The 57,189-nt window shown below is 40.1% G+C and carries 59 protein-coding genes and 1 tRNA gene (1 of these 60 running past the window's edge); 33 read left to right on the forward strand and 27 right to left on the reverse strand.

From position 1 onward, the window contains the following. Window positions 1-193: 193 nt before the first annotated feature. The 8 genes from ACFSKL_RS06395 to rfbC all read right to left on the reverse strand — a co-directional run bounded on the left by ACFSKL_RS06395 (window position 194) and on the right by rfbC (window position 7,798). Window positions 194-1,447, reverse strand: coding sequence for a pyridoxal-dependent decarboxylase (locus ACFSKL_RS06395; RefSeq protein ID WP_376884519.1), 1,254 nt, complete (start codon window positions 1,445-1,447; stop codon window positions 194-196). Between the two features lie 24 nt (window positions 1,448-1,471). Further along, window positions 1,472-2,215, reverse strand: a complete 744-nt coding sequence (locus tag ACFSKL_RS06400; RefSeq protein ID WP_376884522.1) for a shikimate dehydrogenase family protein — start codon at window positions 2,213-2,215, stop codon at window positions 1,472-1,474. Continuing rightward, complete coding sequence (locus tag ACFSKL_RS06405; protein ID WP_376884525.1) at window positions 2,212-3,147, reverse strand: DUF368 domain-containing protein; 936 nt, start codon at window positions 3,145-3,147, stop codon at window positions 2,212-2,214. The genes ACFSKL_RS06400 and ACFSKL_RS06405 overlap by 4 nt, the downstream gene beginning before the upstream one ends. Before the next feature lie 53 nt (window positions 3,148-3,200). After that, a complete protein-coding gene (locus ACFSKL_RS06410; protein WP_376884527.1) occupies window positions 3,201-3,971 on the reverse strand; it encodes a phosphosulfolactate synthase in 771 nt (256 codons plus the stop codon). 26 nt (window positions 3,972-3,997) lie between these two features. Next, a complete protein-coding gene (locus ACFSKL_RS06415) occupies window positions 3,998-5,413 on the reverse strand; it encodes a tetratricopeptide repeat protein (RefSeq protein WP_376884528.1) in 1,416 nt (471 codons plus the stop codon). Between the two features lie 124 nt (window positions 5,414-5,537). Next, window positions 5,538-6,500: an NAD-dependent epimerase/dehydratase family protein gene (locus tag ACFSKL_RS06420; RefSeq protein ID WP_376884531.1), complete on the reverse strand. Its 963-nt coding sequence runs from the start codon at window positions 6,498-6,500 to the stop codon at window positions 5,538-5,540. After that, window positions 6,497-7,249: a tyrosine-protein phosphatase gene (locus tag ACFSKL_RS06425; protein WP_376884533.1), complete on the reverse strand. Its 753-nt coding sequence runs from the start codon at window positions 7,247-7,249 to the stop codon at window positions 6,497-6,499. Before ACFSKL_RS06425 ends, ACFSKL_RS06420 begins: the two co-directional genes overlap by 4 nt. After that, the gene (gene rfbC / locus ACFSKL_RS06430) at window positions 7,250-7,798 is read right to left on the reverse strand and encodes a dTDP-4-dehydrorhamnose 3,5-epimerase (protein ID WP_376884535.1); all 549 of its coding nucleotides are present in this window, start codon (window positions 7,796-7,798) and stop codon (window positions 7,250-7,252) included. Window positions 7,799-8,084: 286 nt separating this feature from the next. On the opposite strand from rfbC, the gene hflX reads away from it, so the two are divergent. Then, complete coding sequence (gene hflX / locus ACFSKL_RS06435) at window positions 8,085-9,344, forward strand: GTPase HflX (RefSeq protein WP_376884537.1); 1,260 nt, start codon at window positions 8,085-8,087, stop codon at window positions 9,342-9,344. Window positions 9,345-9,449: 105 nt separating this feature from the next. Here hflX and ACFSKL_RS06440 read toward each other — a convergent pair whose 3' ends face one another. After that, window positions 9,450-9,671, reverse strand: coding sequence for a hypothetical protein (locus ACFSKL_RS06440; RefSeq protein ID WP_376884538.1), 222 nt, complete (start codon window positions 9,669-9,671; stop codon window positions 9,450-9,452). A 241-nt stretch (window positions 9,672-9,912) separates the two neighbouring features. Here ACFSKL_RS06440 and ACFSKL_RS06445 point away from each other — a divergent pair, with 241 nt between their 5' ends. The 5 genes from ACFSKL_RS06445 (at window position 9,913) to ACFSKL_RS06465 (ending at window position 15,315) form a co-directional block, all read left to right on the forward strand. After that, window positions 9,913-10,665, forward strand: coding sequence for a hypothetical protein (locus tag ACFSKL_RS06445; RefSeq protein ID WP_376884540.1), 753 nt, complete (start codon window positions 9,913-9,915; stop codon window positions 10,663-10,665). A gap of 56 nt (window positions 10,666-10,721) precedes the next feature. Continuing rightward, complete coding sequence (locus ACFSKL_RS06450; protein WP_376884542.1) at window positions 10,722-11,753, forward strand: sensor histidine kinase; 1,032 nt, start codon at window positions 10,722-10,724, stop codon at window positions 11,751-11,753. Further along, a complete protein-coding gene (locus tag ACFSKL_RS06455) occupies window positions 11,743-12,495 on the forward strand; it encodes a LytR/AlgR family response regulator transcription factor (protein ID WP_376884544.1) in 753 nt (250 codons plus the stop codon). The genes ACFSKL_RS06450 and ACFSKL_RS06455 overlap by 11 nt, the downstream gene beginning before the upstream one ends. A gap of 370 nt (window positions 12,496-12,865) precedes the next feature. Beyond that, the gene (locus ACFSKL_RS06460; protein ID WP_376884545.1) at window positions 12,866-13,729 is read left to right on the forward strand and encodes an alpha/beta hydrolase; all 864 of its coding nucleotides are present in this window, start codon (window positions 12,866-12,868) and stop codon (window positions 13,727-13,729) included. Window positions 13,730-13,749: 20 nt separating this feature from the next. Next, window positions 13,750-15,315, forward strand: a complete 1,566-nt coding sequence (locus tag ACFSKL_RS06465; RefSeq protein WP_376884547.1) for a carboxylesterase/lipase family protein — start codon at window positions 13,750-13,752, stop codon at window positions 15,313-15,315. A 446-nt stretch (window positions 15,316-15,761) separates the two neighbouring features. Here ACFSKL_RS06465 and ACFSKL_RS06470 read toward each other — a convergent pair whose 3' ends face one another. From ACFSKL_RS06470 to ACFSKL_RS06480, 3 genes are all read right to left on the reverse strand, one after another. Then, window positions 15,762-16,472 (reverse strand): Eco47II family restriction endonuclease, encoded by a 711-nt coding sequence (locus ACFSKL_RS06470; protein WP_376884549.1) that lies wholly within the window; start codon window positions 16,470-16,472, stop codon window positions 15,762-15,764. Between the two features lie 38 nt (window positions 16,473-16,510). Beyond that, complete coding sequence (gene dcm, locus ACFSKL_RS06475; protein WP_376884551.1) at window positions 16,511-17,776, reverse strand: DNA (cytosine-5-)-methyltransferase; 1,266 nt, start codon at window positions 17,774-17,776, stop codon at window positions 16,511-16,513. 161 nt (window positions 17,777-17,937) lie between these two features. Next, window positions 17,938-18,417, reverse strand: coding sequence for a very short patch repair endonuclease (locus tag ACFSKL_RS06480; RefSeq protein WP_376884553.1), 480 nt, complete (start codon window positions 18,415-18,417; stop codon window positions 17,938-17,940). Window positions 18,418-18,517: 100 nt separating this feature from the next. On the opposite strand from ACFSKL_RS06480, the gene ACFSKL_RS06485 reads away from it, so the two are divergent. Next, complete coding sequence (locus ACFSKL_RS06485; RefSeq protein ID WP_376884555.1) at window positions 18,518-18,925, forward strand: hypothetical protein; 408 nt, start codon at window positions 18,518-18,520, stop codon at window positions 18,923-18,925. Between the two features lie 532 nt (window positions 18,926-19,457). Further along, window positions 19,458-19,585, forward strand: a tRNA-Asp gene (locus ACFSKL_RS06490). 230 nt (window positions 19,586-19,815) lie between these two features. Here ACFSKL_RS06490 and mtgA read toward each other — a convergent pair. Further along, complete coding sequence (gene mtgA, locus ACFSKL_RS06495) at window positions 19,816-20,511, reverse strand: monofunctional biosynthetic peptidoglycan transglycosylase (protein WP_376884557.1); 696 nt, start codon at window positions 20,509-20,511, stop codon at window positions 19,816-19,818. A 13-nt stretch (window positions 20,512-20,524) separates the two neighbouring features. Next, the gene (locus ACFSKL_RS06500; RefSeq protein WP_376884559.1) at window positions 20,525-21,334 is read right to left on the reverse strand and encodes a class I SAM-dependent methyltransferase; all 810 of its coding nucleotides are present in this window, start codon (window positions 21,332-21,334) and stop codon (window positions 20,525-20,527) included. Between the two features lie 91 nt (window positions 21,335-21,425). Between ACFSKL_RS06500 and ACFSKL_RS06505 the strand changes: the two genes are divergently transcribed. The 11 genes from ACFSKL_RS06505 (at window position 21,426) to ACFSKL_RS06555 (ending at window position 31,133) form a co-directional block, all read left to right on the forward strand. Beyond that, window positions 21,426-21,890: a MaoC family dehydratase gene (locus tag ACFSKL_RS06505; protein WP_376884561.1), complete on the forward strand. Its 465-nt coding sequence runs from the start codon at window positions 21,426-21,428 to the stop codon at window positions 21,888-21,890. A 251-nt stretch (window positions 21,891-22,141) separates the two neighbouring features. Continuing rightward, entirely contained in the window at window positions 22,142-22,687 is a 546-nt protein-coding gene (locus ACFSKL_RS06510) for a hypothetical protein (RefSeq protein ID WP_376884563.1), read from the forward strand. A 211-nt stretch (window positions 22,688-22,898) separates the two neighbouring features. Then, on the forward strand, window positions 22,899-24,221 hold the full coding sequence (locus ACFSKL_RS06515) for an ATP-binding protein (RefSeq protein ID WP_376884565.1): 1,323 nt from the start codon (window positions 22,899-22,901) through the stop codon (window positions 24,219-24,221). A gap of 291 nt (window positions 24,222-24,512) precedes the next feature. Further along, window positions 24,513-25,406: a DUF4238 domain-containing protein gene (locus ACFSKL_RS06520; RefSeq protein ID WP_376884567.1), complete on the forward strand. Its 894-nt coding sequence runs from the start codon at window positions 24,513-24,515 to the stop codon at window positions 25,404-25,406. 807 nt (window positions 25,407-26,213) lie between these two features. After that, window positions 26,214-26,795, forward strand: a complete 582-nt coding sequence (locus tag ACFSKL_RS06525) for a Crp/Fnr family transcriptional regulator (RefSeq protein ID WP_376884569.1) — start codon at window positions 26,214-26,216, stop codon at window positions 26,793-26,795. Between the two features lie 61 nt (window positions 26,796-26,856). Then, window positions 26,857-27,804 (forward strand): ketopantoate reductase family protein, encoded by a 948-nt coding sequence (locus ACFSKL_RS06530; RefSeq protein ID WP_376884571.1) that lies wholly within the window; start codon window positions 26,857-26,859, stop codon window positions 27,802-27,804. A gap of 152 nt (window positions 27,805-27,956) precedes the next feature. Further along, window positions 27,957-28,538: a Crp/Fnr family transcriptional regulator gene (locus tag ACFSKL_RS06535; protein ID WP_376884573.1), complete on the forward strand. Its 582-nt coding sequence runs from the start codon at window positions 27,957-27,959 to the stop codon at window positions 28,536-28,538. Between the two features lie 85 nt (window positions 28,539-28,623). Further along, window positions 28,624-29,244 (forward strand): hypothetical protein, encoded by a 621-nt coding sequence (locus ACFSKL_RS06540; RefSeq protein WP_376884574.1) that lies wholly within the window; start codon window positions 28,624-28,626, stop codon window positions 29,242-29,244. A gap of 22 nt (window positions 29,245-29,266) precedes the next feature. Further along, complete coding sequence (locus tag ACFSKL_RS06545; RefSeq protein ID WP_376884576.1) at window positions 29,267-29,677, forward strand: DUF6326 family protein; 411 nt, start codon at window positions 29,267-29,269, stop codon at window positions 29,675-29,677. 85 nt (window positions 29,678-29,762) lie between these two features. Further along, window positions 29,763-30,578, forward strand: a complete 816-nt coding sequence (locus ACFSKL_RS06550; protein ID WP_376884577.1) for an AraC family transcriptional regulator — start codon at window positions 29,763-29,765, stop codon at window positions 30,576-30,578. Window positions 30,579-30,653: 75 nt separating this feature from the next. Continuing rightward, entirely contained in the window at window positions 30,654-31,133 is a 480-nt protein-coding gene (locus ACFSKL_RS06555) for a VOC family protein (RefSeq protein WP_376884578.1), read from the forward strand. Window positions 31,134-32,032: 899 nt separating this feature from the next. Here ACFSKL_RS06555 and crtD read toward each other — a convergent pair. From crtD to ACFSKL_RS06585, 6 genes are all read right to left on the reverse strand, one after another. Next, entirely contained in the window at window positions 32,033-33,499 is a 1,467-nt protein-coding gene (gene crtD, locus ACFSKL_RS06560) for a 1-hydroxycarotenoid 3,4-desaturase CrtD (protein WP_376884581.1), read from the reverse strand. Between the two features lie 22 nt (window positions 33,500-33,521). Further along, window positions 33,522-34,106: an HD domain-containing protein gene (locus ACFSKL_RS06565; RefSeq protein WP_376884583.1), complete on the reverse strand. Its 585-nt coding sequence runs from the start codon at window positions 34,104-34,106 to the stop codon at window positions 33,522-33,524. A 24-nt stretch (window positions 34,107-34,130) separates the two neighbouring features. Next, window positions 34,131-35,171, reverse strand: coding sequence for an adenylate/guanylate cyclase domain-containing protein (locus tag ACFSKL_RS06570; RefSeq protein WP_376884585.1), 1,041 nt, complete (start codon window positions 35,169-35,171; stop codon window positions 34,131-34,133). Between the two features lie 13 nt (window positions 35,172-35,184). Next, on the reverse strand, window positions 35,185-35,565 hold the full coding sequence (locus tag ACFSKL_RS06575; RefSeq protein WP_376884688.1) for a response regulator: 381 nt from the start codon (window positions 35,563-35,565) through the stop codon (window positions 35,185-35,187). Further along, a complete protein-coding gene (locus tag ACFSKL_RS06580; protein ID WP_376884587.1) occupies window positions 35,565-36,965 on the reverse strand; it encodes a sensor histidine kinase in 1,401 nt (466 codons plus the stop codon). The genes ACFSKL_RS06575 and ACFSKL_RS06580 overlap by 1 nt, the downstream gene beginning before the upstream one ends. A gap of 371 nt (window positions 36,966-37,336) precedes the next feature. After that, on the reverse strand, window positions 37,337-38,728 hold the full coding sequence (locus ACFSKL_RS06585) for a DUF4403 family protein (protein ID WP_376884588.1): 1,392 nt from the start codon (window positions 38,726-38,728) through the stop codon (window positions 37,337-37,339). Window positions 38,729-38,869: 141 nt separating this feature from the next. Between ACFSKL_RS06585 and ytxJ the strand changes: the two genes are divergently transcribed. Then, complete coding sequence (gene ytxJ, locus ACFSKL_RS06590; protein WP_376884589.1) at window positions 38,870-39,208, forward strand: bacillithiol system redox-active protein YtxJ; 339 nt, start codon at window positions 38,870-38,872, stop codon at window positions 39,206-39,208. A 223-nt stretch (window positions 39,209-39,431) separates the two neighbouring features. On the opposite strand, the gene ACFSKL_RS06595 is transcribed toward ytxJ, so the two are convergent. Further along, the gene (locus ACFSKL_RS06595; RefSeq protein ID WP_376884591.1) at window positions 39,432-40,586 is read right to left on the reverse strand and encodes a hypothetical protein; all 1,155 of its coding nucleotides are present in this window, start codon (window positions 40,584-40,586) and stop codon (window positions 39,432-39,434) included. A 65-nt stretch (window positions 40,587-40,651) separates the two neighbouring features. On the opposite strand from ACFSKL_RS06595, the gene ACFSKL_RS06600 reads away from it, so the two are divergent. From ACFSKL_RS06600 to ACFSKL_RS06615, 4 genes are all read left to right on the forward strand, one after another. After that, window positions 40,652-41,293: a TatD family hydrolase gene (locus tag ACFSKL_RS06600; RefSeq protein ID WP_376884593.1), complete on the forward strand. Its 642-nt coding sequence runs from the start codon at window positions 40,652-40,654 to the stop codon at window positions 41,291-41,293. Next, window positions 41,294-42,025 carry a tRNA threonylcarbamoyladenosine dehydratase gene (locus tag ACFSKL_RS06605; protein ID WP_376884595.1) on the forward strand — a complete coding sequence of 244 codons (732 nt, stop codon included), beginning with the start codon at window positions 41,294-41,296 and terminating at the stop codon, window positions 42,023-42,025. A 141-nt stretch (window positions 42,026-42,166) separates the two neighbouring features. Next, window positions 42,167-42,718 (forward strand): hypothetical protein, encoded by a 552-nt coding sequence (locus tag ACFSKL_RS06610; RefSeq protein WP_376884597.1) that lies wholly within the window; start codon window positions 42,167-42,169, stop codon window positions 42,716-42,718. A gap of 181 nt (window positions 42,719-42,899) precedes the next feature. Beyond that, complete coding sequence (locus tag ACFSKL_RS06615) at window positions 42,900-45,746, forward strand: outer membrane beta-barrel protein (protein ID WP_376884599.1); 2,847 nt, start codon at window positions 42,900-42,902, stop codon at window positions 45,744-45,746. Between the two features lie 229 nt (window positions 45,747-45,975). Here ACFSKL_RS06615 and ACFSKL_RS06620 read toward each other — a convergent pair whose 3' ends face one another. Both ACFSKL_RS06620 and ACFSKL_RS06625 read right to left on the reverse strand, forming a co-directional pair. Next, window positions 45,976-46,545, reverse strand: coding sequence for a fasciclin domain-containing protein (locus tag ACFSKL_RS06620; protein WP_376884601.1), 570 nt, complete (start codon window positions 46,543-46,545; stop codon window positions 45,976-45,978). Between the two features lie 210 nt (window positions 46,546-46,755). Next, window positions 46,756-47,136 carry a hypothetical protein gene (locus ACFSKL_RS06625; RefSeq protein WP_376884603.1) on the reverse strand — a complete coding sequence of 127 codons (381 nt, stop codon included), beginning with the start codon at window positions 47,134-47,136 and terminating at the stop codon, window positions 46,756-46,758. Between the two features lie 75 nt (window positions 47,137-47,211). Between ACFSKL_RS06625 and ACFSKL_RS06630 the strand changes: the two genes are divergently transcribed. Then, window positions 47,212-47,547 (forward strand): tRNA-binding protein, encoded by a 336-nt coding sequence (locus ACFSKL_RS06630; RefSeq protein ID WP_376884605.1) that lies wholly within the window; start codon window positions 47,212-47,214, stop codon window positions 47,545-47,547. Here ACFSKL_RS06630 and ACFSKL_RS06635 read toward each other — a convergent pair. Then, window positions 47,544-47,864 (reverse strand): Rieske (2Fe-2S) protein, encoded by a 321-nt coding sequence (locus ACFSKL_RS06635; protein ID WP_376884607.1) that lies wholly within the window; start codon window positions 47,862-47,864, stop codon window positions 47,544-47,546. The two genes, ACFSKL_RS06630 and ACFSKL_RS06635, sit on opposite strands and share 4 nt — an antisense overlap. 52 nt (window positions 47,865-47,916) lie before the next feature. Between ACFSKL_RS06635 and ACFSKL_RS06640 the strand changes: the two genes are divergently transcribed. Further along, window positions 47,917-48,660 carry a hypothetical protein gene (locus tag ACFSKL_RS06640; RefSeq protein WP_376884609.1) on the forward strand — a complete coding sequence of 248 codons (744 nt, stop codon included), beginning with the start codon at window positions 47,917-47,919 and terminating at the stop codon, window positions 48,658-48,660. Between the two features lie 244 nt (window positions 48,661-48,904). Beyond that, on the forward strand, window positions 48,905-51,052 hold the full coding sequence (locus tag ACFSKL_RS06645; protein ID WP_376884611.1) for a cation:proton antiporter domain-containing protein: 2,148 nt from the start codon (window positions 48,905-48,907) through the stop codon (window positions 51,050-51,052). A 79-nt stretch (window positions 51,053-51,131) separates the two neighbouring features. Here ACFSKL_RS06645 and ACFSKL_RS06650 read toward each other — a convergent pair whose 3' ends face one another. From ACFSKL_RS06650 to ACFSKL_RS06660, 3 genes are read right to left on the reverse strand one after another with little or no spacing between them, the layout of a single operon-like run. Beyond that, window positions 51,132-51,734, reverse strand: coding sequence for a DNA-3-methyladenine glycosylase I (locus ACFSKL_RS06650; RefSeq protein WP_376884613.1), 603 nt, complete (start codon window positions 51,732-51,734; stop codon window positions 51,132-51,134). 6 nt (window positions 51,735-51,740) lie between these two features. Then, complete coding sequence (locus ACFSKL_RS06655; RefSeq protein ID WP_376884615.1) at window positions 51,741-52,205, reverse strand: TspO/MBR family protein; 465 nt, start codon at window positions 52,203-52,205, stop codon at window positions 51,741-51,743. A gap of 1 nt (window position 52,206) precedes the next feature. Next, window positions 52,207-52,509 carry a DUF4286 family protein gene (locus tag ACFSKL_RS06660; RefSeq protein WP_376884617.1) on the reverse strand — a complete coding sequence of 101 codons (303 nt, stop codon included), beginning with the start codon at window positions 52,507-52,509 and terminating at the stop codon, window positions 52,207-52,209. A gap of 114 nt (window positions 52,510-52,623) precedes the next feature. Here ACFSKL_RS06660 and ACFSKL_RS06665 point away from each other — a divergent pair, with 114 nt between their 5' ends. From ACFSKL_RS06665 to ACFSKL_RS06690, 6 genes are all read left to right on the forward strand, one after another. Beyond that, window positions 52,624-53,295, forward strand: a complete 672-nt coding sequence (locus ACFSKL_RS06665; RefSeq protein ID WP_376884618.1) for a carotenoid biosynthesis protein — start codon at window positions 52,624-52,626, stop codon at window positions 53,293-53,295. A gap of 50 nt (window positions 53,296-53,345) precedes the next feature. Further along, window positions 53,346-53,786, forward strand: coding sequence for a sterol desaturase family protein (locus tag ACFSKL_RS06670; RefSeq protein WP_376884621.1), 441 nt, complete (start codon window positions 53,346-53,348; stop codon window positions 53,784-53,786). After that, the gene (locus tag ACFSKL_RS06675) at window positions 53,783-54,685 is read left to right on the forward strand and encodes a MerR family transcriptional regulator (protein ID WP_376884623.1); all 903 of its coding nucleotides are present in this window, start codon (window positions 53,783-53,785) and stop codon (window positions 54,683-54,685) included. Before ACFSKL_RS06670 ends, ACFSKL_RS06675 begins: the two co-directional genes overlap by 4 nt. A 213-nt stretch (window positions 54,686-54,898) precedes the next feature. Further along, window positions 54,899-55,411: an RNA polymerase sigma factor gene (locus tag ACFSKL_RS06680; protein ID WP_376884625.1), complete on the forward strand. Its 513-nt coding sequence runs from the start codon at window positions 54,899-54,901 to the stop codon at window positions 55,409-55,411. A gap of 4 nt (window positions 55,412-55,415) precedes the next feature. Next, on the forward strand, window positions 55,416-56,897 hold the full coding sequence (locus tag ACFSKL_RS06685; RefSeq protein WP_376884628.1) for a phytoene desaturase family protein: 1,482 nt from the start codon (window positions 55,416-55,418) through the stop codon (window positions 56,895-56,897). Between the two features lie 21 nt (window positions 56,898-56,918). Further along, window positions 56,919-57,189 carry the 5' end (the start) of a phytoene/squalene synthase family protein gene (locus tag ACFSKL_RS06690; protein ID WP_376884630.1) on the forward strand. 572 nt of this gene lie beyond the right edge of the window, so 271 of the gene's 843 nt are visible here — the first part of the coding sequence; it begins with the start codon at window positions 56,919-56,921; the stop codon falls past the right edge of the window.

Consider the following 57,189-nt stretch of genomic DNA (forward strand, 5'->3'; position numbering starts at 1 on the left):
TCATTTTGTGCAGAGTACTACAAAGAAAGAGGATATTGATCTTATTGTTGCTTATATGTTTAATATAGTCAGTACTTTAATAAAATGACAATGGAGATGGGACATTATATTTTTCTGAAAAGTTAATGGAAACAAAAAAAAGCGGAGAAACATTAATTCTCCGCTTTTCCATTTCACAGATTACCAAGTGGCATTATGCATTTTTTGAGTTTTGCTCTCCTGCAAGCTCTATCAGGAAGCTATCGATCGTACCACGCTTTACATGTGGCATGACGACTATTTTGTACCAATCTGGTTCGAATTCATAGGTGTTTGCTACCAAGTAGTATTTGTCTGCAAGTTCGGCAGACATATATTTAGCCTTGATGGCAATGATATTGTTGAATGGATTTCTGAAGTATTCCACACCCATCTTCTCCAGTTTTTTACATATCCGCTCTGTTTTATCACACAGGGTTTCCATTTTGTACTTCCAGCCCTCCGATCCATGGATTTTCAAGATCATCCACATGGATATGGCATTGGCCCCAGACCTGCTGCCGCTGATGGTATAGTCCTTCCCGGGAATATACTGGGCTTCATCGGTTTTTACATATTCTATAAAGCCCTTTCTGATCAAAAACAGACCTGTACCATAGGGAGTCTGTAACATCTTATGGCCATCTGCAGTGATGGAATTCATGTAGGGGTTTTGGAAGGTATATCGGCTTGTGGTATTGGTAAAGGGATAGATAAACCCTCCATAGGCTGCATCAGCATGGATTTTGAAATTCACATTTTGGTTGCTGAAAAAATCCCCCAGCATGTCAATGTCATCCACCGATCCAAACATGGTTGTGGATAGATTGGCAATCACAATGAAATATTTGATCCCATTGGATCTGGCTTCTTTGATTTTTTCGGTCAAAGATGATTTGAGGATTTCCCTTGATTCAGGATCCACATTCAGGATGATGTTTTGGAGATTGAGGATATTGGCTCCTTTGGGCATGGAGTAGTGAGAGTCCTCTGAATATACGAGGCCAATCTCTCCCAGTCGGGCACCAAATTCCTTTATAAAATAGTTCCGATAGATCCACATAGCTTGAATATTGGCTTCTGTACCTCCGGTAGCCACATAGCCATCTTGCCCATTTGTTTCTCCATTATATACTTCCTCAGAGACTAGGCGTATGAGGTCTCTTTCGATCTTTTGGGTGCCTTCAAATACCTCAAGTACGGATTTTTCGCTCAATGTATGGACTCCTATATGGTTCGGGTTGCGTACCATGGCGGACATATATGGAGCGTCTTGGAGAAATGGTGCATCGGGATAGAATTCTGTGGTATCCAGATAGGTCCCAGGAACGCCTAGAATCGGTCTTTCGCCTCTATAGTCCAGGTTTTCCCCCAAGGCTTTGAATATGGTTTCTTTGATTTGCTCGTGTGATAATTTTTTCCAGTACATAGTTTTATTTAAAATGGGTTGAAATTAATTCCAAATCTTCCAGGCAGCTTCTGCCTGAAGATGTAGCATTTCCAAACCATTTTTCACTACTGCACCGCGCGCTTCCATTGAGCGCATCAAAAAAGTTTTTTCGGGGTTGTACACCAAATCATACACCTTGTGCTGCTTAGAGATCAAATTTGCATTGATCGCAGGCATCACTTCTGTATTGGGGAAAGTTCCCAGTGGTGTGGTATTGACGATTAGGTGATGACTTTTGAGAATTTCTTCTTGCTTCTCCAAATCTTCATAAGTGACCCAGCCTTCATTTGTACTGCTTCTTGTTCTGGATACTATCAGATAAGTGATCCCAAGGTCCTTCAAGGCTTGGATTACAGCCTTTGATGCTCCACCAGTACCCAATACCAATGCTTTTGGTCTTTCGTCGCCCAACCATTCAGCCAGAGATTCTTTGAAACCAATATAATCTGTATTGTAACCTTTTAACTTGCCATTTTTCACTTTGATGCAATTGACGGCACCAATGGCTTCGCAGGCCGGGTCAAGTTCATCCAGGTATTGGATCACTTTTTCCTTGTAGGGAATAGTGACACTGAGTCCTTCCAGTTCATTGTTTTCTTGGATGATTTCTTTTACCAAATCAACTTTTTCTATTTCGTAGAGATCAAATTGACAATCCGTAAGCCCTTCTTTTCCGAACTTTTCGGTAAAGTACTTCTTGGAAAATGAGTGTGTAAGGGGATAACCTATCAAGCCGAATTTTCTCATTGTTTTTTCATGTAATGTGCAAATCTTTCAATACCGATAACCAATAGAATCCCAAATGAGAATGCGAATATTGCAGGCAAAAATAAGGATTCTTGTCCTGTCAAAGCAAGGTAGTTTTGCGGGAGGATATTTTCTGTCAATAATGGTTTTTGGACACCGGAAGAAGACATTCTATAACTGAGGATGATTTTCCAAGGCCAAAGTTTATTGATAGAACCAAGCATAAAGCCTGACAATAGTCCTATGGTGGCAGAGTGGTAGTTTTTCAATAACCAAGAAATCAACCGGCTAAATGCCAAGAGGCCTGTGATACAGCCAGCTGCAAAGATACCTAAAACCATCAGATCCCTATCCGATACTGCAGCAAGTATTTTCTCATATTGCCCCAGCATCAGTAGGAGAAAGCTGCCGGAAACCCCTGGTAAGATCATGGCGCAGATCGCAATTGCCCCAGAGACAAAAGTAAACCAATGTCCTTCTGGAGAGCTCACGGGAGGTATATTGGTGAATAAGTATGCACTGACTATCCCAATGAATATGGCAATAATTACCCCGAAATCCCATTTTTTGATATCACGCAGAATGATTACCGCAGAGATGATGATCAGGCCGCAGAAAAAAGACCAAACCGGGATAGGGTGGTTTTCGATGAGGTGGGTAATGATCTTGGATAAGACAAAAACACTCGTAAGAATACCAAATAAGAGGGTTGCCAAAAAGCTGCCATTGATATGCTTCCACAGTGCTTTGACTTCAAATTTGAATAATAGCTTGAGTGCGGTTTGGTCGATGGCATTGATGCTATCTAGCAGTTTTTCATAAATTCCTGTAATAAGAGCTATAGATCCGCCAGATACTCCTGGCACAATGTCAGCAGCACCCATTGACATCCCTTTCAAATAAGTAAGGATTGTATCTTTGAATTGGTTCATGGATGAAAACGAAATGGACTGCCAACATGAGATACGGCAGTCCAAGAATTATTTTATAATTTTATATCGCCTAAGAAGTGGTCGAAAGTATCTCCTCTAAGTCCCAAACGAATCGTCTCCAATGGGATGAGTTCGTTTGGTGCGATATTTCCAAGGTTTACATTGGCACCCAAAAGCTTGACAAACCATACTTGCTGTTCTTTTTGTGGAGCTTCCCAGATGATTTTTTCTTCTGGGATTTTGGTTAGGATCTCTTCTACCAGTCCTTGCCTTACTTCACCCGAGTCTCTGAACAATCCAACATTTCCCCCTTCCCTTGCTTCACCTATTACTTTCCAAGAACCTGCCTGCAGTTCTTTTTCCATCTGTTCGATCCATTTGTAGGGTGGGATGATTTTGGCTGCATCTTTAGATCCTACTTCGGACAATACCGTGACATCCTTGGCAAGGGTTTCTATAAATGCGCATTTTTTGTCATGCTGAAGGCTGATGGAGCCATCCGATACTTCAGCGAAGCTGAGGTTGTATTTCTCCAGTACCCTTCTGTAATCTTCAAATTGGTCCCGGATTACAAAAGCCTCAAATAATGTACCTCCAAAATAGACTGGAATACCTGCATCTTGGTAAATACTTATTTTTTCAGAAAGTCTTTTTGTTAAATATGAAGTCGCCCAGCCAAATTTTACGATATCCACATATTCTCCATGCGCATCTACAAAATCTTCAACTTCTCTTATGCTGAGGCCTTTATCCATGACCATGGTAAATCCCGATGTACGTGGTTTAGCAGTACGTACGGGAACGTTATTGAGAACGTAATTCATTCTATCGATTTTTCTTTAAATAGATTTTAAGCGGGGTCTGATCCTGCTTTAAATTGTGAGATTATCTTGAAAATTGCCTTCTGGTGTTTCACTTCAGGCATCAACTCATACAATAAGGTATGATTTTCGAAGTCCAAAGTTAATGCATTTTCTAAATAAGTAAAGGCTTCTTTGTATTTACCTGATTTGATGAGATAAACTACCAATCTGTAATATAGCTCAGCATTTTCGGGGAGCTCTTCTATCCCCTCCTTGACCACATCTTCTGCTTCTTCAAATCTGTTTTGGTCAAAATAGATGATGGACAGGTTGATGTATGTTTCCATAATGCCAGGCTCCAGATTGATCGCTTCCTCATAAGCTTCGGAACTTGCATGTAGGTTTCCCAGTTGGTATTCAGCATCTGCTAGGCCTACCCAATAATTGGCATTGTCATCGGAAAGCTTGATGGCTTTCCTAAAATAATGGATGGCTTCGAAGAATTTTTCTTTTTTCAGCATGCACATACCCAGACCAAACCATGCATCTTCGTATTCGGGGTCAAGCTTAGCGGATTTTTTGAAATACTTGAATGCTTGGTCGATTTGCCCCAGTTTTTCATATGCGGCACCCATGTAGCAGCAGTTTTCAGAATTTGCCCCTTCACAGTTGATTGTGTTCTGATATGCCTCCAGAGCCAATTCAAATTGCTCTGTGTTCATATAGGCATTGCCAAGGTTGAAATAGGCCGAGGCAAATGAGTCATCGATAATCAATGCATATTCATATGCTTTGATCGCCTCATCGAATCTAGCAAGCCTATTATACACCACTCCGAGATTGTACCAAGCACCCGCCGAATATGGATCCTGGTCAATGAACTCTTGATAAAACTCAAGAATCTCATTAAAAGAACCTTCTTCTTCAGTGATCATCGCCAACTGGAAGAGGGCATCTTCATGGTTGACTTTCATTTTGACACATTCTTTATAATAGTACACGGCTTTTTCCTTGTCCTCTGTGGCCCGGTAGAAAGTCCCCAGGGAATAATATACTTCCGCTTTGTCATCTGCCAAAGGCAAAAAATCTTCAAGAATGAGTATTGCTTCCTTTGCTCTGCCCGAAATCATCATGGCATTGGTCAGGGCTAGGATTATTTCCTCATTGTTGGGGGAGATATTGTTGATGTTTTCAAGCATCTCTAGCCCTTCTTCCAATTCATCATTGAATATCAGACACTGTGCTTTGAGTAACTTGATTTCTATGCTGAAGGGAAATTTTTCAAGGGCGTGGTTGGAAGCTCGCAGTGCTTTGAGGAATTTTTGGTTTTCAAAGTAAAACCGGATGATATCTTCCAGCTCCTCCTCTTCAAAATAAAGATCCAAATTGGCTTTGAGTGAGTTTTCAAACCTTTCCACCAACTCCTTATCGTTGTTCCATTCGTTTTCAAAATCTCCGGTCATTGGCTATCCTTTTAATTCTAACTTAAGTTACCAATTAAATTAGTGTCGCAAAATCTATTTTTAATTTTTTTCAAATTGCTGCCATACTTAATCCAGTCATAGCAGATTTGTTCTCAACGGATGTTTAAGGTCTTTCGTTCAGTTTTGCCCAATTGAGGGTTTCTTCCAAGGTCCTAAACCCAAACCCTAGCTCTTTCTTGATTTTTTTGTTGGACATTATGAATCGAAGTTGTGCCAACCTGGCAGTTTTCGAATTGAGTGGGATTTTGCTTATTCCGAGCTTTCTGGCAATCCACGAAAGTGCAAGTACCAACTGCAGCATTGGTGTACTTACTGCTTTGTAGGGCGCTTTTTTGCCAAATGTGCTTGCGATTTTCCCAAAAAAATCTTTGTATGAAATGGTATCAGCATTGAGGATGAATCTACTACCCCAAACTCTTTTTTCACACAACATAAACACTGCATCCGCAATGTCGCGAACGTCTACATAATTGACCAGTCCCAGAGGGTAATAGGGTTTTTCCTCCAAGACATAATTATAGATGTTGGTGCTGCTTCTTTCATCGCTGATTTTTCCCAATGCTATGGAAGGGTACACGACGATCACTTCCAAGCCTTCTTGGGCAGCCCTCCATACCTCCAGTTCCCCCAGATATTTGGAAACGGCATAGGGTGTATTGAGTTCTGATGTTACCCATTTGTGGTTTTCATCTATGGTTTGGATGTCCGGAGTTCTTCCCAATGCTGCAACGGAGCTGATATGAATCAGCTTTTTGATGTTTTTTTGGAGCATCACATTGACGACATTTTCTGTACCTTCCAAGTTCGTCTTCATGAGCTCTTTGGAATTCTTACTTTCATAGGATACCAATCCCGCTGCATGGATGATCAGATCCATCCCATCAAAAGCCTCCTCAAGTGATTGGTAATCATTGATGTCGCCATCTTTCCAGGTGATGTTGGGATCATCCAGTAGTTTTGTTTCCGAATTTTCCCTTTTCAGCGCATAGATGTCGCCAAAACCTATAAAGCGTTTTGCAATATAACTTCCGATCAGACCCGTTGCCCCTGTGATTAATATTTTCATAGAGTTTTGTTCAAGAGATCCAATTGTTGCAGCTTTTCATAGTACTTGCTCTTTGGAAGTGTTTCCAAGGCATCCAAATAGCGACTGTTGTGACAGTCAGTCCCCACCAGTTTTATACGGTTTTCATTGATTATTTCTTCCACAAAAACCTTCACTTCCTTTGAGTAAAATCCCGTAAGGGAAAGGAGGTTTATCTGGAAATAGACCTCCCTGTCCAGAAGATCGTGCATCATTTTTTTGTCATTGATAAGGTAATAGTACCTCTCTGGATGTGCAAGGATCGGTTTGTATTGCTGGAGTTCCAATTCATAAATTGTATCAAACAAAATCGCAGGCTTGTTGATAAAGCCCGTTTCGATCAGTATGAGGTTTTCTGATACAGTGAGCAATTGGTCTTGGTTTTTGATCTTCTCGAAGAAAAATTCATCCACATAATACTCCGCTGCGGCATTGATTTCAACCTTGATTTCATTTGCCAACAATTCTGCTCTCAAAGCTTTGAGTCCCTTCAGAATGATCTGTGGGGTGTTTTTATAGAATTCCCACATTATATGGGGTGTTGTGATGATTTTTTTCAGTCCATAACCCTCCAATCTCCTGATCAGCTCTATAGATTGCTCCATGGATTTGGAGCCATCATCGATTCCTGGAATCAGGTGTGAATGCATATCCGTATGCATCCAGTCCAAATTCAGTTTTTGGTCAATCGACTTGGATTTGTTTCTACCGAAAATATCAAATATACCCATTTATAATCCCCCGGTGATTTTGGTGAATTCTTCTAGCGTATTCCAGCCACAATCTTTTTCTGAAATAATAGGATCGGACACTTGCCAATCTATATTCAACCCGGGATCATTCCAGAGAATTCCACCTTCACTTTCTTTGTTGTAGTAGTTGGAGCATTTGTATACAAATGTGGCGGTTTCCAAAACAGAAAACCCATGTGCAAACCCTTCGGGAATAAAAAGCATGTTGTGTTTTTTTGCATCCAGTACCAAGCTGACTGCCTGGCCATAGGTTTCAGAGCCTTTTCTCAAATCTACCACCACATCCAAAACCTTGCCTTGGGTCACCCGGACAAGTTTTGCCTGTGCATGCGGCCCTTTTTGAAAATGCAAACCCCTTACTGCTCCTACAGAAGAGTGGGATTGGTTTTCCTGAACCCATTTGACATCGATACCATGTGCGGCCAGGGTATCAGCCCTAAATGATTCAAAAAAGTAACCACGACTGTCTTCGAATACATTAGGTTGCAATTCTAACAAACCTTTTATTGGTGTAGAGATAATCTTCATTGTGTTTAATTTTGCTGGGAAATATTTGTTTCAATTCCTCCATCTACAATTAAGCCAATAATGGTTTTTTGCAGACTTTATTTCCCCTTCCATCATCCAATTTGTTCTGCATAGCATTAAAAGATGGATGAAGTTGAATTCTTGGATGTACCCAGCTTAGCTTTTCTTTGAAATAAGATTCAAATATAATAGGAATTCAAGCTAGGTTGGTATTTTTGTGATATATTCATCAAGGAACTAAATAGAAGCTACTTTCCTTCTTTAAAAACAGAATCATAAAACATATATGACAAAATACGCCAAAAAACTCCAAAAACTCCATGAAACAGCCCCAAAAGAGGATACGGCTGTTTTGGTTGCGCTTATAAAACAAGGGCAATCTGATAGGCAGGTACATGACTATTTGGATGAGTTGGCCTTTTTGACAGAAACCCTCGGGGCAAAGACTGTATATAGGTTCACCCAAAGATTGGAAAAACCAGATGTGAAGAGTTTTGTGGGAACTGGAAAATTGGAGGAAATCAAATCCTATATTGAGCATTTTGAAGTAGACATGGTCATCTTCGATGATGATCTTTCACCTTCGCAGATGCGTAATCTTGAAAATGAGCTCAAAGTAAAGGTGTATGACCGATCTCTACTGATATTGGATATTTTCCTCAACAGGGCCCAGACAGCACAGGCAAAAACACAGGTGGAGTTGGCTAGATTCCAGTATCTCTTGCCCAGATTGACCAGGATGTGGACTCACTTGGAGCGTCAGCGTGGTGGTACGACTACAAGGGGTGGATCTGGTGAAAAGGAAATCGAAACAGATAAAAGAGATATTAGAAACAGGATCACCCTACTGAAAGAAAAACTCAAGGAAGTTGAAAAGCAAGGTGTGACGCAAAGGAAAAGCCGAAAAGGAATCGTCCGTGTCTCGCTAGTAGGATATACCAATGTGGGGAAAAGCACATTGATGAACCTGATCACCAAGACGGATATTTTGGCAGAAAACAAACTTTTTGCTACGGTGGATTCTACTGTTCGGAAAGTGGTCTTGGAGAATATTCCATTCTTGCTTTCGGATACAGTAGGGTTTATCCGAAAATTGCCTACGCACTTGATCGAATCTTTCAAATCAACCTTGGACGAAATACGGGAAGCCGATTTGCTTATCCATGTTGTGGATATCAGTCATCCCGGGTTCGAAGACCATATTTCGATAGTCAACCAAACTTTGAATGAGATTGGGGCAAGGGACAAGCCGGTTCTCCTGGTGTTCAATAAAATCGACATGGTGGATCAGATGCCTTCTGAAGAAGAGCAAATGCAGATGACAGAGTTGGAGTTGGAAGAGAGTAACTACCTCGATTTTGAAAAACTTTCGGAGGCATATACCAAAATAACTGGTATTCCCCCGGTATTCATGGCAGCCCATGATGGGACAAATGTCGAAGAAATGCGTGAGGCACTGGTAAAAGAGGTGAAAAAAGAACATAAGAAAATGTATCCACATTATCTTGAGAGCGAAACGATCGACATGTCGGGATTTGAGGAGTAAGGTTTAGATCCCAGTGATGCTATTTGGGGCAGGTGCGAATGATGAGTTCAATAAAAGAGGTGTAAATCAGGAAGTAGGTTTTGCTTTCCATGCTCAGACTTAAGGTTAAATCTTGTTTTTATCCTTATCTATTTTATACAAATCATTCAAACTTTTCACAAAAGAAGCAAGTATTGCAATCTGCAAAAGTATATAAATGTGCTTGGGGATTTCGAAGGAAACAAATGTAAAAGTATTATATGTATTCCAATGATAGATTACCCATCCAATGTTCATGCTAAACAAAATCACCAATAGCATGTAAAGAGCTTTCCCAAAAGTTTTCATAAAAATCGTTTTCGACAAAAGAACTGAAATTTCATTAAACCCCAAAGAAAATTTAGTGATAAATTATGCGCAATGCTTAAGGATCCATATACCCTAAAAGCATAGCTGTATCAAGGTTCTTGATTTAATCCCAAACTACCCCAACTCATCGGGAATTTTCCTTGGCTCATCTTTTTGTAGGAGGCAGTTGGCTTTGCGCTGACTAGTTTTGAAGCATCAATCATTCTAAACAGAACCAAATATGAACAGGGAATTGGTATTACTCAGAACTTTCTCACTAGCGATGGCTGGGGGCATGGTTTTACTTGCATCAGTTGCATTCAAAAACAACGGAAATCATCATTTTGAAGAAATCAATGCCGAACGAATCAATATCGTAGAGGCTGACGGTACTGTCAAAATGATCATCACCAATGTGGATAAGTTTCCAAACGGTGACACCAAAATCAATGACAGACCTACCAATGCAGACAGAAAGAAACGCTCCGGGATGATTTTCTTCAATGAAGATGGCATAGAGTGCGGAGGGTTTATCTATGACGGCGCACTTACTGAAAATGGACACAGTGCAGGTTTATCCCTGACATTTGACCAATATGACGGAGATCAAGTGATGCAGTTGTTGACCACAGATGCCAAGCAGGGCGATCGAAGAAGGGTAAGCAGCAGCCTTGTGTTTATGGATAGGCCAGAGCATGAGTCTCAGCAAAAAACGATGGAAATCATGGCGGAGGTACAGGCTTTGAGAAAAACCGACCCGGCTGCAGCTCGTGCAAAAATGCAGGAATATCAGGAACAAGGATTGGCTGGAGGTGCACCTAGGGTGATGCTGGGGAAGTCAGGGAGCCAAAACAATGGACTTTTCTTATTTGATGACCAGGGGATGCCCCGTGCCATGTTCTACGTGGACCAAGCAAATCAGGCAAAACTTGATTTCTATGATGAAAATGGGGAAGTGCTGTTTTCATTCCCTCCTGTAGAGGAATCAAAATGATATATTTATAGCCCTTTTTGACAGAAAGGGCTATTTTTACATCCATCCCCACGGCTATGAAAAAGTTTTTCCTATCCCTTTACCTGAACAAATACTTTTTGGCGTTTATTGTCATTTTTGCCTACTTGGAGGCCATACAGATTCGGTTTTACTATATCAAGAAGCTTCATTGGCATTTGTTCACACCTGACGCTGCCTTAGGTCAATTGATTAATGCCTTATTGCTATTTGTGATCATAGGCCTTGTGATCAGGAGATTGGATGTTAAAATTCTATTCTCCCAAGCAATTAAGGTTTTCTTTATCTCACTCGCAATCTATGTGTTTGGAAACAATTTTCTGTCCTTTCTGATAGCATTGGCCTTCGGTACTGTAGAAAGAAACTTCAACACGCATTCATTGGTAAGCAGCAATATCAAACACGTCATTGATGTTTTTGTCTATGGAGGTTTTTTTCTTGCCAACTATTATTTCCACAAGAACCAGGAAGACAAAGCGAAACTTTCCAAATTGGAAAAGGCGCAGATTGAAAGCCAATTGGCACAATTGAAAGCCCAACTGGATCCACACTTCCTTTTCAACAACCTCAATGTCCTAGACCAATTGATCGAAGAAGATAAGGAAAGTGCATCGGGGTTTCTCCATGACTTCTCTGATATCTATCGATATGTTCTCCAATCCTCCGACCAAAAACTGGTCAGTTTACAAGAGGAACTGGATTTTGCCCAACGCTACTTTAGGTTGATGCAGCATAAGTATGGAGATGCCTACACTTGGGAAGTGGCCGGCCTGGTCAACCCAAAGGCATTACTTCCCCCTCTCAGCCTGCAGCTGCTGATAGAAAATGCCATAGAACATAATATGGGATCCGAAAAAATGCCAATATCCATCAAACTGTTGCTGGAGGAAAATACCTTGACGCTACAGAATACACTCCGACCAAAAAGAAATCCAAAAACAAGAGGGGGAAGGGCACTTCAAAATCTCAGGGGGCAGTATGAACTCTTTGGAAGTAAAGTCCCTGTCATATCAAAAGGTTCTGATATATTTGAAATCCAATTACCTCTGATAAGTGAAGATGCAGTTTGATATATTGATCATAGAAGATGAAATGCCCGCCAGAAGAAAACTCAAGCGGTACTTAGACCAGTTGGAAGAAGAGGCGTGTGTTGTGGCAGAATGTGCCACGGTGGAGGAAGCGATTGTGTTTTTTGAGGAGGGAGGCAAAGCTGATCTTATCCTTTCCGACATTTCCCTGCAAGACGGCAACGCCTTTGACATCTATCGTGAAATCGCCCTCAAATCCCCGATTGTCTTCACCACCGCCTACAACACGTATATGCTGGATGCTTTTGAGAGTAACGGCATAGATTACCTGTTGAAGCCATTTACCTTTGAGCGCTTTGAAAAGGCTTGGAAGAAATTTTTGCTGTTTCGGCAACAAGTGCCTCCCCAAAAGGAAAGCACTTCATCATTGGGCAATAGTACTGGCTTTAGGAGTAGGTTCATTGTCAATACAGTGAAAGACAGTTATTTTTTGGACGTGGAGGCTATTGCTTTCTTCTTGGCGGAAGAAGGTGTCCTCAAAGCCATGGATCTGCAAGGTAAGAGCCACTTGATGGGAATCGCCACATTAAAGGAAGTAGAAGAAAAGGTCGACCCCAATAGGTTTTTTCGGATCAATCGCTCGGAACTTGTCCACAAAAAAGCCATAATCCGTATGGAACGCTATGGCAAAAACAACCTCGCAATCCAAGTAACAGGATATGACAAAAAGCTGATCACCAGTCAGGCAACCACAGCAGCATTCAGGGCTTGGGTGCAGGAGTAATTCCGATTGTTTCTCGCAAAGAACTCAAAGGAGCAGAGATATGCAAAGTTAGATTTTTGAAGCGAGGTATTAGAAGCGAGAAGACTGCCCTGAAGGGGCATTTGATACATGACCCGATGTCAAAAAGAATTCAGTTGATGTTTGCCCTGAAATGCCTGTCCCGAACCGAAAGCTTTCGGTTCGGGAGGTAATTGAATAGATATCGGAAACTTAGGAAAATCAGTAGAAAAGTGTCAAGTAAAATCAGGATGTGACATGTTTTGGCTAAAACCGAAAAAGAACACACACTCCACCAAACAAAAAGCCTTGCCTAAAAACGGAGGATTTTAGTTACTTTAGTCAGAATTTAGAGGCAACCTGAGAAAATAAGATGAGAAAAATATTGATAATAATTCAGGTATTATGGTTTACCCTTGATGTAGGCTATGCACAAATAGCAAAGACTAAGATTATCGACAATGGAAGCAGTGGAGATTACAAGTCCATTGCCGTAACGGAAAAGTCTCTTCCCGATTTTGTAGTGTACCGCCCCGAAAACATCAACAGCGCTGTAGGGAAAGAAGGAAAGCTGCCCATTTTGGTTTGGGCAAATGGAGGATGTATGAACTCTTCTATCCATCATGAGCGATTGCTTTCGGAAGTTGCCTCACACGGATATATTATTGTAGCTATCGGCAAATTACAAATGACCATAGAAGAACGTGAACATCAACATACGGCAGACAAGGAACTACTCAAAGGGATAAACTGGATTTCTGAACAGGCGAAGACAAAAGGGAGCGACTATTACAAAAATATAGACCTGGATAAAATTGCCGTAGGTGGACAGTCCTGTGGCGGGGCACAAGTGATGGCCATAGCAGATGACAGACGAATAAAGACCTATTTGATGTTTAACTCCGGCATGGGTGATATGACTATGGCTGGGGCAAACAAGGAGTCTTTAGAATCACTGCACAGTAGGATCATCTATATAGAAGGCGGAGAATCGGATGTCGCTTTCAAAAATGCACTCATGGACTACGATCGTATCAACCATGTCCCCGTGGTGTTTGCCAACCACCTAACAGCTGGACACGGGGGAACCTTTGCGGAAAAACACGGAGGTTCCTTCGCTGGAATTACTATGGATTGGCTTGACTGGCAATTCAAAGCCAAAGACAAGTCCCATATCTTCCTCGAGAATGACCTGAGTACTTATCCTGGTTGGACCGTGAAATCAAAGAATTTTTGAAAGTCATAAAGCTAAAAACAATGAAAATGCAAATATTAGGTACTCTGCTCATTTCGTTATTGGTGGCTACAAGCTCCTGTTCTGAAAAAGACCTCTCACTGGTCAAAGTAGAAGAGGGGATACTGCAGGGTAAGACAGAAAATGATCTGGTTGTTTTTAAAGGAATTCCATTTGCGGCACCACCAGTTGGGGAGTTACGCTGGAGATCCCCCCAACCTGCAGCAGAATGGGAAGGTATAAAACAAGTAAGCGAATTTGCACCTTCCCCCTATCAGCCCGGAAATCCTCCTGCCGGAAAAAGTGAAGATTGTCTTTACCTGAATATCTGGACACCTGCCAAATCATCGGCAGAAAAACTGCCAGTTATGGTCTGGATATATGGAGGGGGATTTAGTTTTGGGACTACAGCTGACCCCATTACATCTGGTACTGCATTGGCCCAAAAGGGGGTGGTCGTTGTGAGTATTGCTTATAGAGTTGGTCAGTTAGGTTTTATGGCACATCCTGAGTTAAGTGCCGAAGACCCCCGTCATGTATCTGGCAACTACGGTTTGCTAGACCAAATTGCAGGGCTGAAATGGGTACAGAAAAATATTGAAGCATTTGGTGGTGACCCCGACAAGGTGACCATATTTGGGGAGTCGGCTGGCGGTATATCGGTGAGTATGCTTTGTGCATCGCCTTTGGCTCAGGGATTGTTTCATAGAGCAATCTCCCAAAGCGGTGGGTCTTTTGGACCTACACGTGCAGCCACCTTTCCTGGCGAGAATATGAAAACACTCCAACAAGCTGAAGCTGCAGGTATATCCTATGCACAATCAACCGGGGCTCTTACCCTGGCGGAATTGCGTGGGTTGGATGCCGATAGCCTGCCTATGGGCATGGGTATGGGTGGTGCATGGCCTATCATAGATGGCTATGTACTGCCAGATGATCAGATCAGGCTTTATGAAAAAGGAAAATACAATGATGTCCCTGTACTCATCGGGTACAATTCAGACGAAGGGCTCAGCTTTACCAGAGAAGCAAATCCGGAAGATTTTAAGGCCAATGTAATAAATCGATATGGGGAATTTGCCGACACCCTGTTGTCTGTATATCCTCTTGGCGAGAACAACATCCCCAAAACCGCCCGCGACCTCAACCGTGATGCGGCCTTTGGCTGGCATACATGGACTTGGGCAAAGCTCCAGTCACAAACTGGAGATGCTAAGGTATATTTCTATTATTTTGACCAACATCCCGATTTCCCGGAAAATTCACCAAAGTATGGCCACGGTTCGCCTCATGGTCAGGATGTCGCTTATGTATTTGGGACAGTAGACGAACAGCACCCAGATATCGCTTCTGCGGACATCAAACTTTCGGAAACTATGATGAGCTACTGGACAAATTTTGCCAAATATGGAAATCCCAATGGAGAGGGAGTTCCGGAATGGCCGACATTTAGTACCGAGAAGCCCCAAGTAATGTATCTAAAAGCTAATCCACAGATAGAATCCGTCCCAAGTGAGCAACCACTGAAAGTATTGGATACCTATTTCAAATGGAGGTTTACGGAGGAAGGCGAAGCCTGGGCCAACTAACATTCTGAAAAGGCAAACAGCATAAAATGTTTAATCCACTAGAAAAATCCCCTTGATGCCCATCACCATAGGCAAGTCTTGCTTTGGGTTTCTTGCTAACAACCTGAGTTCGACTATTCTCACTTTGTCAAAACAGTTTTAAATGGTGAGAACTACGAAAAGAAGGTGCGAACTTTTTTATGAAGTAATATTGGGTATTGCGGATTGAAAAAGTGAAGTAGATTGCCGTTTAAAACCGAATAGTCGGCTCAGTCAATAAAAACACCAAATTCAAAAAGTAAAAAAACACTAAAGTCTTCGCCTAAAGGCGAGTCCCCCCAGAGAGAGCCATTAGGTGTTTGAATATCTTGGAGAAGGGGATTTTTTTTGGGTTATGAGAGGTGGTGGATATAAGTAAAATCAAAAATGTAGTTTATTTACCACATTTCTTTGTTTGTTGACGAAGGTTATACTCCATACGCTGATGCAAAGTATTGAAATAGATTGTTCTGGATTTCTAAAGACATAGGTTTCCCTTTTAAGTCTTCAATGACTTTCGGAAGACATTTGTACAAATTAAAAAGTGCGTCAGGGTCACCTGTAACTATTTCATAAAAACTAGCCCCATCAATAAGTCGAATTGATTCATTAATTGAAAATCTTACTCCTTTTTCTTTGTCCGATGGAGTGAAAGGTATATTTATTCTTTCAGGTTTTCGTGGAATAATTGTCACATAATACGCTGTAAAATCCTTAAAACTACTGTGCTTGTAGCCTACTAAATTCTCCATGGCTTGATAAAGACCTGATAGATCAGAGCCTTTTACAGTATTATATTTGTTTTTGATTTCTGCTATGATTTTTCTGTCTTTATGAACCAAGTCCATAATTTGACCAGTTTCCAAATTTTCCCATCCATCTACTTTCCCCAGTATTATTTGGTGAAAATCTCCTACATGATTTTGGAGGGATTTTTGGGCTTGGCGTGTTTTTTCTGCGATCAACCATTCTTCATGTGAAATGTCAAATCCAGAAATTTGAAACAATGCTGAAAACGGATCTAAAACATTTTTATTGAATTGGGTTTCAGAATTTTTGAGTGATTTTTCAGCAATATCTAAGAGCCTATTGACAGAATTGTAAAGATGATCATCTGAAAGCCAAGAGAGGGTTTGCATATCGTTTGTAGATTTTATCACAAACTAAAGAAACTCTCTTATTCTGCCAAATGATATGTCTTTTTTGACTTAATAGTTTTGCTGTTATAATATTCATTTAAAAACTTCACTATCGCATAACCGACTTCCTGCCCAAGGTTCACAGGAACAGCATTCCCTATCTGCTTGTATTGCTGAGCCAATGACCCCGAAAATTCCCAGTCATCCGGGAATGTTTGGATTCTTGCATATTCGCGAACAGTAAAAGGCCTGGTCTCATCGGGGTGACATCTTTCTGTCTGCTTCTGTGCGGGACTACAAGTCAATGTCAAAGAAGGTTCATCCCAACCTATCCTGCGTGCCATGCCCGTCTTACCTCCCCCAAGGTGAAAACTTCCTCCCATATATTCCATTTGCGTTTGTAAAGGCAAATCACGCCAATATCCTTTTGGTGGAATCATATCCAAAACCTTCTTTTTGTAAGCCGGATATTTTGCCCCAATTGATATGGGTACATCACAGTCAAACAGGCTGCCTTTTTTCAAGGCGTCTTCCAAGTTATAAATCTTCTTATGGGGTTTTGGATAATAAAAGTCAATGTCAATGTCTTTTCTGACACCTACCAATATCAATCTTTCCCTTTTTTGGGGTACACGATAATGGATCGCTTTCAACACTTGGACAGGCACTACCTTATAGCCGATTTCATCCAAAATGGAAATCATACCCTGTAAGGTTTTCCCTTTTTCATGGCTAAGCAATCCCCTTACATTCTCACCAATACAGATCGCAGGGTTTACTTCTTGTACCACCCTTGCAAATTCATAAAACAAAGTTCCCCTAGCATCATTCAGACCAAGTTTTTTGCCTGCATAACTAAAGGCCTGGCAAGGAAATCCACCTGTGACCACATCTACTTTGTTATGGTATTGCGAAAAATCAAAATCCTTGATATCCCCTTCCATTACATTCCAGTGTGGTCTATTTTTTCGCAGTGTATCACAAGCCCATTTGTCGATTTCGTTTAGTGCGACACACTTTAGCCCCGCTTTTTCTAAGCCGATACCTAAACCACCTGCACCTGCAAACAGCTCCAAAACAGCATATTTATGCTCAGGCTTGACATAATTGGAGACTTCATCATCCGCCACTTCGTCAAACATTTTGCCAAGGAGCAGTTGCACATCAGATTTTCTATAGACACGATAATTGGAAACAGGTTCACGCACTGCATTCAGAATGCCCTCTTTGTCCCACCTTCTCAGTGTCTCTTTGCTTTTCCCCACAAGTTCAGCCGTTTCCGCAAGCGATAAATATTCTTTCATAACCAAATTATCAAACCTTACACATTGGTTACAAATATAAGGATGGATTTTGTAATTGGAAATAGGGATAGATTTTTATTATTTTATGATTATCCGATACTTTTCCACTAAGTCAATCTGTTGCAGACAATCATCAACCGGTTGATATGAATTTTGGCAAGTCAACCTAATTCTGTGACCACATCCACCACCTTCTTCACACACATCCCCAATTCTTCCTTGACCTCAAAATCCCAAAAGCGCAGGATGATCCAGCCTTTTGATTGGTAGAAATGGTTGATTTCGCGGTCTCTTTGCATGTTTCTTTCGATTTTGGGAATCCAGAACTCACGGTTGGATTTGATTTGGTGTTTTCTCTTTTGCCAATCATGGCCATGCCAAAAAGTCCCATCAACAAAAATAACCAGTCTGTACTTGATCAGACTGATATCGGGTTTTCCAGGCAATTTCCTTTTGTTGCTTCTATACCTGACACCGGCATGCCAAAGGGCCTTTTTCAGGAGGATCTCTGGCTTGGTATCCTTCCCTTTGATCTTCGACATGGTCCGGGAACGCTGCCTGGTAGTGTAAAAACCATTCTCCTCACAGAAAACAGGCACTTCGATCTTTGGTTCTCGATATGGTATTGGCTTTTTGCTCAAGGGTGAAGCTGTTTCCCCCAATATACTAAATAATAACAAATCTTTCCCCAGGACATCTGTCCAAGATTTTTCGTCTAAGTAGTGTAAATTTGTCAAGAATATGAAAGCGATCAAACTATTTACGATTCTCGGATTGATATGCAGCTTGGTAGGCTGTGGGTTAATGGACGGCTTGAATGAACAAAGTCTCAGCGGCTATTATGAGGGAACTTTTGAGCGGTTTGTAGATGGAAACTCTGCGGGCGTAGCGGATGTTTCGATCAATTTTGAAGGATTCAACTTCAATGGCCTGAGCGAAGAGCCTAGATACCCTGTGATCTGTGCCGGCAATTATTCTATCAAAAGAAAAACCATCTCTTTTTCCAATACCTGCATTTTTACAGCTGACTTTGACTGGACATTGATCCTCAGTGGGGATTGGCGAATAGAGGAAGCTGGCGAAAACCTAACCCTCTCCAAAAGTGGTGGGAAAGTGGTGGATCGGTATAGATTGACAAAGGTTGAGTGAAAGGAAGGATGAAGGGTGAAGGGAAATTTGGATGGTGAGGGAGAAAAAAAGTATAATCAAAACCCGAGCTAGTGCTTGATCCGTCATTCGGTGTTCAAAACACTTAATTCAAAAAATGTCAAACATCGAATGGAGAAGTGCATACGGAAAACTCAAGACCACTTGGTCTGGGCTGAGGAGAAGCGAGGCGAGAGATAGGGAGAGGAAGAAAATCAAATGGCCGATATGAACTCTATCGTGATTGATTTTGCATAAACATGATTGTTTAGAATATTTTTTTGGGGAATTGGGATACGCGGACTTTAAAATGTGTTTTTGGAAATTGCACAGCATCAAAAAATTCATTTCCATATTTTTAATATGAAGGATAATTTAAAACCCATATTTAACATATCGTCAATGAAAATATTATAAAAATAAATTATCTGTAAATATTCAGCTTATTTATTGAATTAATTTTAATGAACAGAATGTTTTCTTAACTTTGAAATATCAAACAAAGACAAAAGGTCGAAAATTTGACAAAACAAATTGTAGGATGTTGAAATTGGCAGACATGCCCTCCTGTCTCGGGGGTGGGGATTCCAGGATAAAGCGAATATCGAGCTCGTATTTTTGCCTAACTGCCCCGTGGAGGTTCGAATCCTTCTCCTACAGCCAAAAGCCAGAAACAAAAGGTTTCTGTCAGAATTTAAAAATATTATACTGTAGGATGTTGAAACTGGCAGACATGCCCTCCTGTCTCGGGGGTGGGGTTCCAGAATAAAGCAAATAGCGAGCTCGTGTTTTGCCTAACTGTCCCGTGGAGGTTCGAATCCTTCTCCTACAGCTGGTTATTTTGGGTTTATTGTTAATTGACTAAAGCTGTGAGACTTTGTTTCGCGGCTTTTTTATTGCCCAAAACCTACAGGCTCCAAATTATTCATATTTCTCAAAATCCATGCTTGTCTACCATAGATGTAGGCTGTAGGTTTGGCGGGAGACCAGCGCCTTGGATTGGGCAATGTGGCCGCTATCAGTGCAGATTCATTTCTTGTCAAGTCCGATGCGGATTTTTTGTAATAAGTCAGAGAGGCAGCTTCCGCTCCATATATTCCCTCTCCCATCTCGATGACATTGAGGTAGACCTCTATGATTCGTTCCTTTCCCCAGATAAATTCTATCAATACTGTAAAATATGCCTCCAGCCCTTTTCTAACCAGCGTTTTGGAAGGCCATAAAAATACGTTTTTTGCAGTCTGTTGGGAGATTGTGCTGGCTCCTTTGATTCTTTTTCCCTGTTTATTCCCTTCCCAGGCCTTTTTCATGGCTTCTACATCAAAGCCATTGTGCGAAAGAAACTTCTGGTCCTCGGCTGCAACCACTGCCTGTGGTAGGTTTTTGGAGATTTTCTTGATAGACACCCAATCTTTATACAACCTTACCTCTTTCTTTTCATCAAAGCTTTGCTCCCAAACCCTGATCAGCATCAGGGGAGTCACTGGTACAGGTACAAACTTATAGACAATGGTCATCCCTATCGTAATGATAAAAAACCACATCACTATTTTGGCTAATATTCTGAAAATCCTTTTGGCTATCTTCATATTGAAATGCTTTTTACGGTGTAGCAGTAGCTTGTATAAATCTATAGTAGAAGATCGAATCTTCTTTTGCTGTCAACTCGTCCATCGCGTTTTGCATGGCATGGATTTGTGCTTCATTTATCAACCCTTCTTCCAAAAGCATTGGAGCCCCGCTACTCATTAAATTTTTCCAATAATTGAAGACTGTTTTCTTGTCCTCAAAGTGACGGCTGTCAAGATGAAAGCCTCCAGATCTCAATGAAATATTCGTATATCCTGAAGCTTCCAGCAGGTCTCCCAACTTAGCACCTACTTGAGGATCTCCTCCGATCTGAACTTGATAGTCATTGTATATTCTCCAATAATCCATGATGGCAGGGATGGATGGATAAGTATAAAATGTTGCATTAAATACCTCTGTAATCACCACTTTGGCATTGGGTAAGAGGTGCGGTTTCATACTTTTCAACACTTGGATGGGGTCTGAAATATGCTCCAAAACCCAGCAGATGAAAGCTGAATCAAATTTCCTGTCCAAAACCAGTTTCCTTGCATCTTGCTGTATAAACCGAACTTGGGGAGCAGTATAGCCCGACAAATTGAGGTTTTTTTCGGCTTTTTCGATTTGCTTGGCTTCATATTCTACTCCCGTGATCTTCAGGTGGGGAAACTTCTTCAACAAGATCTCTGTCTGCGCCCCTACACCAGAACCAATCTCCAATAGCTCACGCTGTTCCGAAAAATCTATGTAATCATAAATCGGTTTTTCGATCACTCTGGCTTGGTGACGAAGCCTTTCCTGTTCAATCTCCTGGTATCCGTGTATGTATTTATATTGGGTCATTTTGGCATTAGCTTCTTCTATTCTTAGGCAAATTACGCTGAAAATTACGGGATTTTTAATACCTTTAATTTTTTTAAAACACATAAAAACTATGAGTCAACTCAGAATCGGAAGTTTTGAAGATTTCGAAAAATTTATAGGATTGGAACTTGGCCTATCTGACTACCACAAGATCACCCAAGAACAGATCAATCAATTTGCTACCGCAACTTTGGATCACCAATGGATTCACACCGACCCAGAGCGGGCAAAGGCCGAGGGGGCATTCGGGGATACGATAGCGCATGGCTATTTGACACTTTCGATCGTGCCATATCTTTGGGGCCAGATCGTGAAGGTCGAAAATCTGAAAATGATGGTCAATTATGGCATAGAGCACTTGAGGTTTGCACATCCGGTTTTGGTAAACAATGAAGTACGGCTAAATGCCAACCTCAAAAGTGTCGTAAATCTTCGTGGCACCATCAAAGCTGAAGTCAATGTAAAACTTGAGATCAAAGACCAGAAAAAACCAGCTTTCACAGGTGTATTGGTCTTCCTTTACCATTTTCAATAGGGGTTTGAAAATATTCACATTTCCATAAATCCAAAAGCCCATCAAGATTTGAAAATTCTTGATGGGCTTTTTTTTAGAGAATAAGATTAATGGGCATATTTTTTATGAATCTGCTGACAGTAAAATGTCATTTGTGGGGATATTAGGCCCAAAGAGAATTTCACTTAAAAATTCAAAATAGGTGGATGTAAAAACCAGACATATTTGCTATTATTGATTATAAAAACCTGGGCTGTTCAGGATAAAAATATATGCTGGAAATTACCATGAAACAACTACTGAGGATTTTAGCATTAGTAATTGTAGCTGCTTGCAATAATCAACCTCTACAATCGAAACACAGTCCGATAGGAAATTGGGGGTTTCTAGATGAAAATCTTAACAGTTCCTGGCTATATACTGAAATCTATTTTAACGACAGTACTTATGCCATACAAAATGAATCATTTGGTACGATGGCCATCAGATACTGGATGATTAACGATACCATCTATAAATCTAATGGAGATAAGCCAAAGCTATCTATTGGTTTTATTGAAAGTCAATCAAAAGACTCATTAATTATCTTTGGTGAAAATGGAAAACATACTCTGAAGAGAATTGATCAGGCAGAAAAGGGCTATTTTGAATATGAAAATCTAATTGATACTTTGAATTATGAACGATATCGGAGAGACTTTGAAAACCGGGCTATAAAATTCTATATTTCTGAAGGATGGTTTCGTACAAAAGATGAATCCCTAGAAATCAAGTCAAAAATTGACACAAGTACAATATTGGATGAATTTGAAGATTGACAATACAGGTTTATAAATTATTATTATTCAGTACATTCAACATGTAAAATAATTCCACAAAACATTCGCTTATATTCCTGTATAGAAGGCTACTAAGTGAAAGTTTGTATCGGGTATATTTAAGTTATCGCTCAGTGTAGAAAACCCGAACATCAAAATGACATTAGGAAAAAGAGTAAATTTGAAGCTAAAACATAATTAATTATCGATAGTGACATCAGAATCGCAAAATATTGAGTTTAAAGTAACCTGGAGAGACGAATACTTGAAATGGATTTGTGGTTTTGCGAATGCCTTTGGTGGAACTATTTTTATCGGAAAAGGCGACACGGGAAATGTAGACCACTTGAAAGATGCTAAAAAATTAATGGAAGAAATCCCTAACAAGGTAAGAGATACTTTGGGGATTTTGGTTGATGTTAATCTGTACCAATCCGACCAAGGGGAATTTATTGAAATTCTTGTTGAGCAATATCCTTATCCTGTCAATTACAAGGGACAATATCATTACAGAAGCGGCAGCACCAAACAGGAATTAAAAGGTGCAGCACTTGACAAGTTTCTCCTTCAGAAAAAAGGGAAAAGATGGGATGGAGTTCCGGTTCCGAATGTTTCAACAAATGACCTCAAGCAAGAAACATTTGATTTTTTTCGTAAGCGAGCTTTTAGAAGCCAAAGAATTGATGAAGAAAGTTTAGCCGACAGTAACGAACATCTTATTGAGAATCTTCAACTCAAGGAAGGTAAATTTCTTAAGCGTGCGTCTATCCTGCTTTTTTATACAAATCCTGAAAAATACATAACAGGGTCTTACATAAAAATTGGTTTTTTCGAAAGTGACAGCGATTTGAGATTTCAGGACGAAATTCACGGAAATCTTTTTGAACAAATTGAAAAGACCACAGAGTTACTTTTCACAAAGTATATCAAGGCTTTGATTAGCTATGAAGGTTTAAATCGTGTGGAAACTTACGAGTATCCAAAGGAAGCAATTAGGGAAGCATTACTAAATGCAGTTGCCCATAAAGACTATTCCGGTGGTGTTCCAATTCAAATCAGTGTTTACAAAGACAAGTTAATGATTTGGAACGAAGGACAACTTCCTGAAAACTGGACAGTTAAGAACCTATTGGAAAAACACGCCTCCCGACCATACAATCCCGACATTGCAAATGCTTTGTTTCGAAGTGGTTACATTGAATCTTGGGGACGAGGAACTATTAAAATCATCAATGAATGTAAAAAAGCAGGAATCCCCGAACCAGTTTTTTCTTACGATTCAAGCGATATTTCCGTAGAGTTCAGAAAAGACATTTACAATGAAAAACATCTGCAATCACTTGACTTGAATGTACGACAAGTTAAAGCGGTGTTATATGTGAAAGAGAAAGGTAGAATCACTAACAAAGAATATCAGGAAATAAACAATACAACAGACAGGACTGCATTAAGGGATTTAGAAACACTGATTGAATTGAATATCATTAAGCGAATAGGTGAAAAAAAAGGTGCTTACTATGAATTAGCTCCTTAGATGTCGGATATGTCGGATAAATGTCGGATAAGGCAGCCTATGTTTTGATTGGCTAATAATTATCTCAATTGGCACATAAGACAAAACTAACAGACAATTAAATGGACAGAGAAGAACACCGAAGCGATAACAGGCACTTGGCTCAATGGCGGGTTAAGTACCTCTATGACAGTTTAGTGCAAGGCTCAAGCTTTGTGTTTCTAATGAACATTTGTGCTAAGAATCCGTCACTGCGCCAAGCACCCGACTGTTGTAGCTCATGCCTTGGACAGAAATTACATCTAAATAACAATGAATAATACATCATGGAGACATCATTATATCCCAGAATTCTACTTAAAAGGATTTACAAATGAGGAAAATACATTCAAAATATATGATGTCCAGAGAAAAAAATTTATTAGAAATGGTAAAGATTTCTCTACAAAGTCATACTTTTTTGAAGAAGACGGGAATACAATTCTGACAGACAAGGGGGCAGATGACTTTATTGAAAAGGGTTTTGCAGAGATAGACAATAGAGTTTCTTCACTTTTTAATAAAGTAAGAATTGCTGACTCCAATACACGATTTGGGCTTTCTGAAAATGACATGCCAGCTCTCCAACACTTTGTTTCAGTACTATTCTGGAGAATACCATCAAATTACGACAAAATAAAAAAACTAATTCACGAAAATGAATTACATGAATTTGGACTTTTAATCAAATCAAAATTGACAAATGAAACTGTCAGAGATGAAGAGTTGGAAAATAAAATAAGAAATAACCCAAGTTTCTTTAAAGCGCTGAAACTACTTTTGCCAAATCTAACATATAAACGCTTATTAGACTGTGACACTCCACTTACAATTCAAACATTTCCTAAAGAACTACCGGCTTTATGTTCAGATAATCCTGTAATATTTGAAAAATCTAACTTCCCAGATATATATTATGATGATTTTATTTTCCCACTGACAAATAGGCACGTCTTAATAAGGGCTAATAAAATTAACCCTAATGTACCTGTACATATCAAAATAACCATTGACTTGATTGTTCTCAAACAAGCTAATAAATATGTAAGCTGCACTGACTCAAAATACATAGGAATGCTTGAAAACCTCTTTGCTAAGCAAAATATGACTTTGGACAAATTAAAAGAAATGGTATTTAGAACTCTGATAGACTCCAAAATCAAATAGTATAATATATAGACTCGTTCACATCAATAAAATTAACGGTTAACTTGTGACAAGCCTCTATTGTAAAGGAAAAGTTGATATTCACGAGCTACAATCGAGTAGCCCGACCTGAGCCATTTGGCTCAGGTTGAGGCTCTCACACCACTCCCGAAGCTTTCTGGATACGGGTCTCCCCGAATCAAGCCTGTCTGCTGGCAAAGGCAGGTTCGGGGCAGGCTGTATACGGCGGTTCGTAAAGCATAGGAATGCCGCTCTTTACACCAACACTCCCTTTCCGCTACTTTTAAGATAAGGCTACGCAAAGGCTCCCAGTCGAACCTGCCTTCAGCAGACAGGTTTTCACTTCACAATACGTTCGCCCCTTCATCAACTCGTGAGAACTCCTCGGATTTCCGAAGCTCAAGTCCTGTCAACTACTATGGCCTCTGTATACCGTTTCCCGATATACGGGACAGGCGCTGTTCGTCAGTACCGGATTTTGCAGTCTCGCTTCCTTCACTGTATGCCTCACGGCAACCAGCTCCGATACTCGGGACAGGCTTTGCGGCTTGCTAACAGGCTTCACCAACTCGCCTGCAAGGGATGCCGTCATTCATCGGCACTGGCATTTCACCCTCTGGAATAATTTGGTATCTTCGATACCAAATGCCCATGCTGGGCACACACAGGGGTTTGGCAAAATGGGGGCAGAAGTGCTAAATTGAACATTAGTAATTCTATTTGACATTTGTGCAAAACTGAACATTTGTGCTTCTAATCCCCCACTTCGCCAAGCCGAGCGGTTGTATGTAACTTCTCCAAACTAATATGGATAAAACTAAACTTAAGAATTATTTCCATTCTTTGTTTCCTATAGAAACAGAAACTGTTGAGGAAATCACTGAAACATTCAAGCATTTTACTCTTGAAAAAAACGCCATACTGCTAAACAAAAATATAATTAGCACAAAAACCTATTTTTTAGAAAAAGGCTATATACGCTCCTACATTCTTAACGAAGACAATGAAGAAGTAACAACAAATATTTATTCTGCACCTTGCTTTGTAAATGATTTTTTATCTTTTTTCAAAAAACAGCCTACAAAAAAAGTATACGAAACGTTAACAGATTGTTCTTTTTGGGAAACCAGTTTAGAAAATGTGCAACAAAACTTCCATACCATTCCTGAATTTAGAGAATTTAGCCGGCTTTTATTTGTTGTAAATTATTACAAACTAAATGATCGGCTAATTGAAACTGTAAGTCAAAAAGCAGAAACAAGATATTTAAACCTGTTAAAGAAACAGCCTCAAATTTTCCAACACGTTCCCTTAAAAATTATTGCTTCCTATTTAGGAATAACCGATAGCACATTAAGCAGAATTAGAAAGGATATTTCTAAAATGTAATTTCTTGACATTTATCAAGTGAGTTTTCTCTTGGTTCATCTCATTTTTGTAAAAAAACAAAATGACGGGTAAAAAACATATTGTAATTATAGGACTCGGAGGAGTAGGTGGCTATTTTGGATTTAGAATTAGTCGGTTTAGTGAAAAAAATAATCTTCATAAAATATCATTCGTAGCAAGAGGCGAAACATTTGATACCCTTAAGAATAATGGTTTAACCCTAATTTCTTCTGAACATCAAAACAATATAACAAAACCAGATTTTGTGGCTTCCAAAATTAAAGAGATAATTGAACCTGACTTGGTATTAATTTGTGTTAAGGAGTATGATTTAGAAAACGTATGTAATCAATTATCGGAAGTGATAACAAACAGCACTATTTTGCTTCCTATGATGAATGGTGCAGATATTTATGATAGAATTCGAAAAATAATACCCAATAATATCATTCTTCCTTCTTGTATTTATGTTGCATCTCATATAAAACAAAAAGGAGTTATTGAGCATAAAGGAAAAACAGGAAAATTAATTTTCGGGAAAGACCCACAAAACACTTCCAAAAATATTGATTGGGTTTTAAATCTCATGCAAAACTGCAACATAGACTTTGATTATAAAAATGATGCTTTAATTGATATTTGGACCAAATTTATATTCATTTCAAGTATTGGTCTTGTGACAACAAAATATAATTCATCAATTGGAAAAGTATGTGTTGATAAATTACAAAAAGAAGAGGTGACGCATATTATGAGGGAAATCAAAGAAATTGCTAATAGTAAAGGAATAAAGCTTCCAAAAAACATTATTGAAATTACCTTCGATAAAGCTTCTACATTTCCACCTAAAACCCCAACATCCCTACAACTTGACATTCATTCAGGGAAAAGTAAAAATGAGTTAGAATTATTTGCAGGAGCTGTAATAAAGTATGGCCGTGAATTAAATATTAAAACTCCATTTACAGAAAATATTTATAACGAGATAAAAGCTAAACACATTGTATAAGCGTAATGCGGGCTGAATGGCTAAAATTGAGCATTTTTGCTCTTAAGAAACTTTGCGGTAGGCTGACAGAAAACGTCTCCGAAACCCCGCACTCCGCTTATACTGACCGTCGGTGGCAAGTGTGCCAGACGACAGTAACAACATAAAAAACAATGCAAGACATTCTATTTGACTTTATATCAAAATACGTTTCTCTGACAGAAGAAGAAAAGAACGCATTACTTTCATTAGACTTGTTTCACTCTGTAAAGAAAGGGACAGTTTTACTCAAAGAAGGACAGAATTCACAAGAAAGCTATTTTGTTTTAAAAGGCTGTATCCGTGTTTATTACGTTATTGACGGTGAAGATAAAACAACAGCTTTCTACACAGAAATGGAAGGCTTGACACCACATTGCGTAATAAACAAAGCTCCATCTGACTATTTCATAGGTTGTAGTGAAGACTGTATTCTTTTGATTTCAAATACTGATATGTCAGTAGAAGTTAACAGTAAATTTCCGAAGTTTGATACTATGTGTAGGATGTTGTCGGAAGAATTGTTGGCTAAACAACAAATCGACTTTGATGAATTTAAGACTTCTTCACCTGAACAACGATACTTAAATTTAATGCAGAAAAGACCCGACCTTATTCAACGTGTGCCACAGCATCAATTAGCAAGTTATTTGGGAATAAAGCCTCAATCATTAAGCAGACTAAGAGCAAGAATTTTAGAAAAAGTAAAAAAGTAAAATCATTTCTTAACTTAAGTGAACGAGTTGTAGCCTCATACCAATCTACTTTTGCCGTATCGTTTAACATCAATTAAAAAAACATATGCAAAAGAAAATTTTATGGATTGGACTTGCCTTATTTTTGGTAAGCAATTTACAAGTACACGCACAATATGCCGAAGACAGTACTTACAAAAAGTGGTTTGTTGGTAGTACCTTGTTTTTATTAGGAAATTTATCACCTGTAAATCCTCCAGGCTTTGCTCAACTAAATTTAGGTTACCGCATCACTGGAAAAGATGTTATCTCCGTGGAAGTAATTACATGGAAACACTCTTGGCCACTTGGTATTAACCCAATATATAATAATCAATATGGAAAACCTGAAACAAAATTTCCAGGGAATATACGAGAATACGGAATAGGCTTGGCTTATCAAAGATATTTGTGGAAAGGGCTTTACTTAGCAGTACATGCAACACCTATGAGGCAAATATACAGAGATGAAAACCGAAAAAATGTGGGTTATAGTTTCATTATATTCAACACAAACCGCATTGGATATCATATCAAACTTTTTAAGGATAAAATGTTTATTGAACCATCGTTAGGTATTGCGGGACGTCCTTATCAAGGAAAAATGCCAGCAGATTTCAAAGAGCAAGACGATAAATGGCCAAAATGGACTCCTGAACCAGGACTACACTTCGGGTTTAATTTTTAAATCATACAATACACAAAAGAAAATGGTGGACATCAAAGTTAACGTAAAACTAAAGCTCGCTTCACTTTGGGCGAGTTTTATGTTTCTCTATATCTATGTTGATTACTTTGCATTATATATGCCAAGTAAGATTGACGATATTACCAAAGGCAAAATATTTGTATTTGATATTACTCAAGGCTTTATTTTTATAGCACTTTTCTTAGCCACTATTCCGATATTAATGATTTTTCTATCTTTAGCTTTGCCAGCCAAGACAAATCGCTTAACAAATATAATAGTAGCAATCATTCATATTCCCTATATGTTATTCAATTTGGCAGGGGAGGCTTGGCTACATATGTATTTTGCGGCAGCCGTAGAGGTAGTTCTTCTTTGTCTAATTATCCGTTATGCTTATAAATGGTCTCAACTTAAAAATGAAAAACTGTAAGAGAATGTGTTTTTGCAAATAGTAATGACAAATAGAGCACCATCCACCAACATTGTGCGTCACCCTGAAAAAACTTCCGAACAATATGGACTATCAAACATACAAACCTCAAACAAACTTAAAATCGCTTGTTAGCTGTTATTGGACTTTGGAAGTACCAACGCAAACAGAACCACAAAAACAACGAATCGTACCAGACGGCTGTATTGAAATGGCTTTTATTCTCGGAGAGAATATAAAACGGTACACTTCCGAAAATGAATTTATACTTCAACCTCGTGCAATGGTGCTCGGACAAACAACTGAACCTTTTTTCATTGAACCAACAGGGTTTGTTAAAACATTTGCTGTGCGATTTTATCCTTATGGATTTGCAAACTTTGTTTCTGAACCAATCAGTAATTTGGCAAATAAGGAAACACCCATAAACCAACTTTTTGGAGTAAAAAACGCAGAAGATTTCGAGCAAAAAATAATCAAAGCGGAAAATACGGAACAACGGATAAGCATTACCGAAAAATTTCTTTTGGATAAGCTCAATGACGAAAAAACGATTAATAGAATCGTAAAAAACACTGTTGATTCCCTTTTATCTACAAATGGAAGTGCTTCAATAAATTCAATCCTCAAAGACGACTTGTCAAAGCGAAGACAACTCGAAAGAAACTTCAAAAAGCAAATTGGAATAAGCCCTAAACAATTGGGAAAGGTAATTCGACTACAAACCGCTTTAAAAATGTTGCTAGACCCAAAGTCAGAAAACCTAACTGATATTGCCTATAAAAGCGACTACTTTGACCAAGCGCACTTCATAAGGGACTTTAGAGAATTTACAGGAATAAACCCCAAAGAGTTTCTCACCCACGAAAATTTGACGCTTTCTACTCTTTTTTACAAATAATTTGAGGATGTCGCATTTTTACAATTTCAAGAGACTTTCTACAGCTAATTTCGTTCCGTCAATAACAAACTAGAAATGAAAGAAAAAATATTTATTGCAATTATTGCCTTGACCTTTGGTATTTCATCCTTTAAAAATTTAGGGACTTCTACTTCCGAAGTAAACCCAATCAAAAACGATAAAAATATGAACAGTTTTATATCAATATTTGAGATTCCAGCGACGGACATTTCACGAGCCATTAACTTTTACAAAGAAATTTTAGGAGTGGAAATTGAAAAATTGGATTTCCCTGGAATGGAAATGGGCCTATTTCCATACCAAGACCAAATGGTAACAGGAGTAATAATGAAAGGAGAAGGCTATGAACCTTCTGCTAGTGGAGTTACCATTTATCTCAATGGTGGAGATGATCTACAAACAATTCTTGATAAAATAGAAAGAAATGGTGGGAAAATAATTATTCCTAAAACATCTCACGCTGACGAAAGTGGATTTTTTGCCATTTTCCACGATTCGGAAGGAAATAAAATAGGACTTCATTCACCGAATTAAAAAAAAGCAAACGCACAATCGAGTAGCCCGACCTGAGCCAATTGGCTCAGGTTGAGGCTCTCACACCACCGTACGTACGGTTCTCGTATACGGCGGTTCGTAAAGCAAAAGGCTGCCGCTCTTTACACCAACAATCTCTTTCCGCTACTTTTAAGATAAGGCTACTCAAAGGCTCCTTATCGAATTTTCACTTCACAATACGTTCGGCCCTTCACCAACTCGTGAGAACTCCTACTTTTCTGTAGGCTCAAATCCTATTGGCTAATATGGCTTCTGCTGACTTCTCAGTCTTCAACTCGTGAAGTCCGAGATCTCCCCAGGTAAGGACATATTCCTTCCTCCGATTCCTGCAGCATCTACCAAATAGAGATTGTTGGTCAGGGGCTTCGCAAAGATGTGCTTACTCACCCTCCCTAAATGGCCTCCGTATGCCGTTCCTGTTCGTCAGTACCGGATTTTGTAGTCTCGCTTCCTTCACTGTATGCCTCACGGCAACCAGCTTGCGACTTACTAGCAGGCTTCACCAACTTGCCTGCAAGGGACTTTCACCCTCTGGAATAATTTGGTATCTTCGATACCAGATGCCCATGCTGGGCACACCCAATGTGTGTCAGTAATAGCGGTTTAAGTGCAAACCTGAACCGTTTTTGCATTTAATTAAGTATCTTGCTTTCCGAAAATTTAGTGCAAACAAAACCGCTACTGCTCATACATTAGCACATTTTACATAAATAAAAAATCAAATGAGGTCTAAAGTCAAAATCATATTGGGAGTTTATTTTTGTTTACTATTAATTTCCGCCTGCTGTGATTCTAATATCTATGACATCCAGATCACGGACATTCAATTTCGTCCAGTAAGTAGTTTTGTACAAGAAAATGAAAATTTTGAGTTTCCTTCATGTCTCAATCATCTCTGCCATAATCTTTGCCGATAGCAAGCAAAGTGGAATGCCACCGCCCGGGTGGACACTTCCACCGCAGAAATAGAGGTTTTTGATTTCAGAGGAATAGTTTGCGTGCCGCAAAAATGCCGCATACCTGTTGTTGGAGCTATTTCCATACAATGCACCATTGGCACTGGAAGTCTTGCACTCAATAGTTCTAGGATCCAATATCTCCTCCACTTCGATCAGAGACTCAATATCTGTTTTCAGAACCCTGTTGATTTTAGCAATAATACTTGACCTGGCTTCTTCGATCAATTTGTCCCAATCCTGACCTTGGTTGTTTGGGACATTGATCATCGTAAACCAATTCATACAGCCATTGGGCGCATCATCATCCTTACAGACTGAAGTGATATTGATATAGACTGTGGGATCATGGCAAATGCTTCCTTTGCTGAAAATATGGTCAAATTCCATTTGATAATCATCACTGAAAAGGATGTTGTGCAATCCTAATTCAGGGAATGCTCTCTTGATTCCCCAATAGAAAATCAATGCCGAACTGGATTTGGGTTGATCAAGGAGTTTTGTGGGTTGTTTTTGCTTTTTTAATATGCTTTTATAGGCATTGACCATATCCATATTGTTGATGACAAGGTCTGCGTGGATTTCTTCATTATTGACAAGGACTCCTATTGCCGTGTTTTTATCAACAAGAACTTCTTCGACTTTGGAATTGAAGTGAAAATTGATGCCCAGATCAACAGCCAGTCGATAAAGGCTGAGGGTGATGTCGTGCATTCCATTTTTGGGAAAAAATGCGCCGATATTGAATTCCAAATGTGGGATGATATTCAGGGTGGCTGGGGTTTGGTAAGGATTGGAGCCATTATAGGTAGCATAACGATTGAAGAGCTGCACCATTTTTCCCTGAACAAAAAGTTTTTCGTTGGCGGCATTCATTGTCGTGAAAATACCGAGTTTCCCCATTTTCAGATAGGATTTCAGCGCAGTAAGATTGACCCAGGTATTCCATTGATGGAGTGATCTGTGCATAAACAAAGGTGCAAGATGTTCATAGATGTAAGCAGATTTTTTCAAGGCTTTTCTTACATTCTCTGCCGGCTCCCCAAGTTTGGTTTCTACTTCTTCGGCAAATTTATTGAGATCAGCATAAGCTTTGACTGTTTTTCCATCTTCCCAAAAATAGTGGCAGACTATGTCCAATTTGCTGTATTGAAAGTGGTCAGCCGGATTCCTTCCAGCAATCAGGAACAATTCCTCAATCTGCTCTGGAAGTGTGAAAAGAGAAGGGCCTGCATCAAAACGGTAGCTCCCTATTTGGATTTCGGATAACTTTCCACCAGGATAGGCATTTGATTCGAATACTTCAACTTGGTAACCTTTGGTGGTGAGCCTGATGGCAGCTGCCAGTCCTGCGATACCTGAGCCAATAATGATTGCTTTTTGATTCATGGATTAATTCAACAAAATACCGCTACCCAATCCCAACAGATTTTAATCGATTCATGTTTTCAATTTTGGTCGATTCCCTCTCTTTTCGACAAAAATCTGTGTGGAAATGATGATTCTCCAAAAACCCCACCTTCCTCTTATGCCATTCGCGGTCGGTCAATTTGGGTTCAAAATGTTTCAATTCTTCAAATAGCAGCATGCTTCCCTTATCATACAGCGCTGTACCAATATATTCCAGATCTGCATCTGCAATGATTTTTTCCAGATGATTTGTTGGTTGTTGCGGGATTTGGGTTGCCATGATCATTCCGCAGATTTTGTTGATTTCCTCGGTGTCAAAACCATATTCCGGCAGGATTTTTTTTGCCTCGGCACAGCTTAGTTTTTCATGACCTTCCCGTTGCTCTAAGTATCCAATGTCATGGAACAGCGCTGCAACCCGCAAAAGTCGCAAATCTTCACTCTTCACATTTTCAGCGTTCGCAATGTTTTCCACACTTCGGATTACTTGCCGAGTATGATCTGCATTGTGGTATTTCAAAAAAATAGGACTTGAATTCTCAAGATGGCTTAAGGTAATTCTAAAAAGACTTTCCAGGTTTTTCATCAGCGATCCTCGTTCTAGATATTATTACTCCAATACTTGGTAAGTCAAAAATGGCTCACTCTTGTTCTTGAGGTTTAGCTTTCCTACTTCTTCACAATGAAACGATTCTTTGATCATTTCAAAACTTTTTGCCGAAATCAAGATTTGATTTTGAGCAGCAGCGGCCTGTAATCTCGCCGCGACATTGACCGTGTCACCGATCACAGTAAAGTCAAAACGCTTCAATGTAGCTGAACCAATGTTTCCAGAAACCATTTCCCCCGAGTTCAACCCTATGGAAACTTTGGGTTTGAAATTGGTCGTTCCGGTATTTTCGGCTTGTTGTTCTATAATCTTTCTGATCGAGAGACAGGCATCCAGAGCGCGGTCAATATGGTATTCCCCCGTGAAAACAGCCATGATCGCATCTCCTATGAATTTGTCTACCGTGCCATTTTCCTTGATGATCTCCTGTACCATGATATCAAAGTAAAGGTTGAGCAGTTCGACTACTTTATCGGCACTTTCATTTTCACTGATGGAAGTAAAGCTGCATATATCAATAAAAACCACAGTCCCTTCCACTATCTCATTGAGGAACATGGCCTGCTCGATCTCCTTGCCCCCCATGAAATTGAGCACCGTTTCATCCACATACATTTTGAGGATATTGTTTTCTTTCACAGCTTTCAGTGTATCCCTCAGCATCAACACATGTTTCAAAGTCCTTTCTATGGTGATCTCCAGGTCTTTGAAATTGATTGGTTTGGTTACAAAATCATAGGCACCACGATTCATCGCTACCCGGATATTGTCCATATCACCATATGCCGAGACGATTACGGATTTCAAGAGCGTATTTTGTTCATTCAGCTTGGAAAGGAGTGTCAAACCATCCATTTCAGGCATATTGATATCGCTCAAGACGATATCGATGTCCTTGTGGACTAGCAATTGCTCTAGGGCATGCCTGCCGTTGGTTGCAAAAACAAACTCATATTCATTTAGACGGATTTTTTGCCGGAACTTCTGTTTGATCAAAACCTCTAAATCCTCTTCATCGTCTACTACCAAGATTTTCGCCATTATTTGTAGCTTTTTATTGTGAGTTTATAAATTTTTTGATTTCTGCTTTGATTACCTCAAAATCGATGGGCTTGGTAAAGAATTCCTTAGCGCCTGATTTGATGGCTTTGTCATAGTTTTCGGTATCACCATAAGCCGAAATCATGCTGACATTGATTTCCGGAAACTTTGACTTTATTTTTTCCAGCAATTCCAAACCTGTCATCCCAGGCATGTTGATATCAGAAAATACATAGACTACCTTCGGTGGGTTTTCACTCTCCAAGGCCTCCAATGCTTCGTCACCCGAAAAAGCAAAGACTAGATCAAACTCTTTTGCCCTGACTTCCTTTCTGAATTTTTGTCTAAAAAGAAATTCAACATCTTTTTCGTCATCTACTATCAGTATTTTTATCATTTTTTATCCAGTGGTAATGTAATTATAAATTCAGTGCCTTTTCCTTCTTCCGATTCCAGCTCGATCTTTCCTCCATGTGCTTTGACAATATCATAGCTCAGACTCAAACCCAGGCCTGTCCCCATGCCCGTAGGCTTGGTGGTGAAGAATGGCTGGAAGATCTTGTCTTTGATATTCTCTGGGATGCCAGGACCATTGTCGCGAATCGAAACCACCACTTTTGAGGAGGTATTTTTGGTGGCCACTTTCACACAAGGCGTATAGTTTTTCAAGGACTCATCTTCCAAATCAGGTAGGTTTTTGAGGTTTTTCGAATAATCCGCACAGGCGTAGAAGGCATTGTTGATGATATTCAAAAACACCCTTCCAATATCTTGTGAGGCTACAGTGACCAGTGGCATATTGGGATCAAAATCAGTCTTGAAGTCTGCGGAAAAAGTTTTGTCTTTTGCCCTGATTCCGTGGAAGGAAAGACGTAAGTACTCATCGGCAAGTGCATTGATATCAGTGGCGGATTTTTCTCCGGAGTTGCTTCGGCTATGCCCGAGCATGCCTTTTACGATGGAGTCCGCACGTTTTCCATGGTGGGTGATTTTTTCAAGGTTTGTCTTGATGTCAGCCAATATTTCCTCCTCCAATTCATCATCTTCAGTCTTGATTCCATTTTCCAGCCTTTTTGATCTGGCTTCTTGGATTTCGTCTATCAATTCATGGCTTACCTCCGAGAAGTTGTTGACAAAATTCAAGGGGTTTTGTATCTCATGTGCAATCCCGGCTGTCAATTCCCCCAAAGAGGCCATTTTCTCTGCATGGATCAATTGCGCTTGGGCAGCCTTCAATTCTTCCAGCGCCTTTTCCAGTTCGTTTTTTTGTCTGATCAATTCATTTGTCCTATCGGATATTTCGATTTCCAGGGAAGCTTTGATCGATTCCACTATTTCCATTTCCCGCTCCTTCTCTATTGCTTTCAACCTTTCTATTTCCAGTGCCTTCCGCTGCTTTCTGCTTACGAAATACATGATGATTGCCCATAGAAATGCAAAGAACAATGCTGTTTCAAATATTGCTTCCCACTTTTTATGGAATTTTGGAATGATCAACTCTACAAAATATTCGAGAATGGCCAGCACGATGATGGGGGCAATTGCATTCACCAGCGATTTCGTCCTTTCGAATTCCGGTGTATTGTAAACCAGGTAAACCAACCCAATAATTATGGCCAAAGTCAGTATTTCGAATATAGTAACAAAAAATATAGAGCCAAAAATCCAAAGGCATAAGACAAAAACCAAACCCCAATTGATCCATTTTTTCAATGGGGATGTTGGGTTGAATTTATTGATATTAGACCTTAAATAGTATAAAATCAGTAGGGAGAAGAAATTTATGAAGGACATAGTTACTAATTAAACAGGGGTCATTGTATATTTTAGGTTTTCCAAGAGCATATGAAATTCCTTTTTTAGTTGATATTGATCGGTATCCAGCTTGAAATAATGCCTACAATCCGAAATGCCTAATTTCAGGGAAGAAAACCATCTGCTAATTTCTGATTTTTCATCCGATAAATATACAGACTGAGCGAATCCGATCAATATCAAAACAATATCTATATTTCAAGCTGGAAAATCATTTTTTTCAAATAAAATTTACACAACTTGTAAGCGAAAAAAGGTAGATATGGGAGAAAAGGGACAAAAAAAAAGCCTATATCTGAAGTCCGTGCCTCCCCTGTTGCTCCGTGGTTGCTCCGACAGACAATCCCCCATCACATCCCCCTCACTCTCACATTCATTTTTCCAGTTGAGCGGAGGTAGATGCGGATATCTTCTTCGGTATTGTAGATGCCTTCGACGTCCAATTGGGGATTGACCAGGGAGAAGTCGGCAAATTCTGTCCTTAGCTGACCTTGAAGCCTCAATTCCCGTCTTGCTTCTGCCAAATATTCGCCGATTGGGTAACTTGCCAGTTTCTTGATCTTATTGAGGACTTGGCCCTGCTTCATCCATGCAGCACTTCGGGCCAGGATATTTTTGGTATTGATGTCAAACTCGATTTCTTCAAAGCGGATTGACTCTGTCTCTGCGTCATATTTCGGCTTTCCGACGAGATACATTTCACCTCTGATCTGTTTTCTTCCTTTTCTTATAGCCAAAAAATCCATTTTCAACAAGGTCCGATCCCCAAAGCTTTGGGATTCTAGATTCGAAACTTCCAATTCGGTTCGCTTATCTGTTTTGAATCTTTTCCCTCCAAGATTTTCATTGAGATATTGATCCAATTCTTCGTAGCTGATAGCCAATGGAATCATGATGTCCAGCTTGTTTTCGCTGCTTTCATTGTAGGAGATATTTGGCAGGGCTGTCTTGACACTTTGAGGTGCTTTCCCGATTTGGGAATAAACTTCACCTTCTATGCCCAAAAAGAACCTCAGCTTTTGGTCGGCTGTCACCTCTTCACGGATTTTCAATTTTGTTGGTTTGGTATAGACATAAGCCATCACACCATCTTGGTCGATTTCAATCGGTTTGCTAAAATTGTCCCAAGTTTCTTGGGCGATCTTTTTGAAATCCATACGTGTCAGATTGGACGCACTCAGCTGATTGTTCAGAACTCCCTGGAGTTGCTTTCGGATCATAGGATCCAGATCGATCTCAAAACCCAGCAAATTGTACTTCATCGACCTGCCGTAGTTTTCGATTTTGATATCTTCGAGGGAAAAGTCCCAGTTTTGCCCCACTTTCGGGCTAAAGCTGATTTCAGGTGTGAGTGCTTCGTCAAATGGGATGGCTGTATTTACATTCTGACCGAAAATCCTCTTTTCGAATTTCAAATCCCCCACCATTTTCATCGGGATTTTGATGGACATTCTCTTAGAATCCAATGTCGACAACTTGATCATGCCTGTCCTGTTGACGTCAATATCGGTGAAAAAGCCTGAACCAAGATCCAATCCCTTCTCAGCGAAGAGTTTCTGGCCCAACGCTTTGTTGAGATTATCCTCTATCATAGAAAATGGTATTTCTATCGGAATATTGATTTCTGAAGTAGCACGTGGAAGCTCAGCAGGCGTTCCGGAATAGGATGGTTTGTTGGGGTTGATGCTTTTGCAAGCGGAAACAAAAATCAGAAGAATCAGGATTCTGGTTACTATTTTCATTGAATTGAAATTCAGGAATGTTATGATGCAAATGTCCGTAAGATGTTTCAAAAAACCTGCCAGCTATCGAAACATCATTTACAAAGGAACTATATTTACGGTTAATTAATTGAATGAGGTAATAGATTAAGAAAAATTAAGATGAAGAATTGGTTAATAATAGAAAACCCTGCGCAATTGGAGGCTATCAAAGAGCAAAGCAAGGAGAAGCCTGTGTTGATTTTTAAGCACTCTACTTCCTGTTCCATCAGTGGAATGGCCTGGAACAGGCTGCAGAGAAATTGGAAAGAAGAGGATCTTGAAAAGGTAACCCCCTATTATTTGGATCTGCTATCTTACAGGGCTATTTCCAACCAAATCGCAGATGACTTTGGCGTTTACCATGAAAGCCCCCAAGTGATTCTGATTAAGGATGGCAAAGCAGTCTATGACAATAGCCACATGGGCATCAATTATTCAGAAATAATGGAGCTGGTATAATCTCCCAGGGAAATTGCTTTTAGCCAAAAAACCCTTCGAGGGTTTGAACTTAATCACCATTGGACTCTGTCCCCACAGACCAATCCACCAAATTGGACAACCCTCGAAGGGTTCATCACTTTGAGACTGTTAAAAGCAATTTCCCTGTATGATCTCCAATGAATTTAGGTTTTTGCCCCATGCATCTTCAAATATGGCAATCAGCCTACGAAGGTCATCCACATCACCCTTCTCCAAGTTTTACTTTGTAGATCTTTATAAAATCTTCCTCCTGCTCCAGGTTTTCTGCCGCCAAAAACCAAATATAACCATCCCGGACGAGCCATTGCCTGGAGTCCATTTCAAGAGGTATTGCAAATTCTGAAATTTTGTTGCCCTCATTATCCAGGACTAGCATCCTATGGGAATAATCTATTCTAGCCTTTGCCAAAAAGTCCATCCAATTTAGATTTTCATACCTATCCCGATCCGATTCTGGGACACCTGGAAAAAATGAAGTCAAGATATAGTTTCCCAGCGATTTAATGTTTTCAAATTTTCCCGAATATAAATCTGGACTGATCATTCTGGGATCGGCATCTTTGAAGTCCTCACCTTGGTTGAAGGAATAATCCTCAATATTGAACTCAACTCTTTTGATTTTTTCATTTGGAGAGCTTAAGGAATGAATATTTAATGCCGGCTCTATGCCTTGGATAAAATACATACTCTCTTTGTCAACAGCCAACCTCGGTATAATATGGCTAATATCATGGGCTTTACCATTTCTGAAAAAACTGCCTTCATCCAAGTTCATAAATTGCTCAACCTGACGATCCAGTGTGTCAAACCAAGCAAAAGAAGTATAATTTTCATAAAATTCCGGAGTGTTTCTTGGGTATGCCGTCCTACCTGCCCCAACGGTAAGGATCCTATCCCCAACCCAATAAAACTCCATATCTGCCGATGCCCTACCGGAAAACGCAGGCATCTCTTTGACTTGATGCTTACCTCCATGGATCAGGTTTCCCTCCAAATCATAAGTGTATACACCCTGATTGGATATAATCGTGAAATTCTGCCCATTTTCATTAAATTTTCCCGCTCCCAGTGGAAACATACCAAAGCTGTCCGGCATATCTCCAGTCTTGTTGAATTCTTTGGTAGATGCCCCGTCAAAGTCACCAACAAGCAGCGCCCTGGTTTGTGAATTAAACATTAGTACTTTGCCAGTTTGTGGATGTACATCCATCAATTGGAGTAGGCCCAAATAAGGAATTTGGAGAGAATCTACTTTTACCAAAGTTAAATTCTCTGGTTCTCCATTATTTTCATTACTTTTCTCTGAGCAGGAAAATATCAAAAATATGGATATGAAAAAGAATATTTGTCGTTTCATAGATTGGGATTTTTTCTTAAACTAACAAATAAGGAATCATAATCAAAAAAACTGGAGGGTTTTTTATGGAATTATTTGATTTACACACGCATAGGGCTTCAGATAAAAGGGCCATCCATAACCAAAGTACTGAAAATGAAAGCACATCTTCTTGCTATTCCTTGGGGATTCATCCATGGTTTTTGAATGGGCATTGGTCGATGGAATTGGAAAAGATGAAAGCATCTTCCCAAGATCCAAATCTGATGGCTATTGGAGAATGTGGTTTTGACCTGTTTCAAGGACCTAGTTCCAAATTGCAACTGGAGGCATTTGCTGCACAGTTGGATTGGGCGTCCGAATTGGGCATTCCCGTTATCATGCACCAAGTCAAAGGTTTGCACTTACTTCAGCAAACCATCAAAAGCAAAAAATCCCTCCCTCCGATCATTTGGCATGGGTACAACCAAAAACCGCATATCGGCTTGTCTTTATTGGATGCTTCGATATACTTTTCCTTTGGACAAGATTTGTTGAAAAATGGATCAAATGCGCAGAATTTTATAAAAATTTGCCCGGTAGATAGGATATTTTTTGAAACAGATAAATCAGATTTGAAAATTGGACAGATATTTTCACAAGCTTCTGTACTTTTGCAGCTGCCTGTGGAAGCCTTGGCAAAGCAGGTGGTAGAAAATTGGAATAAGATATCGAAAAGGAAAATATAGATGACTGATTTTGCTTGGCTCTCAAGGACGGAGCTGATAGTAGGAAGAGAAGGCTTGGAAAAATTGGCCGGAAAACATGTTTTGGTAGTTGGCTTGGGTGGTGTAGGTTCTTTTGCTGCAGAGTTTATCTGCAGAAGTGGCGTGGGAGAGATGACGATCATTGATGGAGATGCGGTAGATATCAGCAATTGCAACAGGCAGCTTCCCGCTACCCAAAAAAATGTGGGCCAGCTAAAAGCAGATTGGATGGAAGAAAGACTGACTGCCATCAATCCAAACCTTAAAATTCACGTGATCAGGGAATTTCTGAAGCCCGGGGCAATGTTCAACCTGCTTCAGGAGAATGTATATGATTATGTGGTGGACTGTATCGATAGCTTTTCACCGAAACTGCACCTGATAGAAAGTACCTATAGAAAAGGATTTCCCATAGTCAGTTCGATGGGGGCTGGAGGAAAAGTTGACCCTACACAGATCAAAGTGGCTGACATTTCTGAAACCTACAACTGCAAACTTGCCAAGCATGTCAGAAAACGGATCAAAAACAAAGGAATCTCTTCTGGTTTCAAAGCAGTTTTTTCTACCGAATTATACCTCAAAGACAGTCTGATGATGACAGATGGACGAAACTTCAAAAAGTCTGCCTATGGAACGATGTCTTTTTTGCCTGCTGCATTTGGATGCGCGTGTGCATCGGTGGTTGTAAATGACTTGCTTGCCGAACTCATGTAAAAAGCTCAATGTACCAATGAAGTTGCACAAATTAATTGGACAGTAGTGTAATGTATTACAACACCAAAGACAGTTTGAATTACAACATTGAATCGATAAAAAACTTCCAAAGGAGCTTTCTTTAAACCGAAAGAGCATGAAATGAAAAACCTACTATGTGGAATTGGAAAATCTAATATTACAGATAGACAAATACAGTTTTCTGACTACCCATTCGAACCTTCATATGTCTATCCCAACAAAACAATCCAAGCAAATGAAATTGATTCAATGAGTGTTGATTTCGGGATATGCAAAATACATATTGCTGATGATATAGTTTTCGTCTCGGCAGTGAAAAAAGAAGAATTGAAGGAGTTTGCAAAAAACAACAAAATAGAATTGACCGAAACCAGCTGGAATTGGGATTGGATTTTAGAACCCTATCTCGATACCGAGTTCACAAAAGAAAGTGAAAAAAGAGTTTTGGAAAAACTAATCGAAAACGGATTTGAAAAAAAGGAGGTTGACAAAATAAGGGTAGAAGTTGGAAAACAGATGTATAAATACAATTTTGACACAATGCTTTGGGATTGGTGTAGTCTAGGATTATCGGATGTTCTTTCTGCAATGCGAGCTAAATACAATGAAAGTGAATTTAGGGAATTTTACAAAAGGGCAATAGAAATTGACAAACGCAAGAAAAACACCTAACCTATTCATCCAAAAATAGCCAAATCTACTATTTCACCTTTTTCTTAACCAACTAACTCCTTTCTTCTACCCTCTTTTTTAGCCTTTCAACCTGAAAAATTCCCATTCAAAACTAATCAAAATCATTGGTTAAACTTTTCAATCAGCAGGGTGTCTAAGACCTGATTTAAAAACCAATAGAATGAAGATTACTATTTACGGATTATTTTTCTTGCTCATGATGATGGCTGCTGCTTTGGAGGTCTCAGCCCAACGGAACCAACAAGGTCGGCCTGATTTGAAATTCAAAGGAAAGGTCATCGAGGGTGCTACAAAACAGCCATTGATAGGCGCCAATGTCTTGGTAAAGACCGTCACAGATTCCTTGCTGACTTCAACAGTGACTGATGTTGATGGGAATTTTGAAATAAACAGGCCATGGATCCCCAATGTGAAAGTTGAAATTTCTTTTTTGGGATTTGAGAAGTTTGCCAAGGAAATGGGTAGGGCAGACGGTTTGGATCTCGGGATCATCGCTTTGAATGAAGATAGTAAACTGCTGGGTGAAGTGGTGATCGAAGGCCAGATCGTAGTAGGCGAACAGCGGGGTGATACCACCTCTTTCAATGCGGCAGCCTTCAAGACAAGGGAAAATGCAGATGCGGAGGATCTGATCAGGAAATTGCCCGGTGTGACCATCCAGAATGGCCAGATTCAGGCAAGGGGTGAAAATGTCCAAAAAGTATTGGTTGACGGGAGGGAATTTTTTGGCAACGACCCCTTTCTTGCCATGAGAAACCTCCCTGCAGATGTCGTTGACAGAGTAGAGATATTGGATCAGCGATCTGACCAGTCTAGGCTGACAGGTTTTGATGATGGAAATTATTCCAGAACCATCAACATCGTCACAAGGGGTGATCGAAGACAAGGCACATTTGGAAGGATCTATGCTGGGTATGGCACCGATGACCGCTATTCGGCTGGAGGAAGTTTGAATTTTTTCAATGGAGACAGAAGGATCTCTCTTGTGGGATTATTCAACAATATCAACCAACAGAATTTTTCTTCAGAGGATTTGGGTGGAAATACCGGCGGGGGTAGGCCTGGTGGAGGAAGGGGTGGTCCTGCCAATTTTGGTGGCGGCCAAGACAATGGAATCATTACCACCAATAGTATGGGCCTGAATTATTCCGATAAATTGGGTGATAAAATGAACGTCACGGGAAGTTATTTTTACAGCAATTCAAGAAACAACCTGAGTAGTTTCACAAATAGGGAAATTATCCTTTCAGAGGAAAACAGACAGTTTTATGAAGAAAACCTGATCAATACAGTCGAAAATGGAAACCATAGGGCGAATGCAAGGATAGAGTATGATATCAATCCAAAACATGCATTGATCATTACGCCAAGTTTGAATTATACTTCAAACAATGCATACACAGACAGGGATGCATTGACGATGGACGCTGTACTGGACCCTTTGAGTGGTACCAGGTCCATTTCAGAAAACAATTCATCCGGATACAATATATCCAATAGCATCGTGTACAGGTACAAATTTGAAAAAACAGGTAGGACATTGTCTACGACACTTTCCACAGGATTCAACAAAAGGGATTCATACTCGGAATTGTTGGCTGCCAATAGGGATTATATCAGAAACATCAATGATACGATCAACCAAGAGACTTTTGGCTTGACTGATGGATTCAACTACAGGTTAAATATGCAGTACACCGAGCCACTCAATGAGAAGTCTTTGTTGACATTGTCATATCAGGTATCCAACAACAAATCATCAGCGGATCAACAGACCTTCAGCTTAGTACCTGAAGCAAATCTGATGCTGCTTGACACGGCTTTGAGCAACGTCTTTGACAATAGGTTTGTCGTCCAAAGACCAAGTATAGGCTACAGGTATAATTTCAAAAACTGGAATATCAACGCCAACCTGGATTATCAATTTGCAGAACAGGACAACGAAAGTTTGTTCCCTTTGGAAAGGATGTTCAATAGGTCTTTCAACAACTTGCTGCCAGGTGTGAACCTGAACTACAGAGATGCGGCAAAAGGGAGGACTTTTAGAATGAGATACAGAACCTCCACCAACGAACCGAGCGTAAATCAGCTGCAGAATGTAATCGACAACTCAAATCCGCTCAACTTGAGGGTCGGTAATCCAAACTTGGGCCAATCATTCAACCACAATTTGTTTGTCAATGTCGGAAAGTTGAACCTGGAAAAATCCCGAACATTATTTTTGTTTGCCTTTGTATCAATGACTGAGAATTTTATCGGTTCCAATACATTTGTGGCACAGCAAGACACTTTGATCAACGGAGAGGTATTGCTCAGGCCGGGAGGCCAATTGTCAAGACCTGAAAACCTGAGTGGCCAGTTCAATACACGGGTCTTCATGACCTATGGAGCGCCGATCAAAGCTCTGAAGTCCCAATTTAATATGAACACCTCGGCTTCATTCAACCGCACCCCAGGTATTATCAATGGCCAGAGAAACCAGAATGACAACATTGATTTGAGCCAAGGCTTGACTTTGACTTCAAATATCAGCAAGGACCTGGACTTTACGCTTTCCACGACCGGGACATATACGATCGTAAACTCTTCTTTGCAGAATAATCTAAACAACAATTACTACATCCAAAACTCCAACATCCGGTTGTACTACTCACCAAACAATGGAAAACTATTCGTTTCCAATGTAGTGAACAATGCAATGTACAAAGGTTTGTCAGCAGGATTGGACCAGCAGGTTTGGTTGTGGAATATTGAAGGTGGATACAGATTCCTCAAAGACAACAAGGGTGAATTCAAAGTCACCGTATTCGATCTTTTGGGGCAAAACAATGCAATCTCCAGAACCATCAACGACATCTCGATCACGGACACCTTCACCAGGGTATTGACAAGATATGCTTTGTTCAGCTTTACCTACAACATCGGAAGCTTCAAGCAGCCTGCACGTGAGCAGGGTGGCAACCCTATGATGAGGATGATGCAAGGTGGTGGAGGCAGAAGCTGGTAGTCCTCTCTGCCGAGCGCATAAACACAAAAAAGCTGAACGGTTGTCGTTCAGCTTTTTTTATTGTCTCTTCTTCCAACAAGATTTTTGATAACAGCAATCAAATCTATCAAGCTGTACCAGAAAAATCCCTACATCGATCCAGTGCCTAAGGCCAACGGACAAGTTTTGATTTCCTTATTGATACATCCAATTTTTCTAAGGGTAAATACATCAACAAATACCCTAAGAATTATTCACTTTTAGGCAATACCACAGTATCCACTGAATGGATTACCCCATTCGATTGGTAGACATCAGCGATAGTTACTTTGGACTTTGTGCCATTTTCATCTGTGATGTAAAGATCTTTCCCTTCCATCCATGCAGTCAATTTACCTCCCTGGACAGTTGTCAAAGTTGCTTTGCCATTTCCTTTTTTGATGGCGGTGGCTATTTCCTTTGATCCCATTTTGCCTGCTACCACATGATAGGTCAGGATTGAGGTAAGGGTTGCTTTGTTTTCAGGCTTTACCAATGACTCTACTGTTCCTGAAGGTAATTTTTCAAATGCAGCATTGTCTGGTGCAAATACAGTGAAGGGGCCTGGAGTCTGCAATGTCTCAACCAAACCAGCGGCTTTGACAGCGGCTACCAAAGTGGTGTGGTCTTTGGAATTGACTGCGTTTTCCACAATATTCTTAGATGGATACATTGGAGCACCACCTACGGTTACTGTTTTTTCACTTTGGGCAAAAGCCACAGTTGAACCAAGAAAAAACAAGGCTATAAAAGCCGATTTGAATAAATTGATAGTTTTCATAATAACAGTATTTTTGGTTTTGATTATATGTGGGGAATTACGAGAGCATGCATTCCCTTGGATTGTCATCCGATGAAAAATCTTTTTCCCAAGCTATGAAAACGAAAAATACAATGGGCTTTGCTGCTGAGTGGTTTTTGGAGGCACAGACAAAAAAAGGCTATTTCTTGAGAAATAGCCCGTTTTCAGTTTAGGTTTATTGGTATTTGCTTAATTGTCTTCTTTGAATTTGTCCACGATATATAGGAACAGGTTGAATGATAGCGTTGACATCCCCTCCTTTTTGACATCTTTGTCACTTCCTTGTTTGTAAATTGGGTTTTCTTTCCGGACTGGGTTTTGGCTCGTCGCAGATTTTATTTCCTTACTGGTATTATTTTGTTTGGTATTTAATTCTACTTTTGAATCAAGGTTGACAGATTCCGGATTTTCAAAATTGACAGGATTGTCTACCGTCTTCGGAACATCAGGCAGGTTTCTGTCTTTGTCTCCCTGTGCAAAGGTATTGACAAAACCAAGAGTACAAAATATTATTGCGAGACATAAACCTTTTGTACTGATTAGAGAAATATTATTTTGTTCTAACATCATAGGGGGTTCTATTCTGATACAAATAACCCTTGGGTTATCTATAATGTTCTCAAAAGTATTAAAAATTAAGCAGGTATGCAAACGATTGATCATACTGATTTTCAAAAGATTGATGTCCGAATTGGGACTATTATTCACGCGGAGGTTTTCGACAAAGCCCGAAAGCCTGCTTATAAACTAAAAGTTGACTTAGGTGAACTTGGGATAAGAAAATCTTCTGCCCAAATCACAGATTTATACAACGTGGAAGATTTGATCGGAAAGCAAGTGGTCTGCATTTGCAACTTCCCACCAAGGCAAATCGCCAATTTTATGTCGGAAATACTCGTGACCGGATTCGACGATGGACATGGGAGGATTGCTTTGGCTACTGTAGACTTGCCTGTCCCCAACGGACAAAAACTGCATTAGACATAGATTTTCAAACCATCCCCTGTCAGCTCTACTTTGTAGGTTAGCAATTCCCCACAGGATCCTGACTTCACATCCCCCGTTTTCATATCGAATCGGTACTCATGTAGTGGACAGACGATTTCCCCAAAACTCGTGACCACTCCCTGCTGGAGTTCTGCCTTGCGGTGTGGACATTGGGTTTCGAAAGCATAAAATGAATCCCCTATCCTACTTACACAGATTTTGGTATTCCCAAGGCGGACAACCTTGATTTTTCTGTCAGGAATCAGTTGCAGTGCCTGCTCTTTGTCTTGTCCTAATGTAAATGTTTTCATAATCAAAGATAAAATTGGTAATTTAGAAGTCTAAACCTAATACAATCTCGCCATGAAAAAAATATTGATACTGCCACTATTGTTTCTGTTGGGCTCACTTTCTGCCCAAAGCTTAGACGGAGCCTGGAAAATGACCTATCAAAATGGACAGGAAGTCAAAGACAAAACTTACATCAAAATATACCAGGACGGATATTTTTCTTTTGGGGTAAAGGAAAATGAGGGTAATAAGTTTGTCAGTGCAGGTGGAGGAGAATACAGTCTGAGGGATAATTATTACACAGAGACATATGATTTTTACACCGATGACAAGGAGCTTGTTGGCATGATGGTGGAGTTTTCATTGGATACAGTGGATGGAAAAATTGTGGTTTCCACAGAAAAAGCAGGAAATGCACTGGTGGAAATCTGGGAAAGAGTCAGCGATGCAAAAGATGACTTGACCCGTAACTGGGTGATCACCGGAAGGAAAAGAGATGAAGAAATCAGCAGATCTACCCCTGGTGCCAGGAGAACGATCAAAATCCTCAGTGGAGGACATTTTCAATGGGTTGCATTCAATTCCGAAACAAAGGAATTTTCTGGAACAGGTGGCGGCACTTATACAGCAGAAGACGGGAAATATGTCGAAAACATAGCATTTTTTTCAAGGGATGACAGCAGGGTTGGCGCCAGCCTTGAGTTCAGCTATGAGGTGATCGATGGCGAATGGCATCACAGTGGCATGAGCTCTACGGGAAATCCCATTTATGAAATTTGGAGCAAATACAAAGATGCCTACCAGCCCGAAAAGTAGGGATTCATAGGAGATTGGATCCCCTTGGGGATTAATCAAAACTGATCGATGATCCGCCTATTCCCAACTTGTTTCTGATATAAATGCTGCTAAACTTCAAAATTTGGATTTGGCAGCATTTGGTTCTTTAGCCTTGTTTTTATTGCTCGCACTTGAGGGAACATGTAATTATTTATCAAAAACACCGTTTCAATGTCTAATTGGATGTGCAATTGTTACTCTTTAAAGTTATCTTATGGAATGCATGGTCTTTCTTCACATTTTTGATACTGGTCTACCATTGACAAACCCTGTATTAAAATTCCTCCTAATACTCATAATCATTCTCTTTGCCCCAATTATCCTGAATAAGATCAAGATTCCCCATTTGTTGGGTTTGATCATCGCCGGGGCAGTAGTTGGGCCAAATGGCTTCCATTTGATGGAAAGGGATAGCAGTATCATTCTCTCAGGAACTGTAGGATTACTGTATATCATGTTTCTTGCAGGATTGGAAATTGATTTGGCTGATTTTAAGAAAAACAGTCAAAAAAGTTTGGTTTTTGGGCTTTACACATTCCTGATACCAATGGTCTTGGGCACCTTATCAGGTTTGTATATTTTGGATTTTTCAATATTCACTTCGGTTTTGTTGGCGAGTATGTTTGCATCCCACACGCTGATTGCCTACCCACTGATCAGTAAGCTTGGTGTTGCCAAAAACAAGGCCGTAAACATTACAGTCGGAGGGACTATGATCACTGACACATTGGCCTTATTGGTGCTGGCAGTGATTGTTGGTATGACCACAGGTGAGGTAAATACAGAATTTTGGGTAAGGCTATCTGTTTCGATCATTGTATTTGGATTGATCGTAATGCTCCTATTCCCTATTATTGGAAGTTGGTTTTTCAAACGTTTTGATGACAATGTCTCCCAATACATTTTTGTATTGGCAATGGTGTTTTTGGGAGCCGTGTTGGCGGAGATTGCTGGGATCGAGGCGATCATCGGAGCATTTTTGGCCGGCTTGGCCCTGAACAGGTTGATTCCGCACACTTCTCCTTTGATGAATAGGATTGAGTTTGTGGGGAATGCCATCTTCATCCCCTTTTTCCTGATTGGTGTAGGGATGCTGATAGATTATCGAGCATTTTTCAAAGACATTGAGACTATCAAAGTAGCTATTGTAATGATTGTGATCGCAACTTCGGCAAAGTTTATAGCTGCTTGGCTGACACAGAAGACCTATAAATTCAGCCTTGACGAAAGACGTTTGATCTTTGGCCTGAGCAATGCCCAGGCAGCTGCGACTTTGGCAGCAGTATTGGTGGGGTATAATATAATATTGGGAGAAACAGCGACAGGAGAGCCCATCAGACTTCTGAGCGAAAGCATCTTGAATGGTACGATTTTGATGATTTTATTCACATGTACCATTGCCTCCTTTGTAGCCCAAAAAGGTGCGAAGAATATTGCTTTGGCCGATGCTTCTGAAGCAGAGCCAGATGCCCATGAAAGCCAAGAGAAAATCCTGATCCCCTTGAGCAATATTGAAACCACAGATGAACTTATCAACTTGGGTGTTACTGTCAAATCAAAAATCAATAAGTCAGGATTGTATGCATTGAGTATCATTGACAATAATTCCAATGAAGGTACAGCAGACAAAAATGCAAAAAAGATCCTGAACAAAGCAGCTGTGGTCGCCTCTGCAACTGACAACCAATTGATAGAATTGCTACGCTATGACCTCAATATTGTAAATGGGATCACAAGTGTAGTGAAGGAACATAAAATCAGTGATTTGATTTTGGGCCTCCATGTCAAAAAAGGGATCTCAGATTCATTCCTTGGCCATCTTACCGAAGGGATACTGACAAAGTGTAATACTACTACTTTGATCTACAAGCCGGCACAGCCCTTTGGCACAATAAAAAGGCATATCATCATCGTACCCGAAAAAGCCGAAAAGGAAATTGGGTTTCCATTTTGGCTTATCAAGGTTTGGAACATTGCAAGAAATTCGGGCGCCAAGCTTATCTTTTATGCAACTTCCGAAACCCTTGCGTTTATCAGGGAGATACATTCAAAACATCCCGTAGAATCCGAGTTTCACGAGTTCAACGAATGGGATGATTTTTTGATCTTGGCGCGGGATTTTCACAATGATGATAACCTGATCATCGTGCTGAGCAGAAAAGACAAGCCTTCTTTTCATTCCTACATGAACAAGATCCCATCTTATCTCAACAAATACTTTAAGGATACAAGTTACATATTGATCTATCCAATGCAGGCTGGTGTGATGGACACTTTGCAGATAGATCTGAAAAACCCAACAATTATAGAGCCTCTCGAAAAACTGGATGAAATCGGAAAAACAATTGCAAAGATTTTCAAAAGAAAATAATCCTATCACTTGGCAATAATATGCCTTTCAAAAGAAATGCCGGCATCTGATGACACCTGACCGATGAGTGCAGGAGTCTTCAGATTGCTAATTTCCTCACTTCTTCATACCTGAAACAATCCACCAAATGGTCATTGACCAGTCCAGTTGCCTGCATGTGTGCATAGATGGTCGTACTGCCCAAAAACTTGAATCCCCTTTTTTTGAGGTCTTTGGCAAGCTTGTCTGATTCGGTGGTAGTAGCTGGGGCATGCGCTAGGGACTTGAGCTGTCTGTCGATGACTTTTCCATTGACAAAATCCCAGATGTAGTTGGAAAATGACCCAAATTCGGATTGGATTTCCATAAAACGATTGGCATTGTTGATGGCAGCCTCAATCTTCAACCTGTTTCTAATGATACTTGGGTCTTGGAGTAGCTCTGCCACATAGGAATCCGGTAGGTCTGCCACCACTTTGTAGTCAAAATCAGCAAAGGCTTTTCTATAGCCTTCCCTCTTCTTCAATATGGTAGCCCAGCTAAGACCTGCTTGTGCACTTTCCAAAATCAAGAATTCAAAATGTACCCTGTCGTCAAAAACAGGCACTCCCCATTCTTCATCATGATAGGCTACATATTGCCCAAAGCCCAAACACCAAGGGCAACGGAATTTATCAGGATTCTGTGGAATGTTTGACTTCATGATTGATCAATTGAGATACCAAATACTGGCATTGAGAATGGTGGCAAAACTTACCCACAAAATATATGGGATCATGAGCAATGAAGCCCATTTGTTGATTGGATGAAAGATCCTTATGCAAGCCAATATAGCAACCCATAGGGGAACAATGACCAATAGCCCCAAGCTAGGTGACTCTAAACCAAAAAAAGCGGGAGACCAAATGGCATTTAGGAAGAGTTGGAGGCCAAACAGCTGAAGAGCTCTTTTCTTAAACGGATGTTCGGAGGTCCAAACCAGATACAGTGAAATCCCCATCAGGATATAGAGCGTAGTCCATGCAGGCCCAAAAACCCATGCTGGAGGATTGAATGGAGGTTTTTCTAAAGTTTGATACCAAGAGCCGACTGAAGAAATCGTTACCACAGCACCTAATGCACCTGCAATTTGAGGCAAAAGGAGCGATATCAATAATTTGGGCCAACTTTTCATCTTAGACCATTTCCAACAATGTCATGAATATAGCCAACTTCTTGGGGAATTTCTTTTGGACGATCGCATTGTGCTGATCAAAGTATCCATGTTGATAAGCCATGACTGATTCCATGTCTTTGGCAAAAAACTGCACCGAATAGTTTATCCCCCCATCTTCGGAGTCATGCATGATCCTAAACACCTTATTTTCAACAAACAACTTGGATTCCATGATGTATGGAATGTGTATTTCCTTCATCCAGTCTAGCCACTCTTTTTCTACGTCTTTTTCCACATTGACTGTGATATTGTATAGAATCATACCTATTTATCTTTAGTTTTATGCCCTAAATTTACCAACAAAATTCAATTCTGCGGGTTAAATCAAACATAATACTTCATAAAAACACCAAACCTTTGCCAACAGTCAGATTCAATGGATAAAAATACTACCCAAGCTTTCCCAAGGAATATTTTCTCCAACAAGGTTTCGCTTTTCAAATTCATCATTACCATTTTTCACGTTGTAGGCTTATTGGGTATGGCCATGCCTCTTTTGAGACCCTACTTTCAATTTCTCACCCCATTCCACCTATTGCTTTGTACAGGCTTGTTATTTTATTTCCACAAAAACTGGAATCTCGCGTTTTTCCTATTCATCTTTCTGGCATTTGGACTGGGGTATGGATCGGAAGTAATGGGGGTACAAACTGGCTTTCCATTTGGAAACTACGTCTATGGTCCCGTTTTGGGATTTCGTTTGTTTGAAGTGCCATTGTTGATTGGGGTGAATTGGCTGCTGCTGGTGTACGTCAGTGGAGAGATTTTCCATCGAAGGATCTCGAATGATTATCTAGCCGCCGCCGCAGGGGCCACCATCATGGTGATGCTGGATATCTTGATAGAGCCTGTAGCCGTGAAATTGGATTTTTGGGATTGGAAAGACGGCATTATCCCCGTGTCCAATTTTGTGGGCTGGTTTTTCGTGGCCTTTTTTATACAATTGGTTTATAGAAAGCTATCTTTTATCAAATCAAATCCGCTTTCATTATATTTGCTGATTAATCTTGCTGCGTTCTTTACCCTTTTGAACATTTTGCTGGAGTGATTGCCGGCCCGTCTGGGGAAAACAAAATAACCTGATCTGAAGTTAACGATATGATGTACGCATTCCTTTATACGATATTAGGTTTTACCGCTATGGAGATATCCGGTTGGTTTATCCATAAATACATCATGCATGGACCATTGTGGCAGATCCACAAAACACACCACCAGGCGTCCAAATCATTCTTTGAGCTGAATGATTTGTTTTCCCTACTCTTCGGTAGCATAGCTATTATTTTGATTATCGTAGGTGTAGGGCAGTTGGATTACAGGTTTTGGATGGGAATGGGAATAAGTATTTATGGGTTTAGTTATTTCTTCCTGCATGATGTATTGATCCACAGAAGGCTAAAATGGTTCGAAAAACCAAAAAACCCATTCCTTAAAGGGATATTCAGGGCACACCAAGCACATCATGCCACCAACAAAAAGGATGATGCCGTCTCTTTTGGATTGTTCATAGTACCCAAAAAATATTTTAAATCGAAATGAACGTGAGTACCTATTCAATAAAAGATCTGGAACAACTGTCGGGAATCAAGGCGCACACTTTGAGGATATGGGAACAACGTTACAATCTGCTGAGTCCCAAGAGGACAGAAACAAATATCCGGTTTTATGATGATGATGACTTAAAATTGATATTGAATGTGGCCTTGCTGAATGAAAATGGTTTCAAAATCAGCAAAATAGCCAAAATGGACGTCAGGGAAATCCGGGATGAAGTCGTAAGGATGACTGACAGGACATTGACACATGATGACCAGATCCATGCTTTGACCATCAGTATGATTGAGATAGATGAGGAGCGTTTTGATAAAATCCTATCTACCAACATCCTTAAATTTGGTTTTGAGCAGACCATGTTGAATATCGTGTATCCATTCATGTCTAAGATTGGCGTATTGTGGCAAACAGGTGCTATCAATCCAGCCCAGGAGCATTTTATCAGCAATCTGGTCAGACAAAAACTAATCGTCGCCATAGATGGGCAAGTATACAAGGGTGGAGGCAAAAAATTCCTGCTTTTCCTTCCAGAAGGAGAATTGCATGAAATCTCCCTGTTGTTTGCCGCATATTTGATAAAGTCAAAAGGACATAAAGTCATTTACTTAGGGCAAAGCACCCCAAAATCTGATTTGGAAATAATCTATAGAATGCATCAACCACAATACCTGATGACTGTAATCACATCATCTCCCGGAGCAGAGCAAGTCCAAGAGTACATCAATGACATCTCATTCTCCTACAGGGATTCAGAAATAATCGTTTCCGGCTATCAGGTGATCGGTCAAGACCTTGATTTTCCGGCAAATGTAAAAGCCATGAACTATATCAGGAACATCAAAGAGTATCTTGAAGAGATAGAACCTGTCTTTCAGGAAAAATAATTAATATTTTTGAAAATAAATTAAACAGACCTTCGGGTCTTTTTTTATGCAAAAAAGTATGTATATACATCTAAAACAAGGTTTTTGCATTTTAGAACGGCATGTTGTCATTACCTCTATTCATTTTGTTTAATTTAAAATCAAAAAAACCACACAAATCATTTTGAGTTTTGTTTAATGATTTATATATTTGATTCAACAAAAAGAAAAACCATGACAACTCTAGAATTCAGTTACTCACTTAACAAGCTCTCTAGCTCTTTGAAGCCATTTGCGTTGAAGTTGACCAGAGACATGGATGATGCCAACGACCTGATGCAAGACACCATGGTCAAGGCTTTTACGAATAAGGAAAAGTTCACAGAAGGGACCAACCTAAAAGCATGGTTGTATACAATCATGAAGAACACCTTCATAACCAACTACCAAAGAATGGTAAGGAGAGGGACTTTTGTAGATACAACAGATAACCTGCACTACATCAACTCTGGAGATGTACTGGTAGAGAATGGGGCATATGGCGATTTCACTATGGATGACATCCATAGTGCTATTGGAGGTTTGGACGAAGTATACAAGAGCCCCTTTATGATGCATTACCGTGGCTTCAAATATCATGAAATAGCCCAAAAATTGGATATCCCAATCGGTACAGTAAAAAACAGAATTCATATTGCACGCAAGATATTAAAAGACGATCTTCACATATATAGACACAAAAACTAAAAACATGTCCAAAAAAAATGCTGTAGTCATCGGGGCTGGCTTTGCTGGCCTTTCTGTTGCTACACACCTTGCCCATCAAGGTTATCAGGTTACGATTTTTGAGAAAAACAACACCCCCGGTGGAAGAGCCAGAAAGTTCGAAGCCGAGGGTTTTGTTTTTGATATGGGACCAAGCTGGTATTGGATGCCGGATGTGTTTGATACATATTTTTCACATTTTGGCAAGAAAAGCTCTGACTATTATAATCTTATAAGGCTTGACCCCTCCTACAAGGTGGTCTTCGGTGACAATGATTCTCTCGACATTCCGGCTAACTTATCCGAATTCAGGGAACTGATGGAGACATTGGAGCCAGGGGTAGGACCAAAGCTGGATGAATTTTTGAAACAGGCAGCATACAAGTACAAGGTGGGGATACAGGATTTGGGATACAGGCCGAGCAGGTCAATCTTCGAATTTACAAATCCCAAGCTTCTCATGGACATGTTGAGAATGGACATTTTCCAGTCCATGTCAAAGCACGTCAGTAAGTTTTTCAAAGAGGATAAAATCATCCGTTTGATGGAATTCCCTGTTTTGTTTCTTGGAGAAACAGCCGACAATATCCCTGCCCTCTACTCCTTGATGAACTATGCTGATATTGCATTGGGTACCTGGTATCCCCTGGGAGGAATGCACAAAATCATAGAGGGAATGATTAGTCTCGCCCAAGAGAAAGGCGTAAAATTCCAGTTTGGTGCCGAAGTTTCCAAGATCAATATCCAAGATGGTGTAGCGCGTTCTGTAAATACCCTGGATGGAAAGGAATACAAAGCAGATGTGATCATAGCCGGAGCAGACTATCACCATATTGACAGACATGTTTTGGAGGACAAATACAGCAATTACAGTGATACATACTGGGACAAACGCGTGATGGCTCCAGGTAGCTTGCTGTTTTATCTTGGCATTGACAAAAAACTCAACAACCTAAGGCATCACAACCTATTCTTCGATGAGCTATTGGGGCCACATGCCGACGCTATTTATACCAATCCAAGGTGGCCGGAGCGGCCGCTATTCTATGCTTGCGTGCCATCTATTACTGATTCTTCAGTAGCACCGGAAGGAAAAGAGAACCTGTTTTTGTTGATCCCACTTGCACCGGATTTGAAAGATACAGAAGAAATGAGGGAAAAATATTACAATATCATCATGGACAGGCTGGAGCGGTTGACTGGACAGGAAATCAGAAGCCATGTGGTGTATAAGCGTTCGTATGCCCACAATGATTTCAAATCAGATTACCATGCATTCAAGGGAAATGCTTATGGATTGGCCAACACCTTGATGCAGACTGCCATTCTCAAACCCTCCCTGAAGAGCAAAAAGGTCAAAAACCTCTACTATACAGGACAACTTACTGTACCTGGTCCTGGGGTTCCCCCTTCATTGATCTCAGGACATGTTGTGGCAAGGGAAGTTATCAAAGAAAACAATTTGTAAGTTAAATTGTATATTACTAGTATGGATGCAAAAGCCCTCTTTGATCAAACCACATTTGAGTGTAGCAAACTGATAACCCAAAGGTACAGCACCAGTTTTACCCTAGGAATCAAGACATTGGATAAAAAATACCACATGCCTATCTATGCCATCTATGGCTTTGTGAGATATGCAGATGAGATCGTTGATACGTTTCATAACCAAGACAAAAAATCCCTATTGGAGATTTTCAAAAAAGACACCTACAAAGCGATAAGCGATGGGATCAGCTTGAACCCGGTATTGCATGCTT

The organism is Belliella marina (genome assembly GCF_042682445.1).
In the GTDB taxonomy this organism is placed as follows: domain Bacteria; phylum Bacteroidota; class Bacteroidia; order Cytophagales; family Cyclobacteriaceae; genus Belliella; species Belliella marina.

Excerpts from the sequence above, each read along its gene's own strand:
- ACFSKL_RS06395 (WP_376884519.1), bottom strand. The coding sequence starts at position 1,447 with ATGTACTGGAAAAAATTATCACACGAGCAAATCAAAGAAACCATATTC.
- ACFSKL_RS06400 (WP_376884522.1), bottom strand. The coding sequence starts at position 2,215 with ATGAGAAAATTCGGCTTGATAGGTTATCCCCTTACACACTCATTTTCC.
- ACFSKL_RS06405 (WP_376884525.1), bottom strand. The coding sequence starts at position 3,147 with ATGAACCAATTCAAAGATACAATCCTTACTTATTTGAAAGGGATGTCA.
- ACFSKL_RS06410 (WP_376884527.1), bottom strand. The coding sequence starts at position 3,971 with ATGAATTACGTTCTCAATAACGTTCCCGTACGTACTGCTAAACCACGT.
- ACFSKL_RS06415 (WP_376884528.1), bottom strand. The coding sequence starts at position 5,413 with ATGACCGGAGATTTTGAAAACGAATGGAACAACGATAAGGAGTTGGTG.
- ACFSKL_RS06420 (WP_376884531.1), bottom strand. The coding sequence starts at position 6,500 with ATGAAAATATTAATCACAGGGGCAACGGGTCTGATCGGAAGTTATATT.
- ACFSKL_RS06425 (WP_376884533.1), bottom strand. The coding sequence starts at position 7,249 with ATGGGTATATTTGATATTTTCGGTAGAAACAAATCCAAGTCGATTGAC.
- rfbC (WP_376884535.1), bottom strand. The coding sequence starts at position 7,798 with ATGAAGATTATCTCTACACCAATAAAAGGTTTGTTAGAATTGCAACCT.
- hflX (WP_376884537.1), top strand. The coding sequence starts at position 8,085 with ATGACAAAATACGCCAAAAAACTCCAAAAACTCCATGAAACAGCCCCA.
- ACFSKL_RS06440 (WP_376884538.1), bottom strand. The coding sequence starts at position 9,671 with ATGAAAACTTTTGGGAAAGCTCTTTACATGCTATTGGTGATTTTGTTT.
- ACFSKL_RS06445 (WP_376884540.1), top strand. The coding sequence starts at position 9,913 with ATGAACAGGGAATTGGTATTACTCAGAACTTTCTCACTAGCGATGGCT.
- ACFSKL_RS06450 (WP_376884542.1), top strand. The coding sequence starts at position 10,722 with ATGAAAAAGTTTTTCCTATCCCTTTACCTGAACAAATACTTTTTGGCG.
- ACFSKL_RS06455 (WP_376884544.1), top strand. The coding sequence starts at position 11,743 with ATGCAGTTTGATATATTGATCATAGAAGATGAAATGCCCGCCAGAAGA.
- ACFSKL_RS06460 (WP_376884545.1), top strand. The coding sequence starts at position 12,866 with ATGAGAAAAATATTGATAATAATTCAGGTATTATGGTTTACCCTTGAT.
- ACFSKL_RS06465 (WP_376884547.1), top strand. The coding sequence starts at position 13,750 with ATGAAAATGCAAATATTAGGTACTCTGCTCATTTCGTTATTGGTGGCT.
- ACFSKL_RS06470 (WP_376884549.1), bottom strand. The coding sequence starts at position 16,472 with ATGCAAACCCTCTCTTGGCTTTCAGATGATCATCTTTACAATTCTGTC.
- dcm (WP_376884551.1), bottom strand. The coding sequence starts at position 17,776 with ATGAAAGAATATTTATCGCTTGCGGAAACGGCTGAACTTGTGGGGAAA.
- ACFSKL_RS06485 (WP_376884555.1), top strand. The coding sequence starts at position 18,518 with ATGAAAGCGATCAAACTATTTACGATTCTCGGATTGATATGCAGCTTG.
- mtgA (WP_376884557.1), bottom strand. The coding sequence starts at position 20,511 with ATGAAGATAGCCAAAAGGATTTTCAGAATATTAGCCAAAATAGTGATG.
- ACFSKL_RS06500 (WP_376884559.1), bottom strand. The coding sequence starts at position 21,334 with ATGACCCAATATAAATACATACACGGATACCAGGAGATTGAACAGGAA.
- ACFSKL_RS06505 (WP_376884561.1), top strand. The coding sequence starts at position 21,426 with ATGAGTCAACTCAGAATCGGAAGTTTTGAAGATTTCGAAAAATTTATA.
- ACFSKL_RS06510 (WP_376884563.1), top strand. The coding sequence starts at position 22,142 with ATGCTGGAAATTACCATGAAACAACTACTGAGGATTTTAGCATTAGTA.
- ACFSKL_RS06520 (WP_376884567.1), top strand. The coding sequence starts at position 24,513 with ATGAATAATACATCATGGAGACATCATTATATCCCAGAATTCTACTTA.
- ACFSKL_RS06525 (WP_376884569.1), top strand. The coding sequence starts at position 26,214 with ATGGATAAAACTAAACTTAAGAATTATTTCCATTCTTTGTTTCCTATA.
- ACFSKL_RS06530 (WP_376884571.1), top strand. The coding sequence starts at position 26,857 with ATGACGGGTAAAAAACATATTGTAATTATAGGACTCGGAGGAGTAGGT.
- ACFSKL_RS06535 (WP_376884573.1), top strand. The coding sequence starts at position 27,957 with ATGCAAGACATTCTATTTGACTTTATATCAAAATACGTTTCTCTGACA.
- ACFSKL_RS06540 (WP_376884574.1), top strand. The coding sequence starts at position 28,624 with ATGCAAAAGAAAATTTTATGGATTGGACTTGCCTTATTTTTGGTAAGC.
- ACFSKL_RS06545 (WP_376884576.1), top strand. The coding sequence starts at position 29,267 with ATGGTGGACATCAAAGTTAACGTAAAACTAAAGCTCGCTTCACTTTGG.
- ACFSKL_RS06550 (WP_376884577.1), top strand. The coding sequence starts at position 29,763 with ATGGACTATCAAACATACAAACCTCAAACAAACTTAAAATCGCTTGTT.
- ACFSKL_RS06555 (WP_376884578.1), top strand. The coding sequence starts at position 30,654 with ATGAAAGAAAAAATATTTATTGCAATTATTGCCTTGACCTTTGGTATT.
- crtD (WP_376884581.1), bottom strand. The coding sequence starts at position 33,499 with ATGAATCAAAAAGCAATCATTATTGGCTCAGGTATCGCAGGACTGGCA.
- ACFSKL_RS06565 (WP_376884583.1), bottom strand. The coding sequence starts at position 34,106 with ATGAAAAACCTGGAAAGTCTTTTTAGAATTACCTTAAGCCATCTTGAG.
- ACFSKL_RS06570 (WP_376884585.1), bottom strand. The coding sequence starts at position 35,171 with ATGGCGAAAATCTTGGTAGTAGACGATGAAGAGGATTTAGAGGTTTTG.
- ACFSKL_RS06580 (WP_376884587.1), bottom strand. The coding sequence starts at position 36,965 with ATGTCCTTCATAAATTTCTTCTCCCTACTGATTTTATACTATTTAAGG.
- ACFSKL_RS06585 (WP_376884588.1), bottom strand. The coding sequence starts at position 38,728 with ATGAAAATAGTAACCAGAATCCTGATTCTTCTGATTTTTGTTTCCGCT.
- ytxJ (WP_376884589.1), top strand. The coding sequence starts at position 38,870 with ATGAAGAATTGGTTAATAATAGAAAACCCTGCGCAATTGGAGGCTATC.
- ACFSKL_RS06595 (WP_376884591.1), bottom strand. The coding sequence starts at position 40,586 with ATGAAACGACAAATATTCTTTTTCATATCCATATTTTTGATATTTTCC.
- ACFSKL_RS06600 (WP_376884593.1), top strand. The coding sequence starts at position 40,652 with ATGGAATTATTTGATTTACACACGCATAGGGCTTCAGATAAAAGGGCC.
- ACFSKL_RS06605 (WP_376884595.1), top strand. The coding sequence starts at position 41,294 with ATGACTGATTTTGCTTGGCTCTCAAGGACGGAGCTGATAGTAGGAAGA.
- ACFSKL_RS06610 (WP_376884597.1), top strand. The coding sequence starts at position 42,167 with ATGAAAAACCTACTATGTGGAATTGGAAAATCTAATATTACAGATAGA.
- ACFSKL_RS06615 (WP_376884599.1), top strand. The coding sequence starts at position 42,900 with ATGAAGATTACTATTTACGGATTATTTTTCTTGCTCATGATGATGGCT.
- ACFSKL_RS06620 (WP_376884601.1), bottom strand. The coding sequence starts at position 46,545 with ATGAAAACTATCAATTTATTCAAATCGGCTTTTATAGCCTTGTTTTTT.
- ACFSKL_RS06625 (WP_376884603.1), bottom strand. The coding sequence starts at position 47,136 with ATGATGTTAGAACAAAATAATATTTCTCTAATCAGTACAAAAGGTTTA.
- ACFSKL_RS06630 (WP_376884605.1), top strand. The coding sequence starts at position 47,212 with ATGCAAACGATTGATCATACTGATTTTCAAAAGATTGATGTCCGAATT.
- ACFSKL_RS06635 (WP_376884607.1), bottom strand. The coding sequence starts at position 47,864 with ATGAAAACATTTACATTAGGACAAGACAAAGAGCAGGCACTGCAACTG.
- ACFSKL_RS06640 (WP_376884609.1), top strand. The coding sequence starts at position 47,917 with ATGAAAAAAATATTGATACTGCCACTATTGTTTCTGTTGGGCTCACTT.
- ACFSKL_RS06645 (WP_376884611.1), top strand. The coding sequence starts at position 48,905 with ATGGTCTTTCTTCACATTTTTGATACTGGTCTACCATTGACAAACCCT.
- ACFSKL_RS06650 (WP_376884613.1), bottom strand. The coding sequence starts at position 51,734 with ATGAAGTCAAACATTCCACAGAATCCTGATAAATTCCGTTGCCCTTGG.
- ACFSKL_RS06655 (WP_376884615.1), bottom strand. The coding sequence starts at position 52,205 with ATGAAAAGTTGGCCCAAATTATTGATATCGCTCCTTTTGCCTCAAATT.
- ACFSKL_RS06660 (WP_376884617.1), bottom strand. The coding sequence starts at position 52,509 with ATGATTCTATACAATATCACAGTCAATGTGGAAAAAGACGTAGAAAAA.
- ACFSKL_RS06665 (WP_376884618.1), top strand. The coding sequence starts at position 52,624 with ATGGATAAAAATACTACCCAAGCTTTCCCAAGGAATATTTTCTCCAAC.
- ACFSKL_RS06670 (WP_376884621.1), top strand. The coding sequence starts at position 53,346 with ATGATGTACGCATTCCTTTATACGATATTAGGTTTTACCGCTATGGAG.
- ACFSKL_RS06675 (WP_376884623.1), top strand. The coding sequence starts at position 53,783 with ATGAACGTGAGTACCTATTCAATAAAAGATCTGGAACAACTGTCGGGA.
- ACFSKL_RS06680 (WP_376884625.1), top strand. The coding sequence starts at position 54,899 with ATGACAACTCTAGAATTCAGTTACTCACTTAACAAGCTCTCTAGCTCT.
- ACFSKL_RS06685 (WP_376884628.1), top strand. The coding sequence starts at position 55,416 with ATGTCCAAAAAAAATGCTGTAGTCATCGGGGCTGGCTTTGCTGGCCTT.